The 55604-nt window shown below is 68.9% G+C and carries 53 protein-coding genes (2 of these 53 only partly in view); 26 read left to right on the top strand and 27 right to left on the bottom strand.

All coding sequences use genetic code 11. The features are described 5' to 3' along the window. A protein-coding gene (locus tag AB0B91_RS07195) for an MTH1187 family thiamine-binding protein (protein WP_358317002.1) crosses the window boundary here: on the top strand, positions 1-137 show its 3' portion. The gene continues 154 nt to the left of window position 1, outside the view; 137 of the gene's 291 nt are visible here — the last part of the coding sequence; its start codon lies beyond the left edge, outside the window; the stop codon is at positions 135-137. Positions 138-235: 98 nt separating this feature from the next. On the opposite strand, the gene AB0B91_RS07190 is transcribed toward AB0B91_RS07195, so the two are convergent. Next, the gene (locus tag AB0B91_RS07190) at positions 236-1084 is read right to left on the bottom strand and encodes a CU044_5270 family protein (RefSeq protein ID WP_358316999.1); all 849 of its coding nucleotides are present in this window, start codon (positions 1082-1084) and stop codon (positions 236-238) included. Then, the gene (locus tag AB0B91_RS07185; RefSeq protein ID WP_358316994.1) at positions 1077-1649 is read right to left on the bottom strand and encodes an RNA polymerase sigma factor; all 573 of its coding nucleotides are present in this window, start codon (positions 1647-1649) and stop codon (positions 1077-1079) included. The genes AB0B91_RS07190 and AB0B91_RS07185 overlap by 8 nt, the downstream gene beginning before the upstream one ends. 244 nt (positions 1650-1893) lie before the next feature. Here AB0B91_RS07185 and AB0B91_RS07180 point away from each other — a divergent pair, with 244 nt between their 5' ends. Beyond that, positions 1894-3489, top strand: a complete 1596-nt coding sequence (locus AB0B91_RS07180) for an FAD-dependent monooxygenase (protein WP_358316991.1) — start codon at positions 1894-1896, stop codon at positions 3487-3489. A gap of 104 nt (positions 3490-3593) precedes the next feature. Here AB0B91_RS07180 and AB0B91_RS07175 read toward each other — a convergent pair whose 3' ends face one another. The 4 genes from AB0B91_RS07175 to AB0B91_RS07160 are packed head-to-tail and all read right to left on the bottom strand — an operon-like array spanning position 3594 to position 6419. Further along, positions 3594-4415, bottom strand: coding sequence for an ABC transporter permease (locus AB0B91_RS07175; RefSeq protein ID WP_358316988.1), 822 nt, complete (start codon positions 4413-4415; stop codon positions 3594-3596). Beyond that, on the bottom strand, positions 4412-4696 hold the full coding sequence (locus tag AB0B91_RS07170; protein WP_358316985.1) for a hypothetical protein: 285 nt from the start codon (positions 4694-4696) through the stop codon (positions 4412-4414). Before AB0B91_RS07170 ends, AB0B91_RS07175 begins: the two co-directional genes overlap by 4 nt. Then, a complete protein-coding gene (locus AB0B91_RS07165) occupies positions 4693-5622 on the bottom strand; it encodes an ABC transporter ATP-binding protein (RefSeq protein WP_358316982.1) in 930 nt (309 codons plus the stop codon). Before AB0B91_RS07165 ends, AB0B91_RS07170 begins: the two co-directional genes overlap by 4 nt. Beyond that, positions 5622-6419: an ABC transporter permease gene (locus tag AB0B91_RS07160; protein WP_358316979.1), complete on the bottom strand. Its 798-nt coding sequence runs from the start codon at positions 6417-6419 to the stop codon at positions 5622-5624. Before AB0B91_RS07160 ends, AB0B91_RS07165 begins: the two co-directional genes overlap by 1 nt. Positions 6420-6481: 62 nt before the next feature. Here AB0B91_RS07160 and AB0B91_RS07155 point away from each other — a divergent pair, with 62 nt between their 5' ends. Beyond that, a complete protein-coding gene (locus AB0B91_RS07155) occupies positions 6482-7618 on the top strand; it encodes a winged helix-turn-helix transcriptional regulator (protein WP_358316976.1) in 1137 nt (378 codons plus the stop codon). A 203-nt stretch (positions 7619-7821) separates the two neighbouring features. Here the strand turns inward: AB0B91_RS07155 and tnpA are convergent, their stop codons facing one another. After that, entirely contained in the window at positions 7822-8238 is a 417-nt protein-coding gene (gene tnpA / locus AB0B91_RS07150; protein WP_358316973.1) for an IS200/IS605 family transposase, read from the bottom strand. A gap of 34 nt (positions 8239-8272) precedes the next feature. Here tnpA and AB0B91_RS07145 point away from each other — a divergent pair, with 34 nt between their 5' ends. Continuing rightward, positions 8273-9631 carry a transposase gene (locus AB0B91_RS07145; protein WP_358316970.1) on the top strand — a complete coding sequence of 453 codons (1359 nt, stop codon included), beginning with the start codon at positions 8273-8275 and terminating at the stop codon, positions 9629-9631. 139 nt (positions 9632-9770) lie between these two features. Here the strand turns inward: AB0B91_RS07145 and AB0B91_RS07140 are convergent, their stop codons facing one another. After that, positions 9771-10376: a hypothetical protein gene (locus AB0B91_RS07140; protein WP_358316967.1), complete on the bottom strand. Its 606-nt coding sequence runs from the start codon at positions 10374-10376 to the stop codon at positions 9771-9773. Between the two features lie 394 nt (positions 10377-10770). Here AB0B91_RS07140 and AB0B91_RS07135 point away from each other — a divergent pair, with 394 nt between their 5' ends. Next, positions 10771-10920, top strand: coding sequence for a hypothetical protein (locus tag AB0B91_RS07135; RefSeq protein WP_358316964.1), 150 nt, complete (start codon positions 10771-10773; stop codon positions 10918-10920). 353 nt (positions 10921-11273) lie between these two features. Here the strand turns inward: AB0B91_RS07135 and treZ are convergent, their stop codons facing one another. The 5 genes from treZ to AB0B91_RS07110 all read right to left on the bottom strand — a co-directional run bounded on the left by treZ (position 11274) and on the right by AB0B91_RS07110 (position 18182). After that, positions 11274-12986 carry a malto-oligosyltrehalose trehalohydrolase gene (gene treZ, locus AB0B91_RS07130; protein WP_358316961.1) on the bottom strand — a complete coding sequence of 571 codons (1713 nt, stop codon included), beginning with the start codon at positions 12984-12986 and terminating at the stop codon, positions 11274-11276. After that, complete coding sequence (gene treY, locus AB0B91_RS07125; RefSeq protein WP_358316958.1) at positions 12976-15153, bottom strand: malto-oligosyltrehalose synthase; 2178 nt, start codon at positions 15151-15153, stop codon at positions 12976-12978. Before treY ends, treZ begins: the two co-directional genes overlap by 11 nt. After that, positions 15146-17239: a glycogen debranching protein GlgX gene (gene glgX / locus AB0B91_RS07120; RefSeq protein ID WP_358316955.1), complete on the bottom strand. Its 2094-nt coding sequence runs from the start codon at positions 17237-17239 to the stop codon at positions 15146-15148. The genes treY and glgX overlap by 8 nt, the downstream gene beginning before the upstream one ends. Positions 17240-17412: 173 nt before the next feature. Continuing rightward, entirely contained in the window at positions 17413-17964 is a 552-nt protein-coding gene (locus AB0B91_RS07115) for a hypothetical protein (RefSeq protein WP_358316952.1), read from the bottom strand. Continuing rightward, positions 17961-18182, bottom strand: a complete 222-nt coding sequence (locus tag AB0B91_RS07110) for a hypothetical protein (protein ID WP_358316949.1) — start codon at positions 18180-18182, stop codon at positions 17961-17963. Before AB0B91_RS07110 ends, AB0B91_RS07115 begins: the two co-directional genes overlap by 4 nt. A 506-nt stretch (positions 18183-18688) precedes the next feature. Here AB0B91_RS07110 and AB0B91_RS07105 point away from each other — a divergent pair. From AB0B91_RS07105 to AB0B91_RS07085, 5 genes are all read left to right on the top strand, one after another. Then, positions 18689-19537 (top strand): helix-turn-helix transcriptional regulator, encoded by an 849-nt coding sequence (locus AB0B91_RS07105; RefSeq protein ID WP_358316946.1) that lies wholly within the window; start codon positions 18689-18691, stop codon positions 19535-19537. 880 nt (positions 19538-20417) lie between these two features. Next, positions 20418-20606, top strand: a complete 189-nt coding sequence (locus AB0B91_RS07100) for a DUF397 domain-containing protein (RefSeq protein ID WP_358316943.1) — start codon at positions 20418-20420, stop codon at positions 20604-20606. 106 nt (positions 20607-20712) lie between these two features. Continuing rightward, positions 20713-20943 carry a DUF397 domain-containing protein gene (locus AB0B91_RS07095; protein WP_358316940.1) on the top strand — a complete coding sequence of 77 codons (231 nt, stop codon included), beginning with the start codon at positions 20713-20715 and terminating at the stop codon, positions 20941-20943. Positions 20944-20986: 43 nt separating this feature from the next. Further along, positions 20987-21406 carry a large conductance mechanosensitive channel protein MscL gene (gene mscL / locus AB0B91_RS07090; RefSeq protein WP_358316937.1) on the top strand — a complete coding sequence of 140 codons (420 nt, stop codon included), beginning with the start codon at positions 20987-20989 and terminating at the stop codon, positions 21404-21406. 80 nt (positions 21407-21486) lie between these two features. Further along, entirely contained in the window at positions 21487-22062 is a 576-nt protein-coding gene (locus tag AB0B91_RS07085; RefSeq protein WP_358316934.1) for a hypothetical protein, read from the top strand. A gap of 4 nt (positions 22063-22066) precedes the next feature. On the opposite strand, the gene AB0B91_RS07080 is transcribed toward AB0B91_RS07085, so the two are convergent. After that, positions 22067-22978 (bottom strand): threonine/serine dehydratase, encoded by a 912-nt coding sequence (locus tag AB0B91_RS07080; protein ID WP_358316931.1) that lies wholly within the window; start codon positions 22976-22978, stop codon positions 22067-22069. Between the two features lie 54 nt (positions 22979-23032). Here AB0B91_RS07080 and pip point away from each other — a divergent pair, with 54 nt between their 5' ends. Next, positions 23033-24004 carry a prolyl aminopeptidase gene (gene pip, locus AB0B91_RS07075; RefSeq protein ID WP_358316928.1) on the top strand — a complete coding sequence of 324 codons (972 nt, stop codon included), beginning with the start codon at positions 23033-23035 and terminating at the stop codon, positions 24002-24004. Here the strand turns inward: pip and AB0B91_RS07070 are convergent. After that, positions 23949-24509: a phosphatase PAP2 family protein gene (locus AB0B91_RS07070; RefSeq protein ID WP_358316925.1), complete on the bottom strand. Its 561-nt coding sequence runs from the start codon at positions 24507-24509 to the stop codon at positions 23949-23951. The two genes, pip and AB0B91_RS07070, sit on opposite strands and share 56 nt — an antisense overlap. A gap of 140 nt (positions 24510-24649) precedes the next feature. Between AB0B91_RS07070 and AB0B91_RS07065 the strand changes: the two genes are divergently transcribed. After that, positions 24650-25444, top strand: coding sequence for a universal stress protein (locus AB0B91_RS07065; protein WP_358316923.1), 795 nt, complete (start codon positions 24650-24652; stop codon positions 25442-25444). On the opposite strand, the gene AB0B91_RS07060 is transcribed toward AB0B91_RS07065, so the two are convergent. Both AB0B91_RS07060 and AB0B91_RS07055 read right to left on the bottom strand, forming a co-directional pair. After that, a complete protein-coding gene (locus AB0B91_RS07060) occupies positions 25416-26546 on the bottom strand; it encodes a glycosyltransferase (protein ID WP_358316920.1) in 1131 nt (376 codons plus the stop codon). The two genes, AB0B91_RS07065 and AB0B91_RS07060, sit on opposite strands and share 29 nt — an antisense overlap. Beyond that, positions 26543-27514 carry a glucosyl-3-phosphoglycerate synthase gene (locus AB0B91_RS07055; RefSeq protein ID WP_358316917.1) on the bottom strand — a complete coding sequence of 324 codons (972 nt, stop codon included), beginning with the start codon at positions 27512-27514 and terminating at the stop codon, positions 26543-26545. The genes AB0B91_RS07060 and AB0B91_RS07055 overlap by 4 nt, the downstream gene beginning before the upstream one ends. On the opposite strand from AB0B91_RS07055, the gene AB0B91_RS07050 reads away from it, so the two are divergent. Together AB0B91_RS07050 and AB0B91_RS07045 are read left to right on the top strand one after the other, a co-directional pair. After that, positions 27402-28577, top strand: coding sequence for a Gfo/Idh/MocA family oxidoreductase (locus AB0B91_RS07050; RefSeq protein ID WP_358316914.1), 1176 nt, complete (start codon positions 27402-27404; stop codon positions 28575-28577). The genes AB0B91_RS07055 and AB0B91_RS07050 overlap by 113 nt on opposite strands. Next, positions 28570-29673 carry a zinc-binding alcohol dehydrogenase gene (locus AB0B91_RS07045; protein ID WP_358316911.1) on the top strand — a complete coding sequence of 368 codons (1104 nt, stop codon included), beginning with the start codon at positions 28570-28572 and terminating at the stop codon, positions 29671-29673. Before AB0B91_RS07050 ends, AB0B91_RS07045 begins: the two co-directional genes overlap by 8 nt. Positions 29674-30857: 1184 nt before the next feature. Here AB0B91_RS07045 and AB0B91_RS07040 read toward each other — a convergent pair. Next, complete coding sequence (locus tag AB0B91_RS07040) at positions 30858-31643, bottom strand: sugar phosphate isomerase/epimerase family protein (protein ID WP_358316908.1); 786 nt, start codon at positions 31641-31643, stop codon at positions 30858-30860. After that, complete coding sequence (locus AB0B91_RS07035; protein WP_358316905.1) at positions 31640-32704, bottom strand: zinc-binding dehydrogenase; 1065 nt, start codon at positions 32702-32704, stop codon at positions 31640-31642. Before AB0B91_RS07035 ends, AB0B91_RS07040 begins: the two co-directional genes overlap by 4 nt. A 327-nt stretch (positions 32705-33031) precedes the next feature. On the opposite strand from AB0B91_RS07035, the gene AB0B91_RS07030 reads away from it, so the two are divergent. The 4 genes from AB0B91_RS07030 to AB0B91_RS07015 are packed head-to-tail and all read left to right on the top strand — an operon-like array spanning position 33032 to position 37317. Continuing rightward, positions 33032-34405: an extracellular solute-binding protein gene (locus AB0B91_RS07030; protein ID WP_358316902.1), complete on the top strand. Its 1374-nt coding sequence runs from the start codon at positions 33032-33034 to the stop codon at positions 34403-34405. Then, on the top strand, positions 34402-35322 hold the full coding sequence (locus AB0B91_RS07025) for a sugar ABC transporter permease (protein WP_358316899.1): 921 nt from the start codon (positions 34402-34404) through the stop codon (positions 35320-35322). The genes AB0B91_RS07030 and AB0B91_RS07025 overlap by 4 nt, the downstream gene beginning before the upstream one ends. Beyond that, complete coding sequence (locus AB0B91_RS07020) at positions 35309-36154, top strand: carbohydrate ABC transporter permease (RefSeq protein ID WP_308126769.1); 846 nt, start codon at positions 35309-35311, stop codon at positions 36152-36154. The genes AB0B91_RS07025 and AB0B91_RS07020 overlap by 14 nt, the downstream gene beginning before the upstream one ends. 2 nt (positions 36155-36156) lie before the next feature. Then, a complete protein-coding gene (locus tag AB0B91_RS07015; RefSeq protein WP_358316895.1) occupies positions 36157-37317 on the top strand; it encodes an ROK family transcriptional regulator in 1161 nt (386 codons plus the stop codon). Between the two features lie 4 nt (positions 37318-37321). Here the strand turns inward: AB0B91_RS07015 and AB0B91_RS07010 are convergent, their stop codons facing one another. Beyond that, positions 37322-38287 carry an NADP-dependent oxidoreductase gene (locus tag AB0B91_RS07010; protein ID WP_358316893.1) on the bottom strand — a complete coding sequence of 322 codons (966 nt, stop codon included), beginning with the start codon at positions 38285-38287 and terminating at the stop codon, positions 37322-37324. 80 nt (positions 38288-38367) lie between these two features. Further along, positions 38368-39117 carry a helical backbone metal receptor gene (locus tag AB0B91_RS07005; RefSeq protein WP_358316890.1) on the bottom strand — a complete coding sequence of 250 codons (750 nt, stop codon included), beginning with the start codon at positions 39115-39117 and terminating at the stop codon, positions 38368-38370. 143 nt (positions 39118-39260) lie between these two features. On the opposite strand from AB0B91_RS07005, the gene AB0B91_RS07000 reads away from it, so the two are divergent. Then, complete coding sequence (locus AB0B91_RS07000; protein ID WP_358316887.1) at positions 39261-40064, top strand: SAM-dependent methyltransferase; 804 nt, start codon at positions 39261-39263, stop codon at positions 40062-40064. A 25-nt stretch (positions 40065-40089) separates the two neighbouring features. On the opposite strand, the gene tpx is transcribed toward AB0B91_RS07000, so the two are convergent. Further along, a complete protein-coding gene (tpx, locus tag AB0B91_RS06995) occupies positions 40090-40590 on the bottom strand; it encodes a thiol peroxidase (protein ID WP_358316884.1) in 501 nt (166 codons plus the stop codon). Positions 40591-40734: 144 nt separating this feature from the next. Here tpx and AB0B91_RS06990 point away from each other — a divergent pair, with 144 nt between their 5' ends. Beyond that, complete coding sequence (locus tag AB0B91_RS06990; RefSeq protein WP_358316881.1) at positions 40735-41046, top strand: hypothetical protein; 312 nt, start codon at positions 40735-40737, stop codon at positions 41044-41046. A gap of 2 nt (positions 41047-41048) precedes the next feature. Here the strand turns inward: AB0B91_RS06990 and icmF are convergent, their stop codons facing one another. Continuing rightward, positions 41049-44333, bottom strand: coding sequence for a fused isobutyryl-CoA mutase/GTPase IcmF (gene icmF, locus AB0B91_RS06985; protein WP_358316878.1), 3285 nt, complete (start codon positions 44331-44333; stop codon positions 41049-41051). A gap of 91 nt (positions 44334-44424) precedes the next feature. Here icmF and AB0B91_RS06980 point away from each other — a divergent pair, with 91 nt between their 5' ends. Continuing rightward, entirely contained in the window at positions 44425-45465 is a 1041-nt protein-coding gene (locus AB0B91_RS06980) for a glucose 1-dehydrogenase (RefSeq protein WP_358316876.1), read from the top strand. Positions 45466-45525: 60 nt separating this feature from the next. On the opposite strand, the gene AB0B91_RS06975 is transcribed toward AB0B91_RS06980, so the two are convergent. Both AB0B91_RS06975 and AB0B91_RS06970 read right to left on the bottom strand, forming a co-directional pair. Further along, positions 45526-46557 (bottom strand): CHAP domain-containing protein, encoded by a 1032-nt coding sequence (locus tag AB0B91_RS06975; RefSeq protein ID WP_358316873.1) that lies wholly within the window; start codon positions 46555-46557, stop codon positions 45526-45528. Positions 46558-46746: 189 nt separating this feature from the next. Beyond that, positions 46747-47517 carry a protein phosphatase 2C domain-containing protein gene (locus AB0B91_RS06970; protein ID WP_358316870.1) on the bottom strand — a complete coding sequence of 257 codons (771 nt, stop codon included), beginning with the start codon at positions 47515-47517 and terminating at the stop codon, positions 46747-46749. A gap of 76 nt (positions 47518-47593) precedes the next feature. Here AB0B91_RS06970 and AB0B91_RS06965 point away from each other — a divergent pair, with 76 nt between their 5' ends. Together AB0B91_RS06965 and AB0B91_RS06960 are read left to right on the top strand one after the other, a co-directional pair. After that, complete coding sequence (locus tag AB0B91_RS06965) at positions 47594-49342, top strand: N-6 DNA methylase (protein WP_358316867.1); 1749 nt, start codon at positions 47594-47596, stop codon at positions 49340-49342. Between the two features lie 42 nt (positions 49343-49384). After that, on the top strand, positions 49385-50275 hold the full coding sequence (locus AB0B91_RS06960; protein WP_358316865.1) for a serine/threonine-protein kinase: 891 nt from the start codon (positions 49385-49387) through the stop codon (positions 50273-50275). Between the two features lie 78 nt (positions 50276-50353). Here the strand turns inward: AB0B91_RS06960 and AB0B91_RS06955 are convergent, their stop codons facing one another. Continuing rightward, positions 50354-51541 (bottom strand): hypothetical protein, encoded by a 1188-nt coding sequence (locus AB0B91_RS06955; RefSeq protein WP_358316862.1) that lies wholly within the window; start codon positions 51539-51541, stop codon positions 50354-50356. Continuing rightward, positions 51538-52617 (bottom strand): ThiF family adenylyltransferase, encoded by a 1080-nt coding sequence (locus AB0B91_RS06950; protein WP_358316859.1) that lies wholly within the window; start codon positions 52615-52617, stop codon positions 51538-51540. Before AB0B91_RS06950 ends, AB0B91_RS06955 begins: the two co-directional genes overlap by 4 nt. 331 nt (positions 52618-52948) lie before the next feature. Here AB0B91_RS06950 and AB0B91_RS06945 point away from each other — a divergent pair, with 331 nt between their 5' ends. The 3 genes in view from AB0B91_RS06945 to AB0B91_RS06935 are tightly spaced (each overlapping or abutting the next) and all read left to right on the top strand, a layout consistent with a single transcriptional unit that may run on beyond the window. Continuing rightward, positions 52949-54247, top strand: coding sequence for an ABC transporter substrate-binding protein (locus AB0B91_RS06945; protein ID WP_358316856.1), 1299 nt, complete (start codon positions 52949-52951; stop codon positions 54245-54247). Continuing rightward, on the top strand, positions 54244-55200 hold the full coding sequence (locus tag AB0B91_RS06940) for a sugar ABC transporter permease (protein ID WP_358316853.1): 957 nt from the start codon (positions 54244-54246) through the stop codon (positions 55198-55200). Before AB0B91_RS06945 ends, AB0B91_RS06940 begins: the two co-directional genes overlap by 4 nt. Further along, on the top strand, positions 55197-55604 hold the 5' portion of the coding sequence (locus AB0B91_RS06935; RefSeq protein ID WP_219526893.1) for a carbohydrate ABC transporter permease. Its footprint extends 396 nt past the window's final position; only the first 408 of its 804 coding nucleotides appear in the window; its start codon is at positions 55197-55199; its stop codon lies beyond the right edge, outside the window. Before AB0B91_RS06940 ends, AB0B91_RS06935 begins: the two co-directional genes overlap by 4 nt.

Genomic DNA, 55604 nt, shown 5'->3' with positions numbered 1-55604 from the left:
CCGTGGTCAAGCGGGCTGTGGACGCGGTGGCCGAGGTGGCGCCCCGGGTCAGCCTGGTGCTGAAGGCCGACCTGCGACCCGGCGTCACGGACGGCATGACCAGCAAGGTCGCCGCCGTCGAACGACTCCTCTCCTGACCGTCACGGGTCCTCTCACCGGCCGGACCTGGCGGGCGCCCCTGTGGCCGGCCAGGCCATGGCCTGCGAGATCATTCGCTGGTTGGGAGCGGCGGCGTCTACTGGGGAGGCTGGTCCGTCCAGTCGGTGGTCACCGAGATGAATCCGAAAGGGTCCCCCGCGATGCTGCCGTCGTCGCCGAGGAGATAGTTGGTGCGCGTCACCCGAGCGGTGTCGGGATCGACGACCAGTTTGATCTCCGACTCGCCGTCAGGGTCAGCGATCAGCAGCTCCTCCCCGTCGTCGACCGTGCCCGTCCTCTTGACCTCCGGCATCGCGGCCAGGGCTCGGAACGCCGCGGAACGGACCTCCGACGGCGCCGGCAGCTCCGTGATCAGCGCGATCAGCGCGAGATTCCGCTCTTTGGATGCGGCCAGGCCGCTGTCATCCACCGGAAGCTCGTCGATCCGCGCTTTCAACGCCTCCGGATCCGTCGGCAGCCGGTCGAGGTCCTCGAAGGCCACCTTGACGCCCTTGAGCGCGAGGGGGGCCGGGTCCGTGACGACGGCGTCGGGAGGGTCGCCCGGCTCGCCCTTGGACCAGCGTCTGCCGTCTCGGCTGGTCCAGCTCTCTTCCTGCGGCATTTCCGGGTCGCTCCACTTACGTGTGACGTGCCAGTAGTCGCCGGAACCTTCGGGCGTACGTTCCGCACTGACAGCGGCCATGAGCAGGACCTCCCTGCCCGAGACCGGTGCGCCGGCGGGCGCGGTCACGCTCGTGGCGATCACGGTCACGGCCGCCGCGGCGGCGGTGGCCAGAGCGAGTCCCGGCATCAGCCACCCGATCCGCCGCCGCGCGCGCCGGCCCCGCATCCTGTCCTGGAGCCGGTCCCTGCTGTCATTGATCGCCTCTGTGGGCGGCTCCGGCTTGGCCAGCAGGGTGGCGAGCGTGTTGTCCAGATCATCCATGGACGGTCTCCTTGTCGATGAGAGCGTGGATCTTCGTGCGGGCCCGGCTGAGCCTGGAGCCCACGGTGCCGGTGGAGATGCCGAGCGCCTGGGCCACTTCGTCGTAACTGAGCTCGCCCAGGGCCACCAGCAGCAGGACGTCGCGCTCGCCGCTGGACAGCACGGCGAGCGCCTTGGCCAGGTACGGCTGCATGCGCTGAGCGGCGACAGAGGAGACGACCCGGTTCTCGTGGCCTTCCATGACAGGGTCCGGACCCAGCCGGGCCAGCGCCCGATAGTGGCGGGTCTCCTTGCGCCGGTGCCTGGCGATCAGGTTGGTGGCGAAGCCGAACAGCCAGGGGCGCAGGCTCCCGCGTTCCGGGTCGAACCGGTCGCGCCGGTCGAAGGCCAGCAGGAACGTCTCGGCCGTGATGTCCTCGGCGATCTGCGTGTCCAGCCGACCGGCCACATATAGGTAAATGTCGCGGTAATAGCGGTCGTGCACGGCGGTGAACAGGTCAGGGTTTCCCCGGAACCGGACGACCAGTTCAGCGTCGGTCAGTTGTTCGCCCACGTCGGCGATCAAGTTCTTATCTCCGGCATAAGCCCGCCTTCCGGGGTTGTGGTCACTTTCCCCCATCCTTCGCCGCAAGCCAGGATCTTCTTCCGCGCTCGTGCCTCGGGTCGGGGATCGGCGCCACGCACACCCCGTGGATTGATCCTCCACCTCAACCCGATTTCGAGATATGTCTTGACCCGTCTGTTGAACGCGACATATCGTGTTGCTCCGACCAATGACGCGATATTACGCGTTCCCGGAGGTGGGTTCAGTGCACGAGCGAGTACCCGTTCTTGTCGTCGGCGGCGGTTACGCCGGGTTGAGTGCGGCGGCGCTGCTGGCGTGGCGCGAAGTGCCCGTCATGCTGGTCGAACGGCATCCCAGTACGTCGATCCAGCCCAAGGCTTTCGGGGTGGGACCCAGAGCCCTCGAGTTACTACGGCCGGTGCCCGGAGTCGAGCAGTCGCTGCGGGAAATCTCGCAGGGCATCGGTGACGGCATGCGCATCGCGATCGCGCCCAACCTGGCCGACCCGAACCCGCACATGATCGTGACAAACGAGGCGGAGGAGTTCGCCTTTCTCGCCGACGTCACACCCGTCACGCAGGTGGGCGCCCCGCAGGCGGAGGTGGAGCGGGTGCTGCGGGCCAAGGCCGAGGAACTGGGGGCGGATCTGCGTTTCTCCACCGAGCTGGTCTCTCTGGAGCAGGACGCCGAGGGTGTCACCGCGGTCATCCGCGCGGACGGCGTCGACAGCGTCGTACGAGCCGACTACGTCGTGGCCGCCGACGGCTTCCGCAGCCCGTTGCGCACCCGGCTGGGGTTCCCCACTTCAGGCAAGGGTGAGCTGGGGTTGATGTGCTCGATCATGTTCGACGCCGATCTGACCGAGCTGGTACGCGAGCGCGAGGTCACGCTCTGGTACCTGCAGAACGAGGTCTTCACCGGCGTCATCGTGACCGGCACGGGCGTGGGCTCGCATGTGGTGGGCGTCAACTACGACCCCGCCAAGGGTGAGAGCGAGGCCGACTTCACCGAGGAACGCTGCGTCGAGCTGGTACGGGTGGCGACCGGCGTGCCCGACCTCGACGTTCGGGTGCTCGACAAGACCACCTTCGCCATGGCGCACACTCTGGCCGACCGTTACCGCGACAGGCGGGTGTTCCTGGCCGGCGACGCGGCGCACACGATGCCGCCCACCGGCGGGCAGGGCGGGAGCACCGCGCTGCAGGACGGCTGCGACATCGCGTGGCGGCTCTGGCTGGTGGCGACCGGGCAGGCCGGACCGGACTTCCTCGACAGCTACGATGCCGAACGGCGTCCCATCGGCACGCTGACGGCCGACGCCCAGCTCGCGAACCTCGGCGTCCGGATGCCCCCCGCGATGCGTACCGACTACCCGGAACCACTCGAAGACCCCATGGGCGTCATCATCGGATATCGCTACCGCTCGGCGGCGATCCTGGAGGAGCCCGGTGACGACGGGGCTCTCCTGGAGGATCCGCGCGTACCGACTGGGCGTCCGGGCAGCCGTGCCCCGCACGTGGCGCTCGACTGGGACGGCCAGCTGATCTCGACCATCGATCTGTTCGGGTTCGGGTTCGTACTGATCGCCGGGCCCGATGGGCGGTCCTGGATGGACGCCGGGCGGCTGGTCAAGGAGCGGCTGCGCATCCAGCTCACCCGGGTGCTGGTGGACGAAGAGCTGATGGACGTCGAGGGCCGCTGGGCGGAGAGGTACGGCGTGGGCAGGGGCGGCGCCGTGCTGGTCCGCCCCGACGGCTACGTCGCCTGGCGCTCACCGAGCACCGACCCGGACCCCGCGACCACCCTCGAACGCGTCCTCAGGCAGGTGCTCAGCCGCTGACGGGGGCTAGGAGGGCCGCGACCACCCGTGCGCACCCCCGCCTCCGCACGCTGACGGCACCCGGAAGAGGCGAGCCGCTAGCGAAGTGGCACCGGCAACCCGCCTCAGAACAGGCGCAACTGCCCGGTTCGCTGAGCTCGGGCCTCTCCCAGCCGGAGCGCCCCGACCGCCGCGAGCAGTAAGACCCCGGACAGTACGGTCAGCCCGGCCAGCTCCCCGGCCAGGTCGCCGATGCCCTGCCCGTCGAGCAGCGCGCCGCGCACGACCGCCAGGCTGCCGGTGAGCGGAAGCACCGAGCCGACGGCCCGGATCCAGCCGGGCAGCGCGAACACCGGCAGCCGTACCCCGCTGGCGAACCACATCGGATCGTCCAGCAGCGTGTAGAGGAAGGCGGCGTCCCTGGAGAAGATCAGCACACTGTTCAGGAACGCCCCCCACGCCACCGCGGGCACCAGCATGGCCAGGAAGACCACCGCGTACATGGCCGGATGCGCCACGTTCACCACGTCCAGCAGCGTGAACATCGCCACCGCGAAACAGGCGAACAGCCAGGCGTTCTGCACCAGCGCGGCGAACCCGTTGGCGACGACCACGGCAAGCCGGTTCGCGGGTGACAGGAAGAGGAGTTCCAGCGTGCCGGTCTGGCGCTCCATGGAGAAGTGCCAGGCCGACTGCACCAGCGAGAAGAAGAACGTGAACCCGAGCGCCCCCGTGGCCAGGAAGGCCAGCAGCCGTTCCGGGTCGGCGGCGAGCGGCCAGCGCTCGGCGATGCCCGGCGTCGCGGCCAGCGGCCGGAGCGTGTAGTAGGTCTCGGCGAGCTTCAGCAACGGCCAGACCAGCATCGAGAACAGGACCAGTTTGCTGCCGAAGATCTGGCGGTGCTGCTTGAGCGCCTCGGCCCGCATGACCTTCAACGCGTGCCTCACGTCATCACCTGCCACCGGCTGGTGCGGTTGCCGAGCGCGCGGGCCGTACAGCCGGTGCCGGTCTCGGTGCGGCACCACGACGGCGTAGCGCCCACTTCCGCGTGGGCCCACGACGAAGTGGCACCCACCTCCGCGCGGGCCCACGACGGAGTGGCACCCAGCTCCGACCGGGCCCACAACGGGGTGACGCCCAGCCGCAGGCGGCACCACGTCGACGTCACGCCCATCCCCGTACGGCACGGCGACCAGGTCGTACCCGTCCCCTCGTGCCGCCCGATCACGCGACCACCTCCAGCGAGCGGTCGCTCAGCGCGAGGATCGCGTCCTCAAGGGACGGCTCCACGATCTCCAGCCCGCCGAGTGTCCCGCCCGACTCGATGATCGTCGTGGTCAGCGCCCCGGTCAGGTCGTCCGGATGGTTCAGCTCGACCACCCCGCCCGGTGCGAGGCGTACGCGGCTGTCGAAGGCCAGCGCGGCGGCCTCGATCTGGGGCGACAGGTTCGTGACCGTGATCCGGACCGTGCGATGACAGCCGGTCTGGGCCATCAGCTCGGCCGGCGAGCCCGCCGCGAGGTGGCGGCCGTCGCCGATCACGTACACGTGCTCGCAGAGCTGCTCGACCTCCGCCAGGTAGTGGCTGGTGAGGAGCACGCCCTTGCCCTGCTCGGCCAGCCCGGCCACGACCTTGCGCAGGTCACGGGCGATCGGCGCGTCGAGCCCCAGCGTGGGCTCGTCGAGCAGCAGGTAGTCGGGGTCGTTGATCAGGCCGCGGGCGATGGACAGCCGCTGGGTCATGCCGCGTGAGTACTGTTCGACCCGCGTGCCGGCGGCATGTGTCAGCCCGACGAGTTCGAGCAATTGGCCGATGCGCGGCTTGAGCACCTTGGTGGGGATGTCGTAGAGCTGGCCGAAGTACCAGAGATTCTCCCGGCCGGTCATGCGCGCGTAGACCATGCGCTCGCCGCCGGCGATCAGGTTGATCCTCTTGCGTACGGCATGTGGCTGCCTGACCGGGTCGAGGCCGCCCACGCTGACGGTGCCGGACGTCTGCCGGAGCAGCGTGGCCAGGATTTTGATGGTGGTGGTCTTGCCGGCGCCGTTCAGCCCGAGCAGCCCGGTGACGCGGCCGCCGGGGATCGACAGGTTCAGGCCGTCGACGGCCACCTTCGCCCCGAACTCCTTGCGCAGGTTCACGGTCTCGATCATCAATAACTCCGTTCCATGGCCCTGCGCTCCGCCCAGGGCATCGCGAGGAATCCGGCGGCGGTGTAGGCGAGGCCGAGCGCGACGGCTACGGCGAGGCGGCCTGGATCCAGCCCGGTGCCGCCGGTGAAGACGCCGCGGATCACGTCCATGGCGGCCGTCACCGGCACCGCCTCGCCGAGCCATCGGACCGCCTCAGGGAGGTACTCCCTCGGAAAGGCGAACCCGGACAGCAAGGCAATCGCGTGGAACACACTGTTCTGGGTGATGTGCGCCTCACCGGCGACGATCATCACGTTGCTCAGCACGGCCGACATCCCGAACACCGCCAGCGCCAGCCCCGCCACGGCCAGCACCGCGTCCACCGCTCCCGTCGGCGCCGGCCGTACCCCGAACAATGCCGCGCACCCGAACAACACCGCCACCTCGACCGCCACCGCGGTGAAGGCGAACGCGGAGAACCCCAGCAGGTAGGGCAGGCGCCGCGCCGGAGCCACGATCAGCGCGCCCATCGTGCCCTCGCGCTGCTCCTGGATCATCGCCTTGCCGGTCCAGAGAATGCCGTGCACGACGAACATGTACGCGGCGGCGCCCACAGCGATGTATCCGAGATAGTCGCCGGTGCCCGCCTTCCCGCGGAACTCCGCGGAGATCTCACCACCCGCCACGGCCCGCAGCCCCAGATAGGCCAGCCCGATGGTGAAGACACCCAGCAACAGGTTGCCGATGAAGTACGACCAGGGGTAGGCCCGCCTGGTCACCAACCACGACCGTCTCAGGGTCGCCCATGCCACGCTCATGAGTCTCCTTTGGGAACTGACTGAGTTTCTATCAGAGACTCACTTGGCGGTAAAGTCGCGGTATGGCTAGAGAGCTGCGCTCGCAGGACACCGAGTGCTCGATCGCGCAGGCGGCCGCCGTGGTGGGCGACTGGTGGAGCCTGCTCATCGTCCGCGAGGTGACGCGCGGCCACCGCCGGTTCGACGACCTGCTGGGCGAACTAGGCATTTCCCGCAAGGTCCTAACGGAACGGCTCAAGCACCTGGTGGAGCACGGGGTGCTGGTACGGGAGCCGTATCAGAGCGGGCCGGTGCGCTACGAGTACGTGCTCACGGACGCGGGGTGGGCGCTGGCACCCATGCTGATCACCATGCAGGACTGGGCGGACCGCTGGCTCCTCGGCGACGGCACCCTCACAGGGGTGGCGGCACCACGAAGCGCGGAAGCCGCCCGCGTCCACGCCCTGGTCGGCACCCGCATCCCAGAGCCTCTGTCGCTGCCCGGCACCATCAGCCGCCCGCGAGCCACCACTGACCGGCCTGGCACCGCCCACCAGCTACCCGCCATCACCGACCAGACCAGCACCGCCGACCACCCACCGACCACCTCCGGCCAGACCGACACCGTCGCCGCCGAGCCCCGAGATGCGGTCACCCATCCACCACTCACCACCGACCAAACCCGCACCACCAACCACGCATCGCCCACCTCCGGCCAGATCGCCAGCCGTCCACCGATCGCTGTCGGCCGACCAACGGGGGTGGGTGAGCGAACGCCGCTGGTCGATGTCGTGGCGGAGGCGCGGGCGACGGTCCTGTTCGGCTATCCGGCGACGGGCATGCCCGCCCCGCTACCGCCCGGCTGGAATCAGGTCCCGGGGGCAGTGGGCTGCACGCTCGAGAACCGCATCTTCCGCGACAGGCACGCCGAGTTCGCCGCCCGTGACATCGCCATCCACGGAGTGAGCACCCAACGACCTGATGAGCAAGCCGCCTTCGCCACCGCGGAAGGCATCCCGTTCCCCCTGCTCTCGGACATGGACCTGCGGCTCGCGGCGGCCCTCCGCCTCCCCACGTTCCGCGCCGGCCAAGCCCTGCGGCTCAAGCGCCTGATCCTGGTCGTGGACCGCCTCCGCGTGATCCGCCACGTCATCTTCCCCGTACTCGACATCCCGGCCGCCATCACCGAGGCACTGACAGTCGCTGAGACCATTACCTGATCCCGCACACGCCCCGGGCGAACCGTCGGCCCCCTGCGAGCTACTAACAGAACGATTCGCCGGTCGACCGCTGGTCGAAGGCATTACCGAAGGTCCGCAGAAAGCCTCGGCGTTCAGTTCAGGCCGGGCGTGAATGCGGCCTGTCGGGGATGGGCCGCCGGAGGCGGGACAGCCTGGGGCGCGTTGCGCGGATCCAGAACCGGTCAGGTGGGGCGGCGCTGTTGTTCGATGTATGCCTTGATGATGGTGAGTGGGGCTCCGCCGCAGGAGGCGGCGAAGTAGGAGGGTGACCAGAAGTGGCCGTGCATGATGGCCTGGTTGACCCGGCCGGTGAACTCCTTGCGCAGGTAGAGGGATGAGACGCCCTTCAGCGAGTTGACGAGTTTGGAGACCGCCATCTTCGGGGGGTAGTGGACGAGGAGGTGGACGTGGTCGTGTTCGCCGTTGAACTCGCGTAGTTCGGCCTCGAAGCTGTCGCACACCTCGACCATGATGTCCTCGCAGCGGCGCAGCATCGCGTCGTCGAACACGTTTCTGCGATATTTGGTGACAAAGACCAGATGGACATGCAACGCGGAAACCACATGTCTGCCTCGCCGATATTCCACTTCGCGGCTCATAGACCAGATGATAATGTGTTCGAGTCAGTGAGGCATGAGCGTCCCCGTGGACGAGGGGTGTTCCATCGTGTTGGCGGGTCGCAAGTACCGGCTGGAGTTCGACTTCGGGCAGCGGGTGTTCGCCGAGCGGCTGGGCGGGATCTGCCGCAGCGTGTGGAACACCGGCCTCGAACAGCGCCGCGAATACCGGCGGCGAGGCGCGTACCTCACCTACGAGGAGCAGTGCGCGCAGCTCGCCGAGGCGAAGAAAGATCCGTACTGCGACTGGCTCGCCGACGCCCCCGCCCAGGTCATCCAGCAGACGCTGAAGGACCTGGACCAGGCGTGCCGCAAGCACGGCACCTGGAAGGTCGGTTGGAAGTCGCGGACGAAGTGGAAGCCGTCGTTTCGGTTCCCCACCGCGAACCACACCCCCGTCGAGCGGATCAACCGCAGGTGGAGCCGGGTGTTCCTGCCGAAATTCAGGTGGGTAAGGTTCCGGATGTCGCGCCCGCTGGGTGGGGTGGTGAAGTCCGCGACCGTCTCCCGCGACGGCCGGCACTGGTTCATCTCGTTCCTGGTGGAGGACGGCCTGGCTCAGGTGGAACCCCACAGCCATCCCGGCGCGCACGCCGGGGTGGACCGGGGTGTGGTCACGGCCGTGGTCACCTCCGACGGGGAGTTCTTCGACCGCCGCCACGCCGGAACCGGCAGCGTGTCCAGCCTGGTGCCGCCTCCTGAGCGCAAACAGGACAGGCAGGCCGATCCCGGGTTCCTCGCTCCGGGCGAGGCGGAACGCTATCTGCGGCTCCAGCGGCGGCTTGCCCGCTCGAAGAAGGGCTCCCGGCGGCGTCGACAGGTCGTCGCGGCGATGGGTGACATCATGCGCCGCGTCCGGTGGCGTCGCGCGGATTTCAACGCGCAGACCGCGCACCGGCTCACCCGCCGCTACGGCGTCGTGGTCCTGGAGAACCTCAACATCGGCGCTATGACCATCGCCGTGCGGCCCAGGCCCGACCCCGACCAGGTGGGCCGATACCTGCGCAATGGGGCGGCGGCCAAATCCGCCTTGAACAAGGCGATCCTGGACAAGGGCTGGAACGGCCTGGAGAGCGCCCTGCGGAGCAAGGCCCGCTACACCGGGACCGTCGTCGCGAAGGTCCCGGCCCCGTACACGTCACAAACGTGCCCGGCACCCGCCTGCGGGAAGGTGGATGACAAGAGCCGCGAGAGCCAAGCGGCCTTCTCCTGCACCACCTGCGGGCACACCGAGCACGCCGACATCGTCGGGGCGAAGAACACGCTGGCCAGATATCGGGCGGCCGGGCTGGTCGTCCCAGGGCGTGGAGACCCATCCGGGTCCGTGAAGCGTCAAGCACCCCGTTCCACAGCACGGGCCGCGCAAGCGGCATGAGCTGCCGCGAAAGCGGCACGGGAACCTCCGTCCTTAAGGGCGGAGAGCAGGTCAAGGTCAACGTCTTCGAAAGCGTAGCGTCCACATGGGTTCTACGAACGGTGAGCATGTGGGTTCCTCCTTGGAAGGCTGTGGCCGGTTATGCCACGAGGGCTGGCGACGGGTCCGTCAAGTTACAGCCGACGACCATCGGCATGTCGTGGGTGGTGCGCTGGGTGGCGCACAGCCAGTCGTTGAGCGAGCCGGTGAAATCCGATGGCGGGCCCACCTTGAGGTGAGTGACAGGAGCTGTGCCAGGGGGTGGACCGGCTTTGGGAGAGGCGGCCTGGTCCATGGCGGGGGGTGGACCGGCTTTGAGGTAGGCGAGCTGGCCGGCGCCGGGAGACGGACCGACCTTGAGCCGGCCGATGCGGCCGTGGCCGGACGGGTCGGCGTCACAGGGGGTGAGGTGGACGGTGAACGGTGAGCCGCCATGGCCGGCTGCGGCTTCTATTCGCTGGTGGTCGTCGATCACGCGCTCAGTGGCGTCCGGGTGGGTCGCGACGAAGGCCAGGTGATCGGTGACGAGGTGGTCGGCCACTCTGCGGAGCACGCGCGTGGCGCACAGACTGTGGGCGCAAGCCGCGCCGTCGAGTGTGATCTCGGGCAGGCCGAAGCGACTCAGCCCCCTGGACGTGACGCGGAGGCAGTCGCAGGTGCCGGTGTCGGCCGGGTCCCACGGCGGGCAGGTGGCGTCCCCGTGCACTTGCACGTCCCAGCCCAGCCAATCATCGGCCAGCCGGAAGCCGGATGGCTCGCCCCCAGTCCGGAAGCCATATGGCCCGCCTGCGGTCCGGAATCCGGACGGTTCGCCCGCCGTCCGGACAGCGGGCGGCTCACCAGCAGTCCGCAAGCCAGTCGACTCATCAGCTGTCCCGAAGCCGGCTGGCTCGTCAGCGGTCCGCAAACCGGCGGGCTCGCCAACTGCACGAAAACTGGCTGCACCAGACCCCCCGAATGGGGTCGGGGCTTCTCGTCGCCGACGACGACCAACCGGCCCGGAAGGCGATCCCGAGACGGCCGAATGGAAGCCGCCCGAGCTGTGTGGCCGTGAAGAAGCGGTGGGGTCATCGGTGTCTCGCTCGCAGGTGAGGAGGGTGATGCCGGTCAGTGGGTCGATGACCAGGCCGCCGCACTCCTGGGCGACCGCGCGGGCCGCGGCGCGGGCCACCTGGACGCTGGTGGGCAGCGCGTGCGGGGGCGCTGTGGAAGAGATCATGACGTGCTGCTGGGCCCGGCGGAGCAGGTGACGCTCCTCGACCGCCAGCGTCACGCCGGCCGGTCGCCAAGGGGTCCGGTGATGGGTGACAGTGAGGAGCGGACTGCCCAGGGCCGCGCTCACCGCCCGTCTGTACGGCCTGCCGACCCGCCATGGCACGAACGACTCGATGTCGAAGGGGACCCGCTCGACAGGGACGATGAAGTGGGACGTCAGCCGGTCAGGCAAGGGGAGAGTGATCTTCACGAAGGCCTCCAGAGTGCGGTGAGGCACTCAGGATCGGCGACCGGAAGGCAGGTACGCGGAGGCGAACGGCATTCTGGGGATAACCCTCGGCCGCCGGCTCAGGGCTGTGGACAAAGGTACCGGGGACAAAGGTACCGGTCAGGGCGCCGATCTGAAGATCGCCAACGTCTGCCCCGGCAGCCAGACACCATCCTCACCAGCAGCGACCGGCTCATCAGAGGCCAACAGAACAGCCCCCACAGAAACCGGCAAAGTCACAGAGTCCTCCCCGAAATTGACGGTGACGCACAGCGACCCCCGCCACATGACCAGCCACTTCCCCACCGGATCGAACTCCACCCGAACCCCATCGAACCGCGGATCAGACAGCTCAGGCAGCGCCTTACGCAGCGCGATCAGGTCCCGATACCAGCAGAGCAACGACCAGTGAACCTCCTGCTTCACCTCATCCCAATCAAGCTTGGACCGCACGAACGTCTCCACCCGCGACGGATCAGGCGCGTCCCACGCGTACCCGAACCCGTCGAACTCCCGCTCCCGACGCCCGCCCTCACTCTCCCGCAACTGCGCATCGACGTGGTCGGAGAAGAACAGGAACGGCGTACCGGCCCCCCACTCCTCCCCCATGAACAGCATCGGAGTGAACGGCGAGGTCAGCAGCAGCCCGGCGCCGAGTTTGAGCGCGGAGACCGGCAGCCTGTCGCCCAGCGGCCGGTTGCCGATCTGGTCGTGGTTCTGCAGGCAGGCGACCAGCCGGTGACCGGGCACGCCGGCGAACGACGCGCCGTGCGTGCGGCCGCGGAAGCTCGACCAGCCGCCGTCGTGCACGACACCGCAGGTCAGCGCCTTGGCCAGGGTGGACAGGTTGGTGAAGTCGGCGTAGTAGCCGTGGCTCTCGCCGCTCACCGCGCAGTGCAAGGCGTGGTGGACGTCGTCGTTCCACTGCGCGGTCATGCCCAGCCCGCCCGCGTCGCGGGAGCGGACCATGCGGGGGTCGTTCAGGTCGGACTCGGCGATGAGCGACAGCGGCCTGCCCACCGCGCAGGACAGCGCGTCCACCTGGTCGGACAGCTCGGCCAGCAGGTGCGTGGCCCGCCTGTCGTGCAGCGCGTGCACGGCGTCGAGCCGCAGCCCGTCGATGTGGTAGTCACGCAGCCACTGCACCGCGTTCTCGATGAAGTATCGGCGCACCTCATCGGACCCCGGCCCGTCGAGATTCACCGCCTCGCCCCAGTAGCTGCCCTCGAACCCGGCGAAATAGGGTCCGAACGGGTGCAGGAAGTTCCCGGATGGTCCCAGGTGGTTGTAGACGACGTCGAGGATGACGCCGATGCCGGCGCGGTGGCAGGCGTCGACGAACGACTTGAGCCCGTCAGGGCCACCGTACGTCTCGTTGACCGCGTACAGATCCACCCCGTCGTAGCCCCAGTTGCGCCCGCCGGGCACCGGGGCCACCGGCATGACCTCCACGAAGTCGACGGACAGCTCGACGAGGTGCGGCAGCTTCTCGATGGCCGCCTCGAAGGTGCCGGTCTGGGTGAACGTGCCGATGTGCAGCTCGTAGACCACCGCGCCGCGCAGGTCACGGCCGGTCCACTCGTGGTCGGCCCACGTGTAGTGCGCGTGGTCGTAGACGGCGCTGGGCCCGAAGACGCCGTCGGGCTGGCGTCGGGAGCGGGGGTCGGGGTAGGGGCCTTCGCCGTCGAGTACGTACCGGTAAAGGGTCCCGTGCCCGGCCTCGGGCACGTCGGCCGACCACCAGCCGCCCTCGCCGGCGCTCATCGCCCGGCGGCCGTCGAAGACGTCGACCTCCACGGTCGCGGCGTTCGGTGCCCACACCTCAAAGATCATGTCTCTCCAGCAGCGCGACAGGGTATCGGGCGAGCAGGTGAGCAAGGGGGATGCGGCCCGTGTAGAGGCCGCCGGTGAGCAGTTCGCGCCAGGTGCCGGCGGGCAGGGTCAGCGTGGTGCCGCCCCAGCCGAGGCACATCTCCCGCTCTCCGACGCGTACATCCTCGGCTTGCGCTCGGCGGGCCAGCCGGACGGGGAGCCGCGTGGCGACCGCGACCGCCTGCGGCGGTTCGTCGCCGCGGGCGAAGGCGATCGCGTGCTCCGCCGCCTCCCCGTCGGCCAGGATCGGCGTGTACGGCGCGGCGGGGTCGAGGCGGCGGCGCAGCCGCAGCGCCTGGGTCGTCACGGCGAGCTTGGCCGCGTCCCAGCGGGACATCGGCGACCGCCCGAACGTCACGGGGCGCCGGTTGTCCGGATCGACCAGGGAGAAATCGGTCAGCTCATTGCCCTGGTAGACGTCCGGCACCCCCGGCATCATCAACTGGACGAGCTTGGCCCCGAGCGAGTTGGCCATGGCGAAGGCGTCGACGCGCTCGGTGAACTCGCCCACCGGCAGCTTCACCGCCGCGGCCGCGAAGTCGCGCAGCCGCTGCTCGTACCCCTGATCCGGCTTGACCCAGGAGATGGCGGTCTTCGCCTCCCGAGCCGCCTTGAGCAGGTATTCCGCGAACCGCTCGGCGGAGATCGGCCAGGCCGCCATGAGGTTCTGCCAGGCCAGGTAGTCGAGCCGCGGGTCGAAGCTCACGGCCGCCGACCATTCGGACACCGCCTGGGCCCACTCGCCGGGCAGCTCCGACAGCACGGACAGCCGGGCGCGTACGTCCTCCGACCGCTTGGTGTCGTGGGTGGACAGCGTGGTCATCGTGTGCGGCCGCAGCTCACGGCAGAGCGCGTGGAACTCCGCCACCGGGACGCCGAACAGGTCCGGATCGCCGCCGACCTCGTTCAGGCACGACAGGGGGAACCACCGGTACAGCGCGGTGTCCTCGACCCCCTTGGCCATGACCGGGCCGCAGGTCTGCTGGAACCGGGTGATCACGTCGGCCGGGCCATACAGGACCTGCTGAACGAACGGCTGCACGGCGGGCGAGCATTCGGCGGCGGCCCGTTCGACGATCTCCACCGATTCGGGCGGGGGCGGCTCGCCCGGCGTCATGTACGCCCGGTACACCGGCATCGCGGCGAGCAGCTCGGCGACCGCGGCGGGTTCGCAGCCGGCGGCGCGGGCCAGGCGGCGGATCTCGGCGCCGAAGAACAGCTCGATCACCTCGCGCTTGGCCTCGGCCACCACCGGCCGGAAGTCGGCCGGCTGACCGGTCAGCCGGGTGAACAGCTCGACCAGCGGCGCCTCGCCGGCCGGATCGACGAACAGGCCGTTGATCCGGTTCAGGACCTCGTAGCCGGTGGTGCCCTCGCAGGCCCAGTCCTCGGGCAGCCGTTCCTCGCCGATGAGGATCTTCTCCACGACCGTCCAGGCGCCGCCGGACCTGGCACGCAGCCGTTCGAGGTAGCCGCGCGGATCGGCCAGCCCGTCCGGATGGTCGACGCGCAGCCCGTCGACCAGGCCCTCGTCGAGCAGCCAGAAGATCACCTCATGGGTGGCGAAGAGCACCTCCGGGTCCTCGACGCGCAGCCCGATGAGCGACGAGACGTCGAAGAAGCGCCGGTAGCCCGGCCCCTGACGCCAGTCGACCAGCCGGTAGTGCCCGGGGTGGGGGAACACGTGCTCGTGGTAGCGCAGCACGTCGCCGTCGACCACCGGCTCGACGTCATCGCCGAGCACCGGCAGCGCCACCTTCCCGCCGTCCCAGTCGATGTCGAACCAGCGGGCGTACGGCGAGTCCGGGCCTTCGGCCAGCACGGACCAGAACTGGGCGTTCGTGGTGTTCATGTGGTTGGGCACGATGTCGAGGACGATGCCGAGATCCTGCGCGGCCAGCAGCTCGGCCATCTCGCGGAACCCCTTGGCGCCGCCGAACTCCTCCCGGATCCGGGAGTGGTCCGTGACGTCGTAGCCATGCAGCGAGCCGGGCGTCGCCTGGAGGATCGGCGACAGGTAGACGTGGCTGACGCCCAGATCCCGCAGATAACCGGCGATCTCCCCCACCTGGGCGAACCCGAAGTCGGGCGTCAGCTGGACCCGATAGGTCGACACCGGCCTAGACACGCCGGAGCACCCGTACGCTGCGACCAGGCACCGCGATCCCTTCCCCCGCTCGGCACATCCGGACTTCCAGGAAGATCGGCATGGCGGTGTCGATCTCGGTCTGCCACATCTCGCCATAGTCTTTCGGGATCGTGAACTGGATCGTCTCGTTGTGGGCGTTGAACAGCAGCAGGAACGAGTCATCCCTGATCGGCCGGCCGCGCCTGTCGGGCTCGGTGATCGCCTCGCCGTTGAGGAAGACGGCCAGCGACTTGGCGTATCCGACATTCCAGTCGTCGTCCGTCATTTCCTCCCCCGTCGGTGTGAGCCACGCGATGTCGCTCAGGCCGCGCACCGGCTTGCCGTAGAAGAAGCGTCTGCGCCGGAACACCGGATGCTTCTTACGCAGTGCGGCCAGGCGCTGCGTGAACTCCAGCAGCAGCCAGTTCTCCCTGACGTCGGACCAGTCGACCCAGGTCAGCTCGTTGTCCTGGCAGTAGCCGTTGTTGTTGCCATCCTGGGTACGGCCCAGTTCGTCGCCATGGGAGAGCATCGGCACGCCCTGCGACAGGAAGAGCGTGGTCAGGAAGTTGCGCTTCTGCTGCTCGCGCAGCGACTCGATGGCCGGGCCCGCCGGACCCTCCGCACCGCAGTTCCAGGACCGGTTGTCGTCGGTGCCGTCGCGGTTGCCCTCCTTGTTGGCCTCGTTGTGCTTGCCGTCGTACGAGACCAGGTCCTGCAGGGTGAAGCCGTCGTGGCAGGTGACGAAGTTGATCGAGGCGGCGGGACGGCGGCTGTCGTCCAGGTAGAGGTCGCTGGAGCCGGTGAACCTGGAGCCGAATTCGGGCAGCGTCGCGGGCTGCCCCCGCCACAGGTCGCGGATGGTGTCACGGTAGCGGCCGTTCCACTCCGTCCATCGCGACGGGAAGTTGCCGACCTGGTAACCGCCCGGCCCCAGGTCCCACGGCTCGGCGATGAGCTTGATCTGCGACAGCACCGGGTCCTGCTGGACCAGGTCGAAGAAGGAACTCAGCCGGTCGACCTCGTGCAGTTCCCTGGCCAGGGTCGAGGCCAGGTCGAAGCGGAACCCGTCGACGTGCATCTCGATGACCCAGTAGCGGAGCGAATCCATGATCATCTGGAGTACGTGGGGCGAACGCATGAGCAGGCTGTTGCCGGTGCCCGTGGTGTCCAGGTAGTAACGCTTGTCGCCGTCGACCAGCCGGTAGTAGTCGGGATTGTCGATGCCCCGGAACGACAGCGTCGGGCCGAGATGGTTCCCCTCGGCCGTGTGGTTGTAGACGACGTCGAGGATGACCTCGATCCCCGCCTCGTGCAGCGCCCGCACCATGGCCTTGAACTCCAGCACCTGGCCGCCCCGCTGCCCCTGGCTGGAGTAGCGGTTGTGCGGCGCGAAGAAGCCGATCGAGTTGTAGCCCCAGTAGTTGGACAGCCCGCGCTGCTCCAGGATGTCGTCGGTGACGTACTGGTGGACGGGCATCAGTTCGATCGCCGTCACGCCGAGCTTGGTGAGGTGATCGATGATCTCCGGGTGACCGAGTGCCGCGTAGGTGCCGCGTATGTGCTCGGGGATCTTCGGGTTACTGATGGTCAGGCCGCGCACGTGCGCCTCGTAGATCACCGTGTCGTGGTACGGCGTCGCGGGCGGCCTGTCGTGCCCCCACCCGAAGAACGGATTTATCACGATCGAGCGCGGCATATAGGGCGCCGAGTCGGCATCATTACGCGCGTCGGGCTGCCCGAAAGGGTAGCCGTACACCGCCTCGTTCCAGGTGACACCACCCTCGATCGCCATCGCGTACGGGTCGAGCAGCAGCTTGGCCGGATTGCACCGCAACCCCTGCGCCGGCTCGTAGGGCCCGTGGACGCGGTAGCCGTAGCGCTGACCCGGCCCGATGCCCGGCAGGTAGCCGTGCCAGATGAACCCGTCCACCTCGGCGAGCGGAACCCTGGACTCCGCGTTGTCCTCGGAGAACAGGCAGAGCTCAACCTTGTCGGCGGCCTCCGTATAGAGGGAGAAGTTGGTGCCCGCCCCGTCATAGGTCGCCCCGAGAGGATAGGGGTCTCCCGGCCAGATTTCGATCATCGAGGCTCCCTTGCCGTCTTTCCCATGTTCCGTTCCCTCGCTTCGCCGGACAAGCCCAGCCTCGAAGGAGCCGCCCGGCCCGGCGGATCAACAGGTCCTTCCCATAAGACGGCTTTGCACGCTTTTTGCCGACGGGCCACCTCTGACGGCGCGGTATCAGAGGCGGCCCGAGTTCACAGCATGCCTCTGGCGGACCGAGGCTCCTCAGGCAGGGTTCGTACGGAACGCCCCTGCCGGATGACGTCGAGCAGCACCCAGTGCGGACTGCCCGCGCGCGGCCGGACGACCACCTCGGTCGCCCAGCAGGCGGCCGCGATGACCTCCCGCCCCTGCTCGATGGCCGAAGGCGTGGTCCCAGCCCGGCACCAAACCCAGACCCGCTCCCCGAACGGAGCCGGCGCGCACCACACGATGACCGGGATCTTGCCCCGCCTGTTGACGACGTACGCCTCGACGAGGCCGACACGGATCCGGTGCGCGGTGACCACGCACCGGATCCGCCCCCACGCCCCTGACCGCGCGGACGGCCAGAGGACAACCACGGCGGGCACAGCGACCGCCGCCAGGGAGATGGGACCGAACGAGCTGACGATCAGGTAGGCGAGGAGTGGCAGACAGACGACCGTCGCGACCTCATACCGCCACCGCCAGAGCACGACCAGGGGATTCGGCCGTGATATGGGGGTGGTGGCACGGTTCAGCTCATCCAGGAGCGGCCGGTTCATCGCCGCACTCTGCCCAACCCCAGGCAGGCGCGGCACAGACCCCGCCTGGTGACGCCTTCGCCCTCGCAGGCGGCACAGCGTACGTAGGTGTCGAACTCGGGGGCGCGATAGACCCTCATGAGCGGGGCCGGCCGGCGTACCTGCCAGCCCCGCTCTCTGGCCCTGGCGTCCAGCTCGGCGAAAGCCCAGGCGTCGAGGACTTCGAGCAGGCCGGCCACAAGGCGACGGACGGGATTACGAACGGTCGATTCTCTGGTTATGTTGCTAACATCCATGGTGGATCGTCCTTCTGCTCTGGCAGTGGGGGATGGTCGTTCTTCAGCTGGGCCGGTGCGGCTACACCGGTCCAGCTTCGTGTCCTGGTCCCTGCGCCGGTCGAAGCCGAGCTCCGGGACCGGGTGGGTCCTCCTACGGGCATCACGTCCTCCTTCTTCTTCTCGGTGGTTGTTTACCCGAAATGCGCATGCCTATGGCAATTGCCATAGGAACGTGTCAGTGACGTTTGCCTTACTCACATGCCACAGGCAATCACCTGGGCATAGGATCTCGGCACGGCGTCACGAAGAGGTGATCGGCGATGATCAGCGAATCCGACATTTCCGGATACCGGATAACAGAGAGCCCATTTCCCTCTGGAGGGTGGGCAATCGCCCCGCTTCCGCGAGATCATCGAATCTCCGCGCGTGGCGATCTCCGACCGCGCCGCCCAGTTGGATGAGGGATGATGGCCAACCCCACCCTGCGCCAGCGGCAACTGGCGAAGCGACTACGCGAAATGCGCGCTGAGGCCGGCCTGAGCATCGCCGAGGTCGCCGAGCAACTGCTCTGCTCCCCGGCCAAGGTCAGCCGCATCGAGACGGCCCAGCGACGGGCCAGCCTGCGCGACGTCCGCGACCTGTGCCGACTCTACGAGGTCGCCGACCCGACCGAGCTGATGACGCTCGCCCGCGAGGCGCAACAGCTGAGCTGGTGGCAGGATTCGGAGGACGTGGGCTTCCGGCCGCTCATCGGGTTGGAGACCGAGGCCGTAGAGATCGCCGAGTATGAGACCACCACGATTCCGGGGCTGCTCCAGACCGAAGACTACGCCAGGGCTGTGATCCAGGGCTTCCTGCCGCGCATCGCGGCCGACGTACTCGATGAACGCGTGGCGGTCCGCATGAAGCGCCAGGAGACCCTCCACAAACCGTCGCCCCCGCGCTACTGGGTCCTGCTCGACGAATCCGCGCTGCACCGCCACGTCGGCGGCCGACCGATCATGGCGGCGCAGCTGACCCAGCTCGCCGAGCTAAGCCACCTGCCGCATGTCACCGTTCAGGTCGTCCCCTACAGCATCGGCGCTCACATGGGATTCGACAGCGCGTTCATGCTGCTGAGGTTCGCCCCCAGTGCCGGGGTGGCCAACACCGTCTACTTCGACACCCTCGCCGGCCAGATCTTCCTGGAGAAGCCCAGCCAGCTCGATCGCTTCGAGGAGGTGCTGAACCATCTTCGCGCCACAGCACTCGACCCTGGGGACTCCCGGAAACGGATATTGGAGCAGCGTGACGTCTTCGCGGCTCAGAGGGGTTGAAAACGCCTCATCAAGCGCGCGGAAATTACAGCGGTAAGTGCAAGCCGCGGTTTACCGTGCGGGGCAGAGGTTGCGCAACGCTCTTACCACGCGCCGGTCAACGTCCTAGGGGTTGATCGACTGGACCAGGATCAACCCCACAAGGTGTCCTGAACCGGGTCCAAGGTTGGAGAGCTCAATTGAGCAGCCTCGGAGAGGAGCCGGACAGGGAGGAGAGGGTGCTGCTTCTGCAGTTCCTGTTACTCCTCTTGGATTGTCTCCTCAAGATGAGAGGGCTCAGATAGCTTCGCCCGCTATCTAAGCCCTCTGGGCAGAGCGGAGCCCCGGTTCGACCTTGCAAGAGGATCGGGGCACCGTTTCTCGGTATTCGCGCTCAGACTAGCCGAAGATTTCGTCGCGGCAGATGAATATCCGTAGAGCGGTCTGCCTATGATGACCACGCAGATGGTGGCGGTACTGGTTGGTGTCGCCCTGGTCCAGCGCGGGCAATGCGCGTGTGAGGGGTCAGCAGCCTGAACACACGGATCCGCAGCCACTGCCAGACGTCACCGTTCAGGTCGGCCCTACACCATCGGCGCTCACGGGGGATCCGGCAGCGCGTTCATGATCCTTCGTTCAGCACGAATGCCAGCGTGGCCGACGCTGTCCACCTTGTCTCGCTTGCCGGGCAAGTTCTTCCTGGAGAAGCCCCCCAGCGGCTCACAAAGGTTGAAAACGATTTAGCTAAGCGCGCGCAAATGCCAGCGGCAAGTGCATAGCATATCGGACTAGGCCTGAGCTTCACGCGCGCCCTGTCCTCTTCGCATGCGAAGGCCCACGTCGTAACCAGCATGGCGCGCTCCGGCTAGGAGACCCGCCATTCCCAAGCAGGAGAGTGACAATGACCTCGCATCCTCAGCTGGAGCCTAAGTGGCGGGTCTCTTCCCGCTGCAACAACGGCAGTTGTGTCGCCGTGGCGGAGCTTCCGAACGGTCGAATCGCCGTCCGCGACACCAAGGTGGCTGGGGGCGACATCCTGCAGTTCTCTCCTGAAGAGTGGGCCAGCTTCATCGGGAGCATCAAGGAGTAGCGCTCGAAGACGTGCGGGGGCAGGCGGAGGCCGCCTGCCCCTTGCGTGACATCCGCCCCATCGCTCCCAGTACGGGCGAGATGCCGGGTTACCATGACGGAGCACTATGCCCTGCCGCCGACCCCCTGCGAGGTACCGCATGAGTTCCCCCCAGGCTCCGCGCGATCTGACCTGGCACTCGTGCAACAACGGCAATTGCGTGGAGGTAGCGAAGCAAGCCGACAGAGTTCTCCTCCGAGTCGGCACAGACTCCGCGGGAGCGCATCTGTCGTTGACCCGGCAAGACTGGGAAGGCTTCCGAGACGGCATCAAAGCCGGAACCTTCGACATCATCTAGCCACAAGGTTTGACCGTTCCTTGCCCGGCTACTTACCGATGCCATGGGCGGATTCAAGAACTTCCTGTTACGTGGCAACATCGTCGAGCTGGCGGTCGCGGTGATCATCGGCGCGACCTTCAGCGGCCTGGTGCAGGCGCTGGTCTCCGACCTGGTCACACCGCTGATCGGGGCGATCACCGGCGGGAGGCAGCCGAACTTCGCCGACTACTCGTTCACCGTCAACGGGAGCCAGTTCAAGTACGGCGACTTCCTCAACCACCTCCTCACCTTCGTGATCATCGCGGCGGTGGTCTACTGGCTGATCGTGATGCCGATGACCCGGCTGATCAGCCTGTTCGAAAAGGGCAAGGCCGCGACGACCAGGCAGTGCCCGGAATGTCTGAGTGAGGTCCCCATCGAGGCGCGCCGATGCGCCCAGTGCACGGTGGAACTCATTCCGGAGTCCGAGAAGCCGCGCTAGACGCGGTCATGAAGATGGGCGTTCCCGCTTGTCCGGGGGTGAGTGCCACCAAGTGCGGCGCTATCCGACAAGATGAACGGGTGAGCGTTGAGTTGATGGTCTGGGCCGAGTCCGCGCCGATCAGCAGGGATCAGGCGCGGGCCGCCTACCTCGCGGTCAAGAAGAGCGAACCCGTCGTGGGCGACGTGCCGGAGGTGGCCAAGGAGCTGCCCGGCCTGGTCACGGTCTATCCCGGACATGTGCTGGTGACGATGGACCTCGACACGATGGACGAGATGTCGGCCCAGGTGTTCACCGTCGCGCGGGCTCACGGGCTCGTCTGCTACGACCCGCAGCGCGATCTCGTGCACAATGTGACGCCGCTCGGCGTCTATGAGGGCATGCAGCTCCACACCGGCGACGGCATGATCGTGCACGATCCGGACCTCGGGCTGGTGCATGACGTGCTGGCCACCATGTCGCCGCAGAACCCGTTCGTCACACTGGTGAACTTCGGGCGGCACTTCATCCAGGTCTCCCCCGGCTACGAGCTGGAGTACAAGGAAGAGGCGCTGGCGCGGACGATGGTGGCCGAACTGGCGGAGGTCCAGCGGGCCTTCCACGAATACGCCACCGGCGACCGGTCGTTCCTCGCCCGCCACGACTGGACCGCTTAGCCGATCAGAGGACCTCGCGGAACAGGTCCGGGTTGACGTTGCCGCCCGACAGCACCAGCACCGTCCGGCCCTCGGGGACGCGGCCCGACAGGTAGGCCGCCGTCGTGACCGCTCCGCTCGGCTCCGCCACCAGGCGGGCCGAGCGGGCCAGGTGGCGCATGGCGTGGCGGATCTCGTCCTCCGACACGGTGACGATGCCGTCGAGGTGCTCCCGCAGGTGCGCGAACGTCAGCTCGGACAGATCGGCCCGCAACCCGTCGGCGATCGTACGGAAGGTCCTGGCCGGCTCCCAGCTGACCGGCCGGCCCGCCGCCAGGCTCTCGGCCGCGTCGGCCGCGAGCTCCGGTTCGACGCCCAGCACGGTGACGTCCGGCTTCAGCGCCTTGACGGCCGCGGCGATGCCCGAGGCGAGGCCGCCCCCGCTGACCGGTACCACCACTACCTCGACGTCGGGCAGATCCGTCACGATCTCCAGGCCGATCGTGCCCTGACCGGCGATCACCGCCGGATGGTCGTACGGCGGAACCATGGTCAGCTCCCGCTCCTCGGCCAGCTTCAGGGCCGCGACGATCCGCTGATCGGGCGGTACGACGACCAGCTCGGCGCCGTGTCCCCTGATCGCCGCCGCCTTGACCTCGGGCGTCCCCTCGGGCACCACGACGACGCACGGCACGCCGAACTGCTTGGCCGCGTACGCCAGCGCCTGGCCGTGATTGCCGGACGAATGGGTGACGACCCCGTCGGGCCGCAGCTCGGCGACGGCGTTGTAGGCGCCGCGGATCTTGAACGATCCCACCCGTTGCAGGCTCTCCGGCTTGACCCAGACCTCTCCCATGGGCACCAGCGGGGTCCGCACCACGACCGGCTTGATGCGCTCGGCCGCCGCACGGATATCGTCGATCGTTACCAGCTCCATACGCCCACCATACGTTCTCCATGATCGATGACAGAGGGGGGAAAGATGCACCAAATGAGAGACCTGTACCCGCCCATCGAGCCCTACGACTCGGGCCTGCTCGACGTGGGCGACGGCAACCAGATCTACTGGGAGGTCTGCGGTAACCCGGACGGCAAGCCCGCGGTCATGCTCCACGGCGGTCCAGGCGGTGGCTGCGGCACGGGGCATCGCCGCCAGTGGAACCCCGAGCTGTATCGCATCGTCCTGTTCGACCAGCGCAACTGCGGTCGGAGCCTGCCGCATGCCAGCGATCCGGGCACCTCGCTGGAGGCCAACACCACCTGGCATCTGGTCGCCGACATGGAACGGCTGCGCGAGCACCTGGGCATCGACAGGTGGCAGGTGTTCGGCGGGTCGTGGGGCAGCAGCCTGGCCCTGGCGTACGCGCAGACGCATCCGGACAGGACCACCGAACTGGTACTGCGCGGTATCTTCACCCTCCGCCCCGGCGAACTCCACTGGTTCTACCAGGAGGGCACTTCCCACCTCTTCCCGGACGCATGGGAGTCGTTCCTCGCGCCGATCCCCGTCGAGGAGCGCGGTGATCTGATCGCCGCCTTCCGTGCCCGGCTGGAGGGGGACGATCCCGAGGCGCGGCTGGCCGCGGCCAGGGCGTGGGCGATGTGGGAGGGCCGCACGGTCACGCTGCGGCCCGATCCCGAGCTGGTCGAGGAGTTCGGCGAGGCGAAGATGGCGCTGGCGTTCGCGCGGATCGAGAACCACTACTTCACGCACCTGGGCTGGTTCGAGCCCGAGCAGCTGATCAAGAACGTGGACCGGATCCGCCATATCCCGGGCGTCATCGTGCAGGGCCGCCACGACGTGTGCACACCCATGTCCACCGCCTGGGACCTGCACAAGGCGTGGCCGGAGGCGCGGTTCGAGGTGGTGGACGACGCCGGGCACGCCGCCACCGAGCCGGGCATCGTCAGCCGGCTCGTTGCGGCGACAGACGGCTTCGCGCCAGCCGTACCATCGGTGTGACGGCCCCCACCAGCAGCAGCGTGCAGAGCGGGGCCAGCACCAGGCCGATCAGGAGGCCCGCGGCGACGTCATGCGGATAGTGCACGCCGACGAACACCCGCGAGAACGCCATGACCGCCGCCAGCGGGAGCACCACCCAGGCCAGGGCGCGCCAGGCCAGGATGAGCGCCCCGGCGGCGCCGGCGGCGATGACGGAGTGGTTGCTCGGGAACGACCAGTCGCTCGGCGGCGGGCACTCGGCGATCGTCGCGATCCCGCCCCGGCACGGCCGCTCCTCCTGGACGAACGTCTTCACGACCTCGCTGAGAACGTACGCGCACACCACACCCGCCGGCCCGGCGATCGAGATCGCCAGGTCGCGTGCCGGCGCGTTGCGCGCCCGCCACCAGCACAGCGCGAACAGCGCAGCGAAGACGAACAGCCCGGCGTCCGTGCCCACCTCGGCGAGAGTGTGCAGCCACGCGGGCGTGGTGAGAGCGAAGTCGACGATGTCGCGGTACAACACATGTCCAATCCATGTACGGGTAATGGACACAACCTTACGAACGATCAACGCCCGGCGCCTCGGCCGAAAGTCCAAGGGTCCACGGAGAGGACCGGGCAGGCTCCGCGTATTCCCAGGTGAGATCGGGTAGGGAGGCAGTCGTGATCGGAGAGCACGTGATCGTCGGCTACACCGGCGAGTCAGGGGGACGCGACGCTCTCGCCCTGGGCGCCGCGATCTCGCGGATCACCGGCGGCGAGCTCACGGTGGCCGCGATCTACCCGCCGGGCAGCCCGGGGCAGGCGGTCGAGGCGCAGGCCAACCTGGCGCACGCGGCGGAGGAGCTGGGCGCGGCGCCGGCCGAGTACATGGCGTTCGAGAGCAGGGGTCCGGGGCGCGGGCTGTCGGTGCTGGCCAGCCGGATCAGGGCCGATCTGATCGTGGTCGGCTCGGCGGACGGCGGCCAGAACGGCCGTATCTCGATCGGGGCGACCTCCGACCACCTGCTCCACCTGTCGACCGAGGCGGTGATGCTGGTGCCCGCCGGCTACCAGCCGCCGGACGAGCCCTCCCGGCTCACGCTCGCCTACGTCCACCGCCCGCAGTGCGACGAGGCCGTCGAGCGGGTCGCGCAGGCCGCGCTCAGGCTCGGCGTGCCGCTCCGGCTGATCACGCTCGACCTGCGTACGGAGGATCCGGGCCGGCTCGGGGACGACCTGGCGCTGGCCGTACGGCTGGCCTGGGAGTCGACCGGGATCGAGGCGGAGGCGGAGATCGCCGAAGGGCACGACGTGACCACGGCGCTGGAGACGCTCGAATGGCTGCCCGGCGAGTTGCTGATCTGCGCGGCCAGTGAGGACGCGCAGCCGCACCGGGTGTTCCTCGGGGAGCTGGCGATGAAGGTGCTGCGGGCCTCGTCCTGTCCCGTCACCGTGCTGCCGCGCGGGTTCTCCTGACCTCCCCGTACAACTCCAGGTAGCGGTCGGCCATGACGGCCGGCGAGAAGCGGCGACGAGCCTCCCGGCGGCACTCCTCGGGATCGAGCTCGTCCACCCGCAGCATCCACTCGGCCAGTTCCTCCTCGGTGTCGGCGAGGAACCCGGTCCGGCCGTGGTCGATGATCTCGGGCAAGCACCCGCGGCGCAGCCCGATCGGCGGCACCCCCAGGGCGAGGGCCTCGACGACGGCCGTGCCGCCGGGCTCGTCCCACTGGATGGGGAACAGGGCGGCGCGGGCCGAGGCGTAGAGCTCGTCGCGGGTCTCGCCCCCCACCGAGCCGACCCAGCTGACCAGGTCGCCGTCGAGATAGGGGGTGACCGCGTGCAGGTGGTAGCGGACGTCGGGGTGGCCGTTCAGCGGATGGTCCGGGTCCTGGGCGATGGCCTCCAGCTCGGCGGGGGTGTTCAGGCCGCTCACCGGGCCCGCGAGGACCAGCGGGAGCCCGAGCTTCTGGCAGATCCTGGCGGCCACGTGCGTGCCCTTGAGCCCGCAGATCCGGCCCATCGCGATGAAGTGCTCGCCCCGTTCGGTACGCAGGTCGCGGTCGGCGAGCGGGGTGGCCAGGTGGATGGCGCCGAGCGAGGCGGCCCGCAGCGCGGCGGGTGCGCGGGCGAGCTGGGAGTCCGAGACGCCGTTGACCGCGATCGACCGCGGGAACGCTCCGTAGAAGGCGGCGTGCTTACGCAGGTCCCAGTGCAGGGTGTGCAGGACGGGCAGCCCGCCGAGCGCCGACAGCACGGCCGGGCCGACGACCTCCAGGTGATCGTGGACGAGGTCGAGGTCGTCGCGGCGGCCGAGTTCGAGGGCCACGCGGGCCTGATGCGCGTGGGCGAGGCCCATGACCTGGTTGTACGGCTTCTGCAGCTCGGCGAACTGGCCTTCGTCGAAGACGCTGATCAGCTCGTCCACCTCGAGCGTGCTCGATCCGACGGAGGCCAGGACCACCCGCACCCCGCGCTCGCGCAGGGCCGGGACCAGCGTGGCCACCACGTTCTCGATTCCGCCGTAGCCCGGAGGCGGCACCGGCAGCCACGGTCCGGCGTTCACCAAAATGTTCATGCCACGTCCTCGATGGCCAGGGACGCCAGTGGCGGGCGCTCCGCCACGGCCATGTCCACCAGGTCGGCCTGCCCGTCGAGCCCGAACTGCAGCAGCCGGTGTTCGGGGGGAATGGCGGACAGCACGCGGCCCTGGCGCTCCAGCCGTGACCAGGCGGTGAGCATGATCTGCCCGGCCATCCGGCCCAGCGCGGGCATGGCCTGGTGCCCGTGCACCCGGACGCCCAGGTCCACCTGGGCCATCGCGTCCAGCCCGACCAACTCCAACAGGTCCACCAGCAGCCCGAACTCCACCCCGTACTCGGTGACGAACGGCACCTTTTCCAGCGCTTCGCGGCGGGCGGCGTACTCCCCGCCGAGCGGCTGGACGAATCCCGCCAGCTCCGGCCAGAACATGTTGAGCAGCGGCCGCGCGACCAGCTCGGTGACCCGTCCGCCCCCGCCGCGCGACAACACCCCGTCAGCGCCGGTGAAGGGCCGCTCGTAGGCGGCCTTGACGAACTGGATCCGCTGGTCGACGAGCAGCGGCCCGAGCAGCCCGGAGACGAAGTGCGCGCTGAAATTACGCAGGTCCGCGTCCACGAACACGATCAGCTCCCCGCCGGAGGCGGCCAGCCCCTTCCACAGCGCCTCGCCCTTGCCGGTCAGCGGCGGCAGATGCGCGAGCACGGCGTCCTGCGCCACCACCCGGGCCCCGGCCGCGGCCGCGCGGGCGGCGGTCGTGTCGGTGGAGTTCGAATCCACCACGATGATCTCGTCCACGAGCGGCGCCCGCTCGACGAGATCGCGACGGATCACGGCGACGATGTCGCCAACGGTCCGCTCTTCGTCACGGGCAGGCAAGATAACGCTTACCGTGGCCCGTCCCTTGGCCAAGAGGAGGGCGTCGACCGGCCACTCGGCTGCGACGCTCGAGTGCGGCCCGTACCACTCCTGGACCTTGGCCAATGCGCGCAGATCTGTCTCCATGCGGTTAGCCCCGATCTCTTCTGGTCAGGTCGCCGACATCTGCCCCGTCAATGCACCTTCGAACATGTTTTGTTTCATTCCACGTAAATGTGGGATAAGCCGGACTGTGTTCCCCACTACTACTCGGATCGGCATCATCGGTGCCGGAAATGTTGCTGCTCGTCACGCGGACGTGCTGTCCGGTTTCTCCGACGTGACGATCGTGGGAATCGCCGACACAGATCCCCGAAGATCCGGGGCTCTGGCCGAGCGGCACGGCTGCCCTGCCTACGGTAGCCATACCGATCTTCTGGACGCCGGCGGTTTGGACGCGGTCTATATCTGCGTTCCTCCTTTCGCGCACGGTAACCCGGAACGGGATGTTCTATCGTGCAATCTCCCGTTTTTTGTAGAAAAGCCGCTTTCGCTTGACCTGTCCACTGCGGAAAAGATCGCCACCGAAATCGACCGCCGGGGCCTGCCCTCAGCGGTCGGCCACCATTGGCGCTACCTGGACATCGTCGACCAGGCCCGCGAGGTGCTGGCCAACCGTCCGGTACGGCTGGCGCTGGGCCACTGGCTGGACAAGGTGCCCCCGGTCGGCTGGTGGCTGAAGCCTGAAATGTCGGGCGGCCAGCTGGTCGAGCAGGCCGTCCACGTCCTCGACCTGGCCCGGGTCCTGGTGGGTGAGGTGACGATGGTGCACGCCGTGCCGGCGGAGAACGCCACAGACGGAGAGGTCGATCGGGCCACGGCGGCGGTGCTGCGGTTCGCGGGCGGCGCCGCCGGCATGCTCGCCGCGACCAGCCTGCTCGCGCGAAAGCACCGGGCGGGGCTGGAGGTGCACGCCGAGGGCGTCTCGCTCGACCTGAGCGAGGACCGGCTGCTGGTGGACGGCGAGACCACCGTCCAGGACGGCGGGGCGGCGAAGGTGCGGGTGGACCGGACCTTCATCGACGCCGTACAAGGCAAGGAGGCCGATGTACGCGTGCCGTACCGGGAGGCGCTGAAGACCCACCGGCTGGCGCTCGCCCTCGCGCGGTCCGCGGCGGAAGGAAGGCCGGTGAGCACACCCGATGTGTGAGGTGCTGAGCATCGAGGCGCCTGGCGTGATCACGCTGGTCGAGGAGAAGCTTCCAGCCGTGCCCGACGGCGGGTTCCAGGTGGCCACCGCGTACAGCGGGATCTCGGCGGGCACCGAGCTGACCTATGTCAAAGGCAGCAATCCCTACCTGTCGGCGACCTGGGATCCGGCGCTCGGGCTGTTCACCGAGGGCACCCCGTCGATCGGTTATCCGGTGCGCGGCATCGGATACATGCAGGTGGGCAGGGTAGTGGAGACGCGTACAAGGGCCGTGCGCGAAGGCGCGCTGGTCGCGATGGCCTATGGGCACCGCACCGGCTACGTGGCCGATCCGATGACCGACCGGTTCGTGGAGCTGCCCGGCGACCTCGACCCCATACTCGGCGTCTTCGTCGCCCACATGGGGCCGATCTGCGCGAACGGGCTGCTGCACGCCGCGACCGACCTGCACGGCCCCAACGTCAGGGAGCTCGGTGACGGCGTACGCGGGCGGCGGGTGGCCGTCGTCGGCGCGGGCGTGGTCGGGCTGCTGACGGCGTCCTTCGCCCTCGCGTACGGCGCGGCGGAGGTCGTGGTCGTGGACGAGACCCCGGCCAGGCTGGACATCGCCGAGGCGCTCGGTGCCGAGGTCCTGACCTTCGAGGAGGATCCGGCCGTCGAACTGAAGCGACGCTGGCGGCACGCGCCCAACGACCGCGGCGCCGACGTGGTCTTCCAGTGTCGCGGCAGGCCCCGCGCCCTCGCTGTGGCGCTGAGGCTGATCAGACCGCAGGGCACGGTGATCGACCTGGCCTTCTACACCGACGGCGCCGACGAGGTGCGGCTGGGCGAGGAGTTCCACCACAACGGCCTCTCGCTGCGCTGCGCCCAGATCGGCCGGGTGCCGCGCGGGCTGGCCCACGCCTGGGATCGGGAGCGGCTGTCGTACGAGACGATCGCGCTGCTCAGGCAGCGGGGCGACGGGCTACGCGAGCACGTGATCACCGATGTCGTCGGCTTCGCCGAGGCCCCCCAGTTCCTGGCCGATCTCGCCGCGCGCAGGAGGCACTCCGTCCAGGCCGTGCTCCGCGGCCACGTCGAGGATGAGCGCGGCTGACCAGCTGAAGTCGTGGCAGCCGTGGCCTTGCAGGCTGAACGGGTCGAAGTACTCGCGGAAGCCGGACTCCGTGACCGCCCTGATCATGCCGTCGGCGAGCGGGGCCGCCAGGTCGGGGCGGCGGTGCCGCAGGCCCTGCCAGACCAGCCAGGTCAGGTTGATCCAGCTCGGCCCGCGCCAGTAGCGCGCCGGGTCGAACTCCGGCGCGGCGGGCGCGAAGCTGGGCAGCACGCCGTCCTTCAGCCCGAACCGGTCGAGCGCCGTGCCGATCAACGCGTTGACGATGTCGCGCGGCAGGTCGGGCAGCATGAGCGGCACCAGCCCGGCGGCGCTGTTGGAGCGGATCGGGCAGCCGGTGAGCACGTCGCGGGGGTGGAAGAGGCCGTCGTCGTAGAGATGCTCGACCATGGCCGCGGTGACCGCGGCGGCCTCGCGCTGGTGCGGCTCAGGGTCGCCGCCGCACACCTTCGCGATCTTCGCCAGCGTCAGCTCCGCCACGCCGTACGCGGCGTTGAACAGCGGGTCCTCGACGCAGAACGCGCCGGGCCTGCGGTAGCCGGTGTCGCGGTAGGCGCGGGCGAGCGCGGTGTAGCGCTCGTAGTCGAGATCGGTGGGCCGCTCGTCGGCGCTGACGTGGGTGAGGTCCCTGCGCGTGACGCCGGCGGACCCGGTCTCGACGGCGGCCAGCGGGACGTCCCAGGCCGGGCTGTTGTCCATGCCCGACTCCCACGGATGGACGATCGAGATCAGCCCCTCGGGCGAGCGCCGCGCGGTGCGCAGGTACTGCTGCTGCGCCACCAGCCGGGGATAGATCCGGCGCAGGAAGGCCGGGTTCGGCTCGGCCAGATGCACCTGCCAGGCGGCCAGGGCGTGCACGGGCGGCTGCACGATGCCGGAGGTCTTCCAGCCGGACGGGGCCCGTGCCTCCCAGAACTCGGGGCCGGGGAAGTAGTCTCCCTCGGGCACCTTGGGGTTGAACGCGATGTGCGGCACCCTGCCGTCGCGCCACTGGGCGCCGAACAGGGCGAGCAACTCCGACCTGGCCCGGCGCGGGGACCAGCGGGCGTTGCCGATCGCGATGAAGGCGGAGTCCCAGCTCCACTGGTGGGGGTAGAGGCGGCGGGAGGGCACCGTGTAGCTGCCGTCCCAGTTGGCGACCAGCACGCGCACGGCGTCGCGGAGGATCATAGGAACTTCCTGATGAAGGCCGCCGTCTGCGGAAGGACGATCTCGGCCTCGCCGCGCAGGCGGCATTCGAGCGCGAGATAACCCTCGTAGCCGAGGGCGTCGAGCGTGGCCAGTTGCGCGCCCCAGTCGAGGTGGCCGGTGCCGGGCTCGTTCCTGTTCGACTCGCTGATCTGCATGTGCGCGAGGTACGGCGCCGCCTCAATCAGCGAGCGGCAGGGATCGTCCTCTTCGATGTTCATGTGATAGGTGTCACCGACGACCCTGATGGAGTCCATCGAGCAGTACGACACGGCCTCGGCGAGGGTGTTGACCATGTGGTTCTCGTAGCGGTTGAGCGGCTCCAGCATGATCAGCACGCCGTTGCGCTGCGCGTGTTCGCCGAGCATCCCCAGCGCCTCGGTGAGCACCTCACGGTCCTCGGCGGCGCTGCGCGGCGGCTCGAACGGCGGCAGCCTGCGCGAGAACTGGCCCCAGGAGGCCGGCGTCATCACCCCGACGCCGCCGAGCTCGGCGATGACCGTGAGCTGCGACCTGAGCTGCTGGATCGCGTCCATGCGCTTGGCGGGGTCGAAGTCACCGATGAAGTGCGGCATGTCCACGCACACCGTCGGCATGACCACGCCGTCGGCGAGTGCCCGCTTGAGCTCGGTGAGCCGGTTGGCGAAGTGGAAGTCCCCCTTCCCGCGCAGCTCGATCGCGTCGAACCCGGCGTCGGTCGCGAACGCGAACTTCTCCTGCAGGGAACGGCCGGGCAGAAGCTGCTCCTGTACGGCGAGCTTCACAGTGACCCCTCTTTCGGTGCATCCTCGATCGGTGCATCTTCGAACTCGAAGACGAGCTGGAGCACCTCGGACGGGTGCTTGTCGATCAGGTCGAAGGCCCTGGACGCGCCGCCGACGGGCATGACGTGGCTGACCAGGCTGAGCACGTCGATCTCACCCGCGTGGACGAGCTCCATGAACGTGCGCTGCAGCCGCTCGACGTCCCAGCGCTGGGACAGCCAGGAGGCGACGCCGCCGATCTGGGAGGAGACGAGCTGCACCTGGTTGTGGTGGAACTCCTCACCCAGCCGGAGCCCGATGCCGTCGCCCTGGTAGAAGCCGCCGGCCACGACCCTGCCGCCCCTGCGGACGGTCCTGATCGCCTCGTGCAGGCCCAGGTGGCTGCCGCTCAGCTCGATGGCGGTGTCGGCGCCCTCGATCCGCTTGCGGATGAACTCGGCCACGGAGCCGGACGAGATGTCGAACGTCTCGGCCGCGCCGTACTGCCTGGAGAGCTCGAGGCGGGCCGGAATGGCGTCGGCGGCCACGACCCGGGCACCGCTCAGCACGGCGAGGCGGGTGGCCAGCAGGCCGATGACGCCCTGTCCGAAGATCGCGATCTGGTCGCCCAGGTGCACGTCGGCGGCGTGCACGGCGTTGAGCGCGATCGCGCCCACCCGGGCGAAAACACCGCCCAGCGGGTCGGCGCCGGGCGGTAGCACGTGGCCGACCAATTTCTCGGCGGGCACCACCGCCTCGGCCCGGTGGCCCCAGATGCCCCAGACGAGGTGGCCGACGGGTGGGTCGGCGACATCGGGCGCCGCCTCCACCACCTCGCCGACCTCCTGGTAGCCCCAGCCGGTCAGCGGGTAGGCGTGCGTCTGTCCCTCAAGGAACAGCCGCTGCTCCGCGTCCCACTTCCGGGTGAGATAGGGATTGGTGCCGCGATAGGCGGTGAGTTCGGTGCCGGCGGAGACGCCCGAGTAGATCGTGCGGACCCGCACGCAACCCGGCCCGAGCTCGGCGGGCGACTCCAGACCGACGCGGACACGGCCTGGCTCTTCAAAGGTGATGACGCGCATTCCCCACACTTACGCTTTATGATCAGACAAAAGTTTAAGATTTAGTAGTCGTTTGCACACCATAGTCGTGCTCAGAACACTCTTAAGTCTACGACTTCCGCCAGAGCCGACTACCGAAATTTGGGTTTTTACCAAGTGTCTTCCGGTAAGCGATCTTACCGACACAACCCGCCCGGGGGTCGCATTCCTTGATCGGCGCGCCACAAAAGACCGTGAACGAACACGACCGGGGTACAGACGGGTCTCGGTATCGCACCGCTAGTTGTGTCGTGTCGGTTCAGGGTAAGTGCGGCGTATCTGGCGTATCCCCGTTCGGAGGAGCGTGCCATGCCGAAGAAGGTAACCGCCGTCCTCTCCGTCGCGTTGCTGGCCGCGGCCTCGCTGGCCGCGTGTGGCGACGACGCCGGGAAGGCCGCCAACGAGATCACGGTCTGGACCGAGGAGAACCTTGAGGACCGCATGACCGTGCAGAACCAGATCATCGCCGACTTCACCCGGAAGACCGGCATCAAGGTCAAGCTGGTCGGCGTGGCCGAGGACCAGTTCAGCCAGGTCGTGACCTCCGCCGCGGCCGCGGGGAACCTGCCCGACGTCATCGGGGCCCTGCCCCTGGCGTCCATCAGGGAGCTGGAGGCCAACGACCTGCTCGACACGGAGACACCGGGCCAGGTCGTCGACAAGCTGGGCAAGGGCGGCTTCTCGGCGCGGGCCCTGGAGCTCGACACGTCGGGCGGAAAGCTGCTGGCCGTACCGAGTGACGCGTGGGCGCAACTGATCCTCTACCGCAAGGACCTGTTCCAGAAGGCCGGGCTGGAGCGGCCCGACACCTACGAGGCACTGGAGAGGGCCGCGGCGAAACTCAACACCGGGCCCAACGCAGGCGGGGTCGCGGGCATCACGCTGGCCATCGCGCCGAAGGACTCGTTCACGGCGCAGAGCTTCGAGCACGTGGCGCTCGCCAACGGCTGCCAGCTGGTCGACAATTCCGGAAATGTCACCCTTGACTCGCCGCAGTGCGTGAACGCCTTCGCGTACTACGCGAAGCTGGCGAAGGACTACTCGGTCAAGGGCAAGCAGGACGTCGACTCCACCAGGGCCACCTACTTCGCCGGAAAGGCGGCGATGACCATCTGGTCGTCGTTCATCCTGGACGAGCTGGCGGGGCTCCGTAACGACGCGCTGCCCAGTTGCGCCGAGTGCCGGCAGGATCCCGAGTGGCTGGCCAGGAACACCGGGGTGGTCACGGCGCTGAAGGGCCCCGACGGCACGCCCGCCCAGTACGGGGAGATCGTCTCCTGGGCCATCACCCGCGACGCCGCCAAGGATCCCGCCGCGCAGTTCGTCTCGTACATGATGAACGAGGGCTACGAGCGGTGGATCGGGATGGCGCCGGAGGGCAAGTTCCCGACCCGGAAGGGGTTCGCCGACAAGTGGAACAAGCTGCCCGCCGGAGTCGACACCAAGAAGCCGCTCGCGGACGTCTACCCGGCCGAGGTGCTCGACGCGCTGCGTAAGAGCCCTGACACGTTCGCCCGCTGGGGCATCCCCCAGGGGCAGGGCAAGCTGGTCGGGGCCACGATGGGCGAGCTGCCCGTGCCCAAGGCGCTGAGTCAGATCGTGGACGGCTCGCTCACCCCGCAGGCCGCGGCGGCGCAGGCCAAGAAGGACGTCGAGACCATCAAGCGCGGGATCCGGCAGTGACGGACCGGCGTGGCGGGACACTTCGGGAGCAGGAGGGCAGGGCGGGACTGGCGCTGATCTCCCCGACGCTGGTCATCACCCTCGTGGTGGTGGTGCTGCCGCTGTTCTGGGCGATCATGCTGGCGTTCCAGGACGCCCGGCTGATCAACATCCGCCGGGTGGGCGTTTTCGGGCACTACACGCTGGAGAACTTCGGCTACGTCGTGTCCGAGCCGGGGTTCTGGACGGCTCTGGTCAACACGCTCGTCTACACCGTGGCGGGCACCGGGCTGTCGATCGTGATCGGGCTGGTGGCCGCGCTGGCGCTGCGCGACCGCTTCAAGGGCCGCACGCTGGTCAGGGCGTCCATCCTGGTGCCGTACGTGGCGCCGGTGGTGGCGGTGGCCTTCCTGTGGGAGACGATGCTGAACCCCCAGTACGGCATCGTGAACTCCTGGCTGAGCGAGCCCATCGCCTTCCTCACCCAGGCCAAGGGCACCTTCCTCGGCCTCCAGGTGCCGGTGGCGCTGCTCACCGTGATCGCGTTCGAGGCGTGGCGGTACTTCCCGTTCGCCTTCCTGTTCATCCTGGCCCGGCTGCAGGCGCTGCCGGCGGAGTTGGACGAGGCGGCCGTGGTCGACGGTGCCACGCCGACGCAGCGCTTCCGATACGTGATCCTGCCGCAGCTCTGGAGGATCATCGCGCTGCTGTCGGTGCTGCGGTTCGTGTTCACCTTCACCAAGTTCGACGACGTCTACCTGCTCACCGGCGGCGGGGCCGGCACGGAGGTGGTGAGTGTGCGCGTCTACAACTTCCTGACCGCGCGCGACGACATCGGCGCGTCGGCCGCCCAGGCGATCGTGCTGGCGGTCGTCCTGGTCGTGTTCCTGGTCCTGTATCTGAGGTTCTTCGCAGGGGGTGAGCGTGAGCAGGGATAGGTTCGAGCGCGCGCTGTTCCGGGTGCTGAAGCCGCTGGTGATCCTCTTTCTGTTCGTGATCACCGCCTTCCCGTTCTTCTACATGGTGACGCTGTCGTTCCGCGACATCCAGGAGCTGATCCTCGACCCGGGGTCGATCTGGCCGCGCAGCTTCACCATCGACACCTACACGAACGTGCTGACCAAGCAGGGCTTCCTGAGCTTCATGCGCAACAGCGCGATCGTGGCCGTCTCGTCGGTGGCGGTCACGCTGCTGATCTCGATCCCGGGCGCGTACGCGGTGGCCAGGCTGCGGTTCTTCGGGCGGCGGCAGGTGCATTTCGTGTTCCTGGCCGTGTACCTGTTTCCGGCGATCGTGCTGGCCATCCCGCTGTTCGTGCTCTTCACGATGCTCGGACTTCGGGGGTCTTTGCTGGGATTGATCCTGGTTTATATCGCACAGACGGTGCCCGTCACGGTATACATGCTCCGCAATTACTTCGAGACCGTGCCGCAGAGCGTGGAGGAGGCGGCTGCGATCGACGGCTGCACCCGCCTGTCGACCATCTGGCGAGTGGTGCTGCCGCTGTCCAAGCCCGCGCTCATGGCCACCGGCCTCTACGCGTTCATGATCGCCTGGAACGAGTTCCTGTTCGCCCTGCTCTTCCTCGTCGAGAAACGGGAGAGCTGGACGGTCTCGCTGGGACTCTCCCAGCTCGCGGGCAGTATCGAGATCCCGACGACGGTTCTCATGGCAGGATCGGTGGTTCTGACACTGCCCATCGTGATCGTGTTCTTCGCCGGTGAGCGGCTCCTGACCGAGGGACTCACGGCCGGAGCGGAGAAGGGATAACCATGCTGACGGCAGGGCAGATCCTCCAGCTGATCCGCAATGGAACCTGCCGTACCCGCAAAGAGCTCATCGCGTACACCGGCCTGTCCCGATCGACGATCACCGAACGGGTGGACCGGCTGATCGAGGCCGGATACATCCACGAGTCCGGTGTCGGCGCCTCCGGGGGCGGGCGGCCGCCCTCGGTGCTGGACATCGACCCGACCAACCGCCTGGTGCTGGTGGCCGACCTGGGCGCCAGCCACGCGCGCGTGGCGCTGACCGACCTCGCGGCCCGGCCGATGGCCGAGGAGCACGCCGAGCTGCGCATCGACCGCGGCCCCGAGGACGTACTCTCCTGGATCCGGCAGGCCTTCCAGCGCCTGCTCGACCGCTCGGGACGGACGTCCGCCCAGGTCTGCGGCATCGGCATGGACCTGCCGGGCTCGGTGGACCACAACTCCGGCCGGGTGATCAGGTCCTTCCTGATGCCCGGCTGGGACGACCACCCGATCGGCGCGGCGCTGCGGGAGGCGTTCAACGTGCCGGTCCTGGTCGAGAACGACGCCAACGCGATGGCGTACGGCGAGTGGTGGTCCTTCTGGCGGCGGAGCCGGTCGCTGCTCCTGCTCAAGGTCTCCACGGGCATCGGCACCGGCATCGTCCTCGACGGCCGGATCTACCGAGGCGTCGAGGACGCCGCCGGCAACCTCGGCCACGTCCGGCTGCACGAGAGCGACGACCGCGTCTGCACCTGCGGCTCCCGGGGCTGCGTCGCGTCGCTGGCCAGCGGCCAGGCCCTCGCCGCCAACCTCGGCAGGGAGTCCAGCCGCGAGGTCGTCCGCCTGGTCCAGGCCGGCGACCCGACGGCCATCGCCCTCACCCAGGAGGCGGGCCGCACGGTCGGCGTCGTCCTCGCCACCGCGGTCAGCCTGCTCAACCCCGCCGTCCTGGTGCTGGCGGGCGACATGGCCGAGACCGGGGAGCACTACCTGACGGGCATCAGGGAGAGCGTGTACCGCCGCAGCCTGCCGTACACGACCCGCAACCTGGAGATCGTGAACAGCTCGCTGGGCGACCGCGCGGGGATCGTGGGGACGGCCGTGCTCGTCATCGAGCACGTCCTGTCCCCCGCCGCCGTCGACGCCGCCCTCGCGGGCCCGCCGCGCACGAAAGCGGTGTGACGCCCTAATCCTCGGCGACCCGTAGGACGATCTTGCCCTGAATATGGCCCTGTTCGGCTCGTTCGTGGGCCTTGGCGGCCTCGGCGAGCGGGAAGACGCTGTCGATCCCGGCGCGCACGTGACCGGCCTCGATCAGCCTGGCCAGCTCGGCCAGCTGCCCGCCGTCGGAGTGGACCTGTCCCGACGCGAACGTGATGCCCAGCTCGGCGGCGCGCTCGCGGTGGTATTCGCCGAGAAAGACCGGGCTGATCGTGCCCCCGCGCCTGAGCATCGGGAGGAACCGGTGGCCGTGGGGACCACCGACCGTGTCGAAGAGGTGGTCCACGTCGCGGACGACCTCCTCGGCCGCGGTGGTGGTGTAGTCGATGAACCGGTCGACGCCCAGCTCGCGCAGGAACGCCTCGTGGCGTCCCGAGGCGACGCCGATGACGTACGCGCCTTTGGTCTTGGCCAGCTGCACGAGGAAGTGCCCGACCCCGCCGGCCGCGCCGTTGACCAGCACGGTCTTGTCCGGTTCGAGCCGCAGGTGGTCGAACAGGATCTGGTACGCGGTGAGCCCCGCCATGGGCACGGCGGCGGCGTGGACGTGGTCGAGCCCGGCGGGCTTGCGGGCCAGGTGGGCCACGGGCGCGGTCACGTACTCCGCGTAGCCCCTGCAGCCGTTGTCGACGTCGGGAAAGCGGACCAGCCCGAACACGGCGTCGCCTTCGGCCAGCCCGGTGACCTCCGGGCCGAGGCCGACGACGACGCCCGAGACGTCCGAACCCGGGATGTACGGCAGGCGCAGCTTCGGTCGCATCGCCTCCGGGATGTTCGCGAAGCCGATGCGCGCGTACCAGTCGGGCGGGTTCAGCCCGGCCGCGTGCACGCGGATCAGCACCTCGCCGGGCCCGGGTTCGGGAGGCGGGACCTCCTCGTACGTCAGCACCTCCGGGCCGCCGAACTCATGCAGCCGAACAGCCTTCATCATCATTCGTCCCCTCTGCCGGTGGATCGCGGGCACGATCCGGAGCACTGCTCCGCAGCATATGCGGAGCGATGCTCCGGTTGTCAACCCAGAGCCCGGAGAAGGCGGTCACGCGCATGGACGAGAGAGGGGCCGTACCAGGTCAGATCACGCCCGCTCACCAGCACGCACCTGTGGCCGGGAAACGACTCCGGCCCGTCGCCGGCACTGAACGCGTAGGGCTCGTCGGGCAGGACCACCAGGTCGGCGCCCCGCTCCACCAGCTCGGCCAGTGCGATCTTGGGATACCGCTCGGCGTGACCGGCGTAGAGGTTGCGCACACCGAGCCGGCCGAGCACGTCGCCGGTGAACGTGTCGCGCCCCACCACCATCCACGGCCGCCGCCAGATCGGGATGATCGCGGTCCGGCGCACCGCCACCGGCTCGGCCCATACCGACTCCGCCCGATCGAGCCATTCGGGCCGCGCGGTCCGGCAGGCGTCCCGGAACATCCGGTCAAGCGATCGGAACGCCTCGTCCACGGTCTCGATCCTGGTGACCCACACCGCGATGCCCGTGTCCCGCAGCGCGTCGATGTCCGACTGCCGGTTCTCCTCGGCGTTGGCGAGGACCACGTCAGGGGCGAGCCGCCGGATGGCGTCGAGGTCGGGGTTCTTGGTCCCCCGCACCCTGGCCACGTCCAGGTCCGCCGGATGCGAGCACCAGTCGGTCGCGCCGACCAACGCCTCGGGGACGGTCGCGGCCACGGACTCGGTGAGCGACGGCACCAGCGACACGATCCGCCGCACGTTCGAGGGCACATGGACGGGCGCACCGGTGTCGTCGAGGCTCACACTCGCACTTTAGACCGCCACCCGTGCGACAAAAGGGACTAAAGGCAAGTAACGCCCAGCGTGCGGGAATATCGCCCCAAGTATGGTCACAAATCCGTAGAATCCGAGAAAAGATCGTTAACTATCGATCGGGGGATCGCTGGTTGGAGCGAGAATCGCTGGGCTTCGACCCGAACACGCCCAACGTCGCCCGGCTGTACGACTACTTTCTCGGCGGGAAAGACCATTTCCCTGCTGATCGGCGGGCCGCTGAGCGGATTCTGCGGGTGGCTCCAGAAGTGCGGGCCGCCGCCCGCGCCAACCGGGCCTTCCTCGGTCGTGCCGTACGCTTCCTCGCCGGCCGCGGCGTCACCCAGTTCCTCGACATCGGTACGGGCCTGCCGACGCGGGACAGCGTGCACGAGGTGGCCGGCGCGGTCGCGCCAGAGTCGAAGGTGGTCTACGTCGACCGCGACCCGGTCGTGCTGGTCCATGCCCGGGCGCTGCTGGCGGGGAGCGGCCAGACCACTGTGGTGGAGGGCGACCTCCGCGATCCCCACGACATCATGAAAAATCCGGATGTGGTGGGGGCGCTGGACTTCGATCAGCCGGTGGGCGTCCTGCTCGTCGCGATCATGCACTTCATCGGCGAGGCCGACGATCCCCTGCGCATCATGACCGCCATCCGCGAATCCCTGGCCCCCGGCAGCTATCTCGTCATGTCCCACGGCACCAGCGACGCCCGCTCAGCCGCCGTCAGCAAGGCCACCGAGGTCTACCGCCGGGCCGGCGCTCCCCTGACCCTGCGTACCCGCCACCGGATCGAGGAGCTGCTGGCGGGGTGGGAGCTGGTCGAGCCGGGCCTGACCTGGCTGCCGCGGTGGCGCCCGGACCAGGCCGACCTGATCGACTTCGCGGAGCACCCCGAGTCCTCGCTCGTCCTCTGCGGGGTGGGCAGGAAGAGCTGAGACCCGGGGTGGTCCGGACTACGGCTTACTTGAGCGCGCCCAGCGCGCTCTCGTAATCGGGCTCCTGGGTGATCTCGGGCACCAGCTCGGCGTAGATGACCCGGTTGTCGCCGTCGAGCACGATCACCGCGCGCGCGGCCAGGCCGGCCAGCGGCCCGGTCTCCTGCGCCACGCCGTAGTCGCGCAGGAACTCGCGCCCCCGCATGAGCGACAGCATGGTCACGTTGTCGAGGCCCTCGCTGCCGCAGAACCGCTTCTGCGCGAAGGGCAGGTCGGCCGAGACGCACAGCACCGCGACGCCGGGGTGGTCGGCGGCCACCTGGTTGAACCGGCGCACCGAGGCGGCGCAGACGCCTGTGTCGACGCTCGGGAAGATGTTGAGCACCTTGGTCGCGGAGCCGAAACCGGCCAGCGTGGTGTCGCTCAGGTCCCCGCCCACCAGCTGGAACGCGGGCGCCTGGTCGCCGGGCTTCAGAAACGTGCCGCCCACGGTGATCGGGTTGCCCTTGAACGTGACGTCGGACATGAATACCTCCAGTTAGCGATAGTGCCCCGACCTGCAATCCTATCGACGCTCATGGGGCCGCACAGAACCTCAACAGATCCTCAACACCCGCGGACCTACCTTCCTCTCATCGAGCACATCGAGCACATCGAGAGGAACACGACAATGAACATCACCCTCCGCAAGTCGTTCGCCGCTCTGGCCATCGCCGGAGCCGCGTCCGCCGGCCTGGTGGCCGCCGCCCCCGCCCAGGCCAGCACGCTGGGCAAGGTCCCGTCCTGCGTGAGCCTCTGGCAGAAGAAGGGCACCGTCTACAAGACCGGCTACGCCTACAACGGGTGCGGCCGCTGGATGAACATGAAGATCGTCTGGGCGCACGGCTCCGATGGCGCCTGCCAGTCCGTGGCCCCGAAGGGGACCATCTGGAGCAAGGTGCCCAGGGGCGTCCGCACGTTCGACGGCGCGAAGTACTGCTGACTTCAGACGTTGCGGCGGTACTGTCCTCCGGCCTCGAACAGCGCCTCCGTGATCTGGCCGAGCGAGCAGACGCGGGCCGCCTCCATCAACACCTCGAACGCGTTGCCATCCGACATGGCGACGTCCCGCAACCGGGCCAGCGCCGCGGGGGCCTCGGCCCGGTTGCGGTCGTGGAAGCCGTGCAGGCGGTCGAGCTGGGATCGCTTCTCGTCCTCGGTCCCCCTGGCGAGCTCCACCTTCTTCTGGTGGGGCTCGTCGCCGCGCGGGTTGCGGAAGGTGTTGACGCCGATGATGGGCAGCGAGCCGTCGTGCTTGCGCGACTCGTACAGCATCGACTCGTCCTGGATCCTGCCTCGCTGGTAGCCGGTCTCCATGGCGCCCAGCACGCCGCCCCGCTCCGACAGCCGCTCGAACTCCCGCAGCACCGCCTCCTCCACCAGGTCGGTGAGCTCGTCGATGATGAACGAGCCCTGGAGCGGGTTCTCGTTGCGGGCCAGGCCCCACTCGCGGTTGATGATGAGCTGGATCGCCATCGCCCTGCGCACCGAGTCGGCCGACGGCGTGGTCACGGCCTCGTCGAAGGCGTTGGTGTGCAGGCTGTTGCAGTTGTCGTAGATGGCGATCAGCGCCTGCAGCGTGGTGCGGATGTCGTTGAAGTCCATCTCCTGGGCGTGCAGGGACCGGCCCGAGGTCTGGACGTGGTACTTGAGCTTCTGCGACCGCTCCGCCGCGCCGTACTTCTCCCGCATCGCGACCGCCCAGACGCGGCGGGCCACCCGCCCGAGCACGCTGTACTCGGGGTCCATGCCGTTGGAGAAGAAGAACGACAGGTTCGGCGCGAAGTCGTCGATCCGCATCCCCCTCGCCAGGTACGCCTCGACGTAGGTGAAGCCGTTGGCCAGGGTGAAGGCGAGCTGGCTGATCGGATTGGCCCCGGCTTCGGCGATGTGGTAGCCGGAGATCGACACCGAGTAGAAGTTGCGGACGCCGTTGCGGATGAACCACTCCTGGATGTCGGCCATCATCCGCAGCGAGAACTCCGTGGAGAAGATGCAGGTGTTCTGGCCCTGGTCCTCCTTGAGGATGTCGGCCTGGACGGTCCCCCTGACGGTGGCGAGGGTCCGCGCGCGCAACTCGCGCTCCTCCTCCTCGTACGGCCGGCGCCCGTGCTCGGCCTCGAACCGTTCGAGGGTCTGGTCGATCGCGGCGTTGAGGAAGAAGGCGAGGATCGTCGGGGCCGGGCCGTTGATCGTCATCGACACCGAGGTGCTGGGGCTGGTCAGCTCGAACCCGTCGTAGAGCACCTTCATGTCGTCGAGCGTCGCGATGGACACGCCGGATGTGCCCACCTTTCCGTAGATGTCGGGCCGCAGGTCGGGGTCGTGCCCGTACAGCGTCACCGAGTCGAACGCGGTGGACAGCCGCGTCGAGGACTGGCCTCCGGACAGCAGCTTGAAGCGCCTGTTGGTGCGGAACGGGTCGCCCTCTCCGGCGAACATCCTGGTGGGGTCCTCGTCGTCCCGCTTGAACGCGAACACCCCGGCGGTGAACGGGAACCGGCCCGGCAGGTTCTCGCTGCGCAGGAACCTGAGCAGCTCGGCGTGGTCGGTGTAGCGGGGCAGGGCCACGCGGGGGATGCGGTTGCCCGAGAGGGTCTCGCGCCAGAGGGGGGTGTGGATCTCCCGATCGCGTACCTTCACGACCAGCTCGTCGGCGGTGTACTGCTCCTTGAGGGCGGGCCAGCCGTCCAGGAGCGTGCGGCTCTCGTCGCTCAGCTCCCCCTCGGCCGCGGCCGCGAGCTCGGCCAGCCTGCCGTCAGTCCGGCTCCCGCCCGCTCCGGCCGCCCCGCCCTCGCCCGTTGCGGCCGCCGCGTCCTCGCCTGTTGTGGCCGCCGCGCCTTCCGTCAGCAGGGCCTGGACGGCCGTGAGCTGCTGGCGGCGGCGGGCCACCTCCGCCTGGGCGAGCGTCTCCGCGTGGTAGTCGCGGACGGTCTCGGCGATCTCGGCGAGGTAGCGGACACGCGCCGGGGGGACGATCGCGGCAGCGACCTGGGACGTACGGCCGCGCACCGGCGCCAGCAAGCCCGGCTCGGTCCGCATGCCCTTGTCCACCAGGAGTTCCTTGAGGTGGTGGTAGAGCGCGGTGACTCCGGCGTCGTTGTAGCGGGCGGCGATCGTACCGAACACCGGCATGTCGTCGGGCGCGACCCCGAACGCCTCACGGTTACGGACCAGCTGACGGCGGACGTCGCGCAGGGCGTCTTCCGCACCGCGCCGCTCGTACTTGTTGATCACGACGGCCTCGGCGAAGTCGAGCATGTCGATCTTCTCCAGCTGGGACGCCGCGCCGAACTCCGGGGTCATGACGTAGATAGGCACGTCCACGTGCGGCACGATCCCGGCGTCGCCCTGCCCGATGCCCGGGGTCTCGACGATGACCAGGTCGTAGCCGGCGGCCCGGCAGGCGGTGATCACGTCGTCGAGGCAGACGGGGACCTCGTTGGCGGCGCCCCTGGTGGCCAGCGAGCGGAAGTAGGTCTGCGGGCCGAGGCTGTTCATCCGGATGCGGTCGCCGAGCAGCGCTCCCCCGCCGCGCCTGCGGGTCGGGTCGATCGCGATGATGGCGATGCGCAGCTTGTCGTCGTTGTCCACGCGGAGGCGGTGGACGAGCTCGTCGGTGAGCGACGACTTCCCGGACCCGCCGGTGCCGGTGATGCCGAGCACAGGAGCGCGAGTGTCGCCGGCGGCGCGCAGACCGTCCAGGAGTGCGGCAGGGGCGCGGCCTGACTCGATCAGGGTGATCGCCCTGGCCAGGGCCGTCTGGTCGCCGGAGCCGACGGCCTCGACCGAGGGGACGTCGTCCAGCTCGACGTCGCACTCCTCGATCAGCTTGTTGATCATGCCGGGCAGGCCGTACCGCTGGCCGTCCTCCGGCGAGAAGATGCGGGTGACGCCACGGGAGTGCAGCAGGTCGATCTCGTCCTGGACGATGACGCCGCCGCCACCGCCGTACACCTTCACGTGCCCGGCGCCGCGCTCGCGCAGCAGGTCCACCAGGTAGCTGAAGAACTCCACGTGGCCGCCCTGGTAGGAGCTGATCGCCACGCCCTGGACGTCCTCCTGGACGGCGGCGGTGACGATCTCGTCCACGGAACGGTTGTGCCCGAGATGGATGACCTCCGCCCCCTGCGACTGGAGGATCCGCCGCATGATGTTGATCGCCGCGTCGTGGCCGTCGAACAGCGCCGCGGCGGTCACGAAACGGACAGGGTTCACCGGTACGTGCACGCCAGATCACTCCTTTGTGGGGGCTCTCCCAACAAGATACTAGGACGTCCTACTAATTCCCAACGTTTCCAGGCGGGGTAGTAATCCGGGCATGCGAGCACTGACGTGGCAGCCGGGTGAACAGGGATCTCTCGCGGTGGAGGAGGTTGACGATCCAGCGCCGAAGCGGGACGAACTCCTGGTGCGGGGGCTGGCCCTGGGTGTCTGCGGGACCGACAGGGAGCTGGCCGCGGCCGACTTCGGCTGGCCGTCGGACCGGCGCATGATCCTCGGCCACGAGTCGCTCGGGCGGGTGATCGAGGCGCCCGCCGGCTCCGGCTTCTCCCCCGGCGACCTCGTGGTCGGCGTGGTACGCCGCCCTGATCCCGAGCCGTGCCCGGCGTGCGCCGGGGACGAGTTCGACATGTGCCGCAACGGCCGTTACACCGAGCGCGGCATCAAGGAGCTCGACGGGTACGGCAGCGAGCGCTGGACCGTCGAGACCGGCTACGCGGTGGCGCTGGATCCGGCGCTGGAGCCGGTCGGCGTGCTGATCGAGCCGGCTTCGGTGGTCGCCAAGGCTTGGGAGCACATCGAGCGCATCGGCTCGCGCGCCAGGTTCGAGCCACGCTCGGTACTCGTCACGGGCGCCGGGCCGATCGGCCTGCTCGCGGCTCTGCTCGGCAGGCAGCGCGGGCTGGAGGTGCACGTGCTCGACCAGGTCGAAGGCGGGCTCAAGCCGGAGCTGGTGACCGCGCTCGGCGGCACCTACCACAGCGGCTCGGCGCTCAACGCGGTCGGCGACCTCCGGCCCGACGTCATCATCGAGGCCACGGGCACCGGGCAGCTGATCATCGACGCGATGACCCGTACCGCCGCCGCCGGCATCGTCTGCCTCACCGGCGTCTCCCCGTCCGGCGCGACGCTGCCGGTGGACGTGGAAGGGATCAACCGCGACCTCGTGCTCACCAACAGCGTGGTCTTCGGCTCGGTCAACGGCAATCAGCGCCACTTCCGGCTCGCCGCCGACGCGCTGGCCGCGGCGGAGCTCAGGTGGCTGGAGCGGCTGATCACCCGGCGGCTGCCGCTGGAGCGGGCGTCAGAGGCGTTCCAGCCGGGCACCGGCGACGTCAAGGTCGTCATCGACCTGTGACGGCCACCCCCGGGTCAGCCACCCCGTGGCGGCCGGACCGCGTGCGCTCCCGTGGTCCCGTCAGGAACGCGGTTCGTACGGCTTGCGGCGGGTGGTGGAGTGGTGGGGGGTCTGCGCGGGCACGAGAGCCCTGGCCGGAGTGGGCGGGCCACCCACCCGGACCGGCTCGGGAGGCGCCTCGGCGTAGCTGGCGGATCTCGTGTCCTTCGCACCGGCCCGCCCCGCCGACTTGGCGGCGGCGGAACGCGACGCCGCCTTCGCCGACCCGGCCTTGGCCGAGCCCCGCTTGGCGGAGGCGGACTTGGCAGAGGCGGACTGCGCCGACTCTTCGGTGGCCGGGCCCAGCCTTTCGGTGGCCCGGCGCGGCTTGGCGTTGCCGGATTGGGGCTTCGCGTTTCCGGGTTGCTGCCTGGTGTTGCCGGGTTGGAGCTTCGCGGGCGAGGGCTCGGACTTGCCGGAGGCATTCCATGGCCAGGTGAAGCGGCGGTGGGTGCCGCGGCGGCGGCCCGCGAGGCGTAAGGAGACCACGACGGTGGTCAGCACCATCACGGTGAGCAGGGCCAGCGGGGAGCCCAGGACGTCCAACGGCGACTCCCGCGGCGCCGGCTGCGGCTGGCGGGCCAGCGGGTGCTCGGTGGAGCGGATGTCGTTCAGTGTGGCGTTGGCCTGCACCACGCGCGGCAGGCCGTATCCGACGACGTCCTTGTGCATGTCGCGAGACTTGCGCTTGAGCCAGACGCGGTCGACGTTGGCCTCGATCGTGTGGATCTTCTTGCCGTCGACCCGTTCGACGATGCCGACGTGGTCGATGCCCTTGTAGCTCTTGCCGCCTCCCCAGTCGTAGAAGACCAGGGCTCCGGGTTCGGGCTGCTGGGACCAGGCGCCCTGCTTGATGAACCAGGCCGCGTGCGAGGGGGTCCAGGCGAACTGGCCGACGTAGTCACCGACCCCGGCCTTGTCGGCCGCCCAGGCGATGAACATGTCGCACCATGGCGCGTCCCGGTATTGCGGGTCCTTGACGCGATCCGCGTACCACTGTCCGAACTTGGTGAGCTGGCCGCCCTTCTCGCGGTAGCCGACTTCCCCACGCACCTCTTTCAGCAGACTTGCCGCGATCGAGTCCAGGATCCACTCCTCCAGAAAAACCGGCAGATCACGATGGACTGTAGTAGCGACATCGCGCTCGCGCGCCGAACACTAGGAAAGTGTCAACCTATGAGGCGAAATTTCGGTTATGTGACTGGTGAGGCTGGTGGGACTGGCTACTACGCAGGACCGTACTCAGGCCCCCGCACCCACCCGGAAGATCTGCTCGTCGCCCGCGCCCGGCGCCACCACGTCGGCGACGATCACGGTCACGTTGTCCGGCGAGCCGCCCTCGTTGGCCAGGTCGATCAGCCTCTGGACGGCCGCCGCCGGGTCTGTCACCGTGGTCAGCACCTCGTGCAGGACCTCGGGCCCGAGCACGGTGGTGAGCCCGTCAGAACAGAGGAGATAGCGATCATCCGGCTCGGCCTCGCGCAGCGCCATGTCCGGCTCCGCCCGGCCCTCGCTGCCCAGCACGCGCAGCACCATCGAGCGGCGCGGGTGCACCGCGGCCTGATCCTCTGTTATCCGTCCTTCGTCCACCATGGACTGCACAAGTGTGTGATCCTTGGTCATCTGGTAGAGAGCACCATCGCGCAGCAGGTATCCGCGGGAGTCACCGAGATGAGCAAGGGCGAACCGGTAACCGTCCCACAGCAAGGCGGTCACCGTGGTCCCCATCCCCCTGCGCGCGGGGTCGATGTCCGCCAGCTCCACCAGCCTGCGGGCCGCCTCGTGCACGGCGCCCTCCAGGGCGGCCTCCAGATCCGAGCCCGTTTCGGGAAGCGTGGCATCCAGCTCGCGCATGACGGCGATCGCAGCCGAACTCGCCAGCTCGCCAGCCGCGTGTCCGCCCATCCCGTCGGCCACCACGAGCAAGCGGCCACTCGCATAGCCGGAGTCCTCGTTCTGCTCCCTGCGGCGGCCCACGTCTGATCCGGCGGCATAGCGGATGTTGTGCTTCATACCCAGCAGTAAATCATTGGTTGAAAGACTTCACAAGCAGATGCACTGAAGACTCTTGTGAACTACTGTGGGCTCCATGACCCACGACCCGACCGTGAACGCCGGGGACATAGCCCGGCTCGCCGGTGTCGGGCGGGCCGCGGTGAGCAACTGGCGCCGCCGCCACGACGACTTCCCTCTGCCCATCGGCGGCACCGCCAATCAGCCGTTGTTCTCGCTGCGCCAAGTCGAATCATGGTTGCGGCGCTATGGGAAGTCCTACCAGGTCTCACTGGGAGATCGTGTGTGGCAACGCCTGAAAGCCGCCGGCGATTTGCGGCTGGGCGAGTTGGTGGCGCAGGCCGGCCTCCTGCTGACCACCGGCGAGAGCAAGCTGGAGCCCGAGCTGGCCGGATTGCTGTCCGAGCTGGCCGAGCAGCACGATCCGCTCACCGCCTACGAATTCCTCTGCGAGCGCTACCTGGAGGCACACTCCCGGCAGCTCTCCGTCACGCGTGACGACGTGGCCGAGCTGATGGTCGGGCTCGTCCACACCGACGGCGCGACGATCCTCGACCCCGCCTGCGGCGTCGGCACCCTCCTGCTCAACTCCGGGGCCGCCAAGGTGCTCGGCCAGGATCTCAGCGAGACCTCGGCGCTCATCACCGCCGCGCGGCTGCGCCTGCGCGGCGCCGAGGCGGAGGTGGTACCCGGCGACTCGATGCGCCACGACGGCTTCGCCGGGGTGAAGGCCGACGCGGTCGTCTGCGACCCGCCGTTCAACGAGCGGGCCTGGGGCTACGAGGAGCTGACCGGCGACCCCCGCTGGGAGTACGGCCTGCCGCCGCGCGGCGAGCCCGAGCTGGCCTGGGTCCAGCACTGCCTCACCCACGTCAGGCCGGGCGGCATGGTGGCCATGCTGATGCCTCCGGCCGCGGCCAGCCGCAAGGCGGGCCGGCGGATCCGGGCCAACCTGCTGCGCGCCGGCGCCCTGCGTGCCGTGGTCGCGCTGGTGGGCTCCGACCTGTGGCTGCTGCGCCGCCCGGCCGCGGGCGAGCGCCCGCCGTCCGACGTGCTGATCGTCGACGCCACGGCCGACCACTCCGTCGTCGGACCGGCGTGGCGGGCCTATCTCGACGACCGCTCCGACCAGACCGTACGCATCATCGACCTGCTGGCCGACGAGGTCGACATGACTCCGGCCCGGCACCAGCGGCGCGACGACCTCGGGCGGGCGTTCACCGAGGCACGCGACCGGTTTCTGGCCGCGGCGGCCACCCCGCCCGACCTCAAGGTGCTCGACGAGCCGCTCGACCAGCCCGTCACCACGGTCGGCGACCTGATCAAGGAGGGCCTGCTGACCACGCTGCAGGCGCCGCCCAAGATGGCGACCGGCGGCGGCGACGTGTCGATGCTCACCGCCGACGACGTGACCAGCGGCGCCGCGGCCTCCGGCCGGGCTCCGGCGCAACAGGGGCTCGTCCTGGTCCAGCCGGGCGACGTGGTGGCCTCCTACTCCAGCGTGCGGGTGATGGCCGAGGGCGGCTGCGTGCTCGGCCCGCATCTGACGCTCTACCGGGTCGACGCGCGCCGGCTCGACCCCGACTTCCTGGCCGGCCACCTGCGGGCCGCCGGCGGGCGCGCGACCACCGGCTCCAGCCGCTTCGACGTGCGCCGCACCCGCCTGCCCCGCCTCCCGCTCAAGGACCAGAAGTCCTACGGCGAAGCCTTCAGACAGCTCGCGGTGCTCGAAGACGCATTGCGCGAGACCTCGGCGCTCGGCCAGGCGCTCATCCGGCTCGGCCTCGACGGCCTGAGTGACGGCCACCTGCACCCGCAGTCTTGACGGTGTAGTTTTTTCCCGAAATGTGGCGGCGGGGAGGGGCAAATGGTCATCGGTGATCGATATGTGCTCGATCACCTCCCGCTCGGCCAGGGCGGCATGGGGGCCGTCTACGCGGGCCACGACCGCCACCTCGACCGCCGGGTGGCGGTGAAGCTGCTCCACCTGCCGAGCGGCCCCGATGAGGAGCTGGAGCGCCGCTTCATCCGCGAAGCGCGCATCCTGGCCAGGCTGGAGCATCCGGGCGCCCCGGTGCTCTACGACTTCGGCACTCACGAGCAGCGCCTCTACCAGGTGATGCAGTTCATCGAGGGCGTCACGGTGGCCGACGTGGTCAGCGAACACGGCCCGCTGCCCGTGCCGTGGGCCGCCGCGATCGCCGCCCAGGCGTGCGCGGTCCTGTCGGCCGCCCACGCCCTGTCGATCTGCCATCGCGACCTCAAGCCGACCAACCTGATGCTCTGCCCCGACGGCAGCGTGAAGGTGCTCGACTTCGGCCTGGCCCTGCTGCGTGACGCCGATGTCACGACGTTCACCCGGATCGGCCAGATCCTCGGCACGCCCGCGTACATGGCTCCCGAGCAGATCCAGCACGGGATCGCCGAGCCGCGCAGCGATCTCTACGCGCTGGGCTGCGTGCTGCACGAGATGCTGACGGGCCGTCAGCTGTTCACCGGGCCGACCGACTACGTGGTCTTCGAGAAGCAGGTCAAGGAGCGTCCGCCCGCGATCCCGGGCCTGCCGGAGGCGCTGGGCGCGCTCCTGGCCGGGCTGCTGGAGAAGAAGCCGGGCGACCGACCCGCCGACGCCGACACGCTGTACGAGCGGCTGGAGCCGTTCGCGGTCGGCCTGCCGATGCTGCCCGGCTTCCTGACCAGGTCGCCGAGCCCGGGCCGGATGTACGCCCGGATGGTCGGCCGCGTTCTCAGCGGCTAGCCCGAGGCTCACCGCTCGCGGATGAGGTGGCTCATGACCGCGTTCACCGCTCGCGGGTGAAGCGGCTCCTGACCGCATTCACCGCTCGCGAGTGAGGCGGCTCTTGGCCGCCAGCCCGGCCACGGCGAGCCACGGCCCGAGCATCAGGGCCGTACACGCCAGCGCGTACCAGAACCGCCAGGCGGCGGGCCCGGCCGCCACCTCGGCGGCCGTCCACCGCAGCAGGCTCACCAGCACGGGCAGGGCGAAGAAGGCCAGCCAGGCGGCCACCACGAACAGCCCCGCCAGCCAGAGCCACCGGAACCAGCGCCCGGCCCGCAGGTCACGCGGGTCGGCGGCGACCAGTTCCGCCGCCTCGCCCTCACGGAGCCGGCCGAAGGCCCGGCGGAGCAGGAGCGTCTTGACCCGCCACAGGTCCTTGCAGCGCAGCCAGGTGATCAGCACCGCGTACAGGTCGGTGCGCAGGAAGACCATGCACTGCCAGGCCATCTGGAAGACCAGGATGTACGCCACGGCACCCAGCAGGGTGTTGTCCGCGACCAACCGCCAGCCGAGCACCACGGCCAGCAGCACGGAGTCGATGGCCAGCCCGGCCAGCAATGGTCCGTAACGTCGTTTCCTGGGCACCGACCAGAGCAGCGACAGATCGGTCTCGAAGACCAGGAAGGCCATCCTCCTGTCGATGCCGAACCGCGCCGGGAGGTCCAGCGCGCGGGCCGCCAGCCAGTGCCAGCCCTCGTGCACCGCGGCCAGCACCAGCGTGATCGGGTAGACCAGCAACGCGCCGAGCCCGATGTCGGACACGGCGAAGGCGTCAATGGAGGGATCGGGTCTGAGCGCGGGCACGAGCACCAGCGCGGCCAGGCTGAACAGGGCGGCGGCGCCGTACCCGAACCAGGCGACGCGGCCGAACAGCGGTCTGGCCAGCTCCGGGCGCAGGCCGCCCAGCCAGCGGCGGCCCTGGATGGGCGCGGTGGCGACGGGCGTCCGCTCGCCGCCGGAGCCGTTCTCGTCGTCATCCTCGTCGAGGAAGCCCAGCTCGCGCAGGGTCTCCACGAACGCGGGCACGTCCACGGGCTCGCCCGCGTACTCCTCGGCCCGCCTGGCCGTCTCCTCGACGGTCGCGCCGTTCATGAGCGCGGCGATCACCACGCCGCCGACGGCGGGGATCGAGATGAACGTGCCCGCCTCCGGGTCTCCGACCAGCACCTCCTCGCCCTCGTCCACCAGACTGAGGCGGCGCAGCCGTACCGTCTGGGTGGTCATCGCGCGCACACCCGGCAATGGGGGTCGGCGGTGAAGGGCTGGCGTTCCGGGGTCAGGCCGTTGCGCAGGTCCACCTTGATGAACGCGCCGGCGGCCTGCGGCTGCTCGAAGCCCGTCAGGTAGCGCAGGGCCTCGTAGGCGAGCAGCGAGCCGATCTGCATGGCGATCGGGGCGATCAGCGTGTTCTGCTGGATCAGCTTGGCCCTGTTGCGCTCCACGAAGCCGCCCGCGCTCGGCTCGTCGGGTGCCGGCCGGTCGCTCCAGTCGCACTGGGCGCACGCGCTGCGGCCCGGGTCGACCGAGTAGTAAGTGACCTGCGAACGGGTCATCCCGCCCATCACCAGCGGCACTCCGGCGCGTACCGCGGCCTCGTTCACCCACAGGTGGGCCTCGGGGTGGCCGTCGAGGCCGCCCGCCACCAGGTCCACGCCGTCGAGCAGGTCCTTCAGGTCCTCGGGGCCGGAGATCCAGCGGTCCACGGCCCGCACCTCGATGCTCGGGTCGTAGGCGCGCACCCACTCGGCCGCGCACTCCACCTTGGACCTGCCGATGTCGGCGTGGTGGTAGAGGAACTGCCTGGCGAAGTTGCGGAGCTCCACGTCGTCTCTGTCGACCAGCGTCAGCTTGCCCACACCGAGCCCGGCCAGGCACTGCACCAGGGAGGAGCCACCACCGCCGACGCCGAGCACGAGCACGTGCGAGCGCCTGAGCTTGCTGACGAAGTCCGCCCTCGGCTTGTCGAGCCCGGCGAACCCGCCGAAGAAGGCGAGGTTGGAGAAGTGCCTGGCGTCCAGGTCGGGGTCGCCGAGCGTGCGGTCGCTCTCGCACTCGACCAGACCGAGCGAGTCGAGCGCCTCGATCGCGGCGCGCACGTCGGCCTCGTCTAGATCCACTCCCGTGTCCGCGAGCCTGCCGCGGAGCTCGGCCACCGTGCAGGGGCCGCGGTCGAGCGCCGCAAAGAGCGCCGCCACCTGGCCTTCCTCATCGCCGAGCGTGATCACCTCGCGCGGGTCGACGAGGACGAGCACGTCCTCGCCGAGCGGCTCCCACGCGCATTCCTTCAGTGCAACCCGCACCGCGTCTCCTCCGTGTTCGGGGGGTGGGTGAGGGCGGCGGCGCGCCCCCACCCGGGAAGAGCCGTCAGACAGTGCCGTTGATGGTGGCCTTGATGGGCTCGACCTTGCGGACCTCGATCTTCATGGAATCCTCCTCTCGGGGTTCTAGTGATCAATCTCCTTGACGCCACCACAAAATCGCCACATTTCCGCCACATGCCGGAGTTTCTTGTGAACGCGCTCTCTCGGTAGCTCGGATCGTTATCTAACACTCGTTGACAGGCCCATGTTATCGCCACAAATCTGTTGAGAGAGCGCTCTCTCAGTCTCCCCGAAACCCATGGAGGGCTCCATGACCCCCCGCTTCCGGCAGCTCGCCGTACCCCTGCTCACCGCCTCCCTCCTAGCCCTGGCCTCGGCGTGCGGAGGCGGCGGCGGCGCGAACAACACCGCCGGCACGGCGGCCGCACCCGGAGAGAAGGTCAAGCTGACCGTCGGCCTCTTCGGCGACTTCGGCTTCAAGCCGCTCTACGAGGAGTACAAGAAGACCCACCCGAACATCGAGATCGTCGAGAACGTCACCCAGTTCAACGATCACCACAACAACCTGGTCAAGCGGCTGGCCACGAACGCCGGGGCGGGTGACGTCGAGGCCGTCGAGGTGGGCTACATCAGCACGTTCACCGCCCAGCCCGGCAAGTTCGTCGACCTCAAGCAGTACGGGCTCGACAAGCGGCAGGGCGACTACCTCGACTGGAAGTGGCAGCAGGGCCTGAGCAAGGACGGGCAGCAGGTGCTGGGCCTCGGCACCGACGTGGGCGGCCTGGCCATGTGCTACCGCAAGGACCTGTTCAAGAAGGCCGGGCTGCCGACCGACCGTACCGAGGTGGGCGGGCTCTGGCCGACCTGGGAGCAGTACATCGAGACCGGTAAGAAGTTCGCGGCGTCCGGCGTGTCGGGCACCAAGTTCGTGGACGCCCCCGGTGAGATCTTCCGCGCCATGGTGAACCAGGCGCCGATCGGGCTCTATGACGCCCAGGACCAGATCATCGTGGCCACGAACCCCGACGTGAAGAAGGCGTGGGACCTGTCCAACCAGCTCACTCAGAACGGGCTCACCGCCAAGCTCGCGGCCTTCTCGCCGCCGTGGAACACCGGCTTCGCCAAGGGATCGTTCGCCACGATCATCTGCCCGGCGTGGATGACCGGGTTCATCCAGGAACAGGCCAAGGACGCGTCCGGCAAGTGGGACATCGCTCCCGTACCCGGTGGTTCGGGCAACAGCGGCGGCTCACATCTGATGATCCCCAAGCAGAGCAAGCACCCCAAGGAGGCGGCCGAGCTGATCGACTTCCTCACCTCCAAGGACAACCAGGCCAAGGTGTTCAAGGAGGAGGGCACGTTCCCGTCGATCCCAGCGCTGTACGACGACCCGTCGATCCAGAACTTCACCAAGCCGTTCTTCGGTGACGCGCCGATCGGCAAGATCTACTCCGAGGCCGCCAAGTCGCTCAAGCCGCAGCATCTCGGCCCGAAGGAGGCCGACGTCCGCACGGTGATCGGGGACGGGCTCGGCCGGGTCGAGCAGGGCAAGCAGACTCCCGACCAGGCGTGGGCCCAGGTACTCGAGGACGTCAAGAAGATCAAATGAGCTCCCTTCCGCTCACCGTCGCCAGGCGGCGCGGGCGAAGCGTGCGGCACACCCTCGACGTGAGGGTGTCGCCGTACGCCTACGTCGCCCCCTTCTTCCTGCTGTTCTGCGCTTTCGGGCTGTTCCCCCTCGCCTACACGGCCTGGGTGAGCCTGCACGACTGGACGCTGCTGTCCGAGGAGCACACGTTCGTCGGGCTGAAGAACTTCGGCACGCTGCTCGGCGACGGCTACTTCTGGAACGCGACGTTCAACACGCTGTCCATCGGGGTGCTGTCGACCGTGCCGCAACTGCTGCTGGCCATCTGGCTGGCGCACCTGCTGAACCGGCGGCTGCGGATGCAGACGCTGTTCAGGATCTCGTTGCTGCTGCCCAACGTCACCAGCGTGGTGGCCGTCGTGGTGATCTTCAGCCAGCTGTTCGGCCGGGACTTCGGGATGATCAACTGGGTGCTGTCCTGGTTCGGCGTCGGCAGCGTCGACTGGGCGGCGGGCACGGCGACCTCGCACGTCGCACTGTCCACGATGATCATGTGGCGCTGGACCGGCTACAACGCGCTGATCTTCCTCGCCGCGATGCAGGCCGTACCGCGTGACCTGTACGAGGCCGCCACCCTCGACGGGGCGTCCAGCTTCACCCAGCTCCGCCGGATCACCATCCCGATGATCCGGCCCACGATCATCTTCGTCGTCATCGTCTCCACGATCGGCGCGATGCAGATCATCGCCGAGCCGCTGCTGTTCGGGGCGAGCAGCGGCGCCGGGGGCGGCGCCGTCAGCGGCGGGCCCGACCGGCAGTTCCAGACGCTGGCGCTGTTCGTGTACGAGCAGGGGTTCACCAAGTTCGACTTCGGTTACGCCTCGGCGGCCTCCTGGCTGATGTTCCTGGCCGTGGTGGCCGTGGCGGGCGTGAACTACCTGCTGACTCGGCGGGTGAAGGGCGGGCTGGTATGAGGCTGCGTTACCTGACGCTGACCGGGGTGGCCTTCTTCTCCGCGTTCCCGCTCTACTACAGCGTGGTCGTGGCCTCCCGGCACAACTCGGCGCTGGCCGAGGTGCCGCCGCCGCTGCTGCCCGGCGGGAACTTCTTCGCCAACGTGGCCCGGGTCTTCGACACCGTGCCCTTCGGGCTCGCGCTGGCGAACTCGGTCATCGTGGCGGGGTCGATCTCTCTCGCGGTGATGTTCTTCTCGACGCTGGCCGGGTTCGCCTTCGCCAAGCTGCGCTTCAGGGGCAAGAACATCATGCTGCTGGTCACGGTCGCGACCATGATGGTGCCGACGCAGCTTGGCATCATCCCGCTCTACCTGCTCATGGTGAAACTCGAATGGACCGGGACGAACTACGCGCTGATCGTG

This window comes from Nonomuraea sp. NPDC049141, from assembly GCF_040648415.1.
In the GTDB taxonomy this organism is placed as follows: Bacteria; Actinomycetota; Actinomycetes; order Streptosporangiales; family Streptosporangiaceae; genus Nonomuraea.
This window is presented reverse-complemented; position numbering and strand designations above follow the sequence as displayed.

What these genes read in the sequence shown, in the direction of transcription:
- AB0B91_RS07190 (WP_358316999.1), bottom strand. Translation starts at nt 1,084, where the DNA reads ATGGATGATCTGGACAACACGCTCGCCACCCTGCTGGCCAAGCCGGAG.
- AB0B91_RS07165 (WP_358316982.1), bottom strand. Translation starts at nt 5,622, where the DNA reads ATGATCGAGACCGTGAACCTGCGCAAGGAGTTCGGGGCGAAGGTGGCC.
- AB0B91_RS07160 (WP_358316979.1), bottom strand. Translation starts at nt 6,419, where the DNA reads ATGAGCGTGGCATGGGCGACCCTGAGACGGTCGTGGTTGGTGACCAGG.
- AB0B91_RS07155 (WP_358316976.1), top strand. Translation starts at nt 6,482, where the DNA reads ATGGCTAGAGAGCTGCGCTCGCAGGACACCGAGTGCTCGATCGCGCAG.
- tnpA (WP_358316973.1), bottom strand. Translation starts at nt 8,238, where the DNA reads ATGAGCCGCGAAGTGGAATATCGGCGAGGCAGACATGTGGTTTCCGCG.
- AB0B91_RS07145 (WP_358316970.1), top strand. Translation starts at nt 8,273, where the DNA reads ATGAGCGTCCCCGTGGACGAGGGGTGTTCCATCGTGTTGGCGGGTCGC.
- AB0B91_RS07135 (WP_358316964.1), top strand. Translation starts at nt 10,771, where the DNA reads ATGCCGGTCAGTGGGTCGATGACCAGGCCGCCGCACTCCTGGGCGACC.
- treZ (WP_358316961.1), bottom strand. Translation starts at nt 12,986, where the DNA reads ATGATCTTTGAGGTGTGGGCACCGAACGCCGCGACCGTGGAGGTCGAC.
- glgX (WP_358316955.1), bottom strand. Translation starts at nt 17,239, where the DNA reads ATGATCGAAATCTGGCCGGGAGACCCCTATCCTCTCGGGGCGACCTAT.
- AB0B91_RS07115 (WP_358316952.1), bottom strand. Translation starts at nt 17,964, where the DNA reads ATGAACCGGCCGCTCCTGGATGAGCTGAACCGTGCCACCACCCCCATA.
- AB0B91_RS07105 (WP_358316946.1), top strand. Translation starts at nt 18,689, where the DNA reads ATGGCCAACCCCACCCTGCGCCAGCGGCAACTGGCGAAGCGACTACGC.
- AB0B91_RS07100 (WP_358316943.1), top strand. Translation starts at nt 20,418, where the DNA reads ATGACCTCGCATCCTCAGCTGGAGCCTAAGTGGCGGGTCTCTTCCCGC.
- AB0B91_RS07095 (WP_358316940.1), top strand. Translation starts at nt 20,713, where the DNA reads ATGCCCTGCCGCCGACCCCCTGCGAGGTACCGCATGAGTTCCCCCCAG.
- mscL (WP_358316937.1), top strand. Translation starts at nt 20,987, where the DNA reads ATGGGCGGATTCAAGAACTTCCTGTTACGTGGCAACATCGTCGAGCTG.
- AB0B91_RS07080 (WP_358316931.1), bottom strand. Translation starts at nt 22,978, where the DNA reads ATGGAGCTGGTAACGATCGACGATATCCGTGCGGCGGCCGAGCGCATC.
- pip (WP_358316928.1), top strand. Translation starts at nt 23,033, where the DNA reads ATGAGAGACCTGTACCCGCCCATCGAGCCCTACGACTCGGGCCTGCTC.
- AB0B91_RS07060 (WP_358316920.1), bottom strand. Translation starts at nt 26,546, where the DNA reads ATGAACATTTTGGTGAACGCCGGACCGTGGCTGCCGGTGCCGCCTCCG.
- AB0B91_RS07055 (WP_358316917.1), bottom strand. Translation starts at nt 27,514, where the DNA reads ATGGAGACAGATCTGCGCGCATTGGCCAAGGTCCAGGAGTGGTACGGG.
- AB0B91_RS07045 (WP_358316911.1), top strand. Translation starts at nt 28,570, where the DNA reads ATGTGTGAGGTGCTGAGCATCGAGGCGCCTGGCGTGATCACGCTGGTC.
- AB0B91_RS07035 (WP_358316905.1), bottom strand. Translation starts at nt 32,704, where the DNA reads ATGCGCGTCATCACCTTTGAAGAGCCAGGCCGTGTCCGCGTCGGTCTG.
- AB0B91_RS07030 (WP_358316902.1), top strand. Translation starts at nt 33,032, where the DNA reads ATGCCGAAGAAGGTAACCGCCGTCCTCTCCGTCGCGTTGCTGGCCGCG.
- AB0B91_RS07015 (WP_358316895.1), top strand. Translation starts at nt 36,157, where the DNA reads ATGCTGACGGCAGGGCAGATCCTCCAGCTGATCCGCAATGGAACCTGC.
- AB0B91_RS07010 (WP_358316893.1), bottom strand. Translation starts at nt 38,287, where the DNA reads ATGATGAAGGCTGTTCGGCTGCATGAGTTCGGCGGCCCGGAGGTGCTG.
- tpx (WP_358316884.1), bottom strand. Translation starts at nt 40,590, where the DNA reads ATGTCCGACGTCACGTTCAAGGGCAACCCGATCACCGTGGGCGGCACG.
- AB0B91_RS06990 (WP_358316881.1), top strand. Translation starts at nt 40,735, where the DNA reads ATGAACATCACCCTCCGCAAGTCGTTCGCCGCTCTGGCCATCGCCGGA.
- AB0B91_RS06980 (WP_358316876.1), top strand. Translation starts at nt 44,425, where the DNA reads ATGCGAGCACTGACGTGGCAGCCGGGTGAACAGGGATCTCTCGCGGTG.
- AB0B91_RS06970 (WP_358316870.1), bottom strand. Translation starts at nt 47,517, where the DNA reads ATGAAGCACAACATCCGCTATGCCGCCGGATCAGACGTGGGCCGCCGC.
- AB0B91_RS06965 (WP_358316867.1), top strand. Translation starts at nt 47,594, where the DNA reads ATGACCCACGACCCGACCGTGAACGCCGGGGACATAGCCCGGCTCGCC.
- AB0B91_RS06960 (WP_358316865.1), top strand. Translation starts at nt 49,385, where the DNA reads ATGGTCATCGGTGATCGATATGTGCTCGATCACCTCCCGCTCGGCCAG.
- AB0B91_RS06955 (WP_358316862.1), bottom strand. Translation starts at nt 51,541, where the DNA reads ATGACCACCCAGACGGTACGGCTGCGCCGCCTCAGTCTGGTGGACGAG.
- AB0B91_RS06945 (WP_358316856.1), top strand. Translation starts at nt 52,949, where the DNA reads ATGACCCCCCGCTTCCGGCAGCTCGCCGTACCCCTGCTCACCGCCTCC.
- AB0B91_RS06940 (WP_358316853.1), top strand. Translation starts at nt 54,244, where the DNA reads ATGAGCTCCCTTCCGCTCACCGTCGCCAGGCGGCGCGGGCGAAGCGTG.